30 protein-coding genes, 5 tRNA genes and 1 pseudogene (1 of these 36 cut by a window edge) are annotated in these 45510 nt (G+C 45.7%); 5 read left to right on the top strand and 31 right to left on the bottom strand.

What is annotated here, in order from left to right:
• Positions 1–356: 356 nt before the first annotated feature.
• The 28 genes and pseudogenes from rpoC to HMPREF1254_RS06915 all read right to left on the bottom strand — a co-directional run bounded on the left by rpoC (position 357) and on the right by HMPREF1254_RS06915 (position 37708).
• Positions 357–4670: a DNA-directed RNA polymerase subunit beta' gene (rpoC, locus tag HMPREF1254_RS07040; RefSeq protein WP_023057904.1), complete on the bottom strand. Its 4314-nt coding sequence runs from the start codon at positions 4668–4670 to the stop codon at positions 357–359.
• A gap of 39 nt (positions 4671–4709) precedes the next feature.
• On the bottom strand, positions 4710–8522 hold the full coding sequence (gene rpoB, locus HMPREF1254_RS07035) for a DNA-directed RNA polymerase subunit beta (protein ID WP_023057897.1): 3813 nt from the start codon (positions 8520–8522) through the stop codon (positions 4710–4712).
• 163 nt (positions 8523–8685) lie between these two features.
• Positions 8686–9063 carry a 50S ribosomal protein L7/L12 gene (rplL, locus tag HMPREF1254_RS07030; protein ID WP_023057880.1) on the bottom strand — a complete coding sequence of 126 codons (378 nt, stop codon included), beginning with the start codon at positions 9061–9063 and terminating at the stop codon, positions 8686–8688.
• Positions 9064–9138: 75 nt separating this feature from the next.
• On the bottom strand, positions 9139–9657 hold the full coding sequence (gene rplJ / locus HMPREF1254_RS07025; RefSeq protein ID WP_023057970.1) for a 50S ribosomal protein L10: 519 nt from the start codon (positions 9655–9657) through the stop codon (positions 9139–9141).
• A gap of 18 nt (positions 9658–9675) precedes the next feature.
• Positions 9676–10368, bottom strand: a complete 693-nt coding sequence (rplA, locus tag HMPREF1254_RS07020; protein ID WP_023057894.1) for a 50S ribosomal protein L1 — start codon at positions 10366–10368, stop codon at positions 9676–9678.
• 14 nt (positions 10369–10382) lie between these two features.
• Positions 10383–10826 carry a 50S ribosomal protein L11 gene (gene rplK / locus HMPREF1254_RS07015; RefSeq protein WP_023057936.1) on the bottom strand — a complete coding sequence of 148 codons (444 nt, stop codon included), beginning with the start codon at positions 10824–10826 and terminating at the stop codon, positions 10383–10385.
• 56 nt (positions 10827–10882) lie between these two features.
• Positions 10883–11428, bottom strand: a complete 546-nt coding sequence (gene nusG / locus HMPREF1254_RS07010; protein ID WP_023057902.1) for a transcription termination/antitermination protein NusG — start codon at positions 11426–11428, stop codon at positions 10883–10885.
• An 11-nt stretch (positions 11429–11439) separates the two neighbouring features.
• Complete coding sequence (gene secE, locus HMPREF1254_RS11760) at positions 11440–11652, bottom strand: preprotein translocase subunit SecE (protein WP_081699052.1); 213 nt, start codon at positions 11650–11652, stop codon at positions 11440–11442.
• A 16-nt stretch (positions 11653–11668) separates the two neighbouring features.
• Positions 11669–11741: transfer RNA gene (locus HMPREF1254_RS07005), tRNA-Trp, on the bottom strand.
• Positions 11742–11820: 79 nt separating this feature from the next.
• On the bottom strand, positions 11821–13017 hold the full coding sequence (gene tuf, locus HMPREF1254_RS07000; protein WP_023057867.1) for an elongation factor Tu: 1197 nt from the start codon (positions 13015–13017) through the stop codon (positions 11821–11823).
• An 86-nt stretch (positions 13018–13103) separates the two neighbouring features.
• Positions 13104–13175: transfer RNA gene (locus HMPREF1254_RS06995), tRNA-Thr, on the bottom strand.
• A gap of 6 nt (positions 13176–13181) precedes the next feature.
• Positions 13182–13254 (bottom strand) — tRNA-Gly (locus HMPREF1254_RS06990).
• A gap of 17 nt (positions 13255–13271) precedes the next feature.
• Positions 13272–13354, bottom strand: a tRNA-Tyr gene (locus HMPREF1254_RS06985).
• Positions 13355–13391: 37 nt separating this feature from the next.
• A tRNA-Thr gene (locus HMPREF1254_RS06980) sits at positions 13392–13465 on the bottom strand.
• Positions 13466–13565: 100 nt separating this feature from the next.
• Entirely contained in the window at positions 13566–13865 is a 300-nt protein-coding gene (gene hpf, locus HMPREF1254_RS06975; RefSeq protein WP_023057940.1) for a ribosome hibernation-promoting factor, HPF/YfiA family, read from the bottom strand.
• A 26-nt stretch (positions 13866–13891) separates the two neighbouring features.
• Positions 13892–14770 carry a tyrosine-type recombinase/integrase gene (locus HMPREF1254_RS06970; protein ID WP_023057921.1) on the bottom strand — a complete coding sequence of 293 codons (879 nt, stop codon included), beginning with the start codon at positions 14768–14770 and terminating at the stop codon, positions 13892–13894.
• A 135-nt stretch (positions 14771–14905) separates the two neighbouring features.
• Positions 14906–15097: a 30S ribosomal protein S21 gene (gene rpsU, locus HMPREF1254_RS06965; protein WP_004350084.1), complete on the bottom strand. Its 192-nt coding sequence runs from the start codon at positions 15095–15097 to the stop codon at positions 14906–14908.
• Positions 15098–15342: 245 nt separating this feature from the next.
• A complete protein-coding gene (locus tag HMPREF1254_RS06960; protein WP_155945437.1) occupies positions 15343–19944 on the bottom strand; it encodes a hypothetical protein in 4602 nt (1533 codons plus the stop codon).
• 148 nt (positions 19945–20092) lie between these two features.
• Positions 20093–20257 (bottom strand): hypothetical protein, encoded by a 165-nt coding sequence (locus HMPREF1254_RS12010; protein WP_155945436.1) that lies wholly within the window; start codon positions 20255–20257, stop codon positions 20093–20095.
• Between the two features lie 141 nt (positions 20258–20398).
• Positions 20399–20653: pseudogene (locus tag HMPREF1254_RS12515) on the bottom strand (IS30 family transposase); the annotation flags it as partial.
• 188 nt (positions 20654–20841) lie between these two features.
• Positions 20842–23601, bottom strand: coding sequence for a fimbrillin family protein (locus HMPREF1254_RS06950; protein ID WP_023057941.1), 2760 nt, complete (start codon positions 23599–23601; stop codon positions 20842–20844).
• A gap of 88 nt (positions 23602–23689) precedes the next feature.
• The gene (locus HMPREF1254_RS06945; protein WP_023057927.1) at positions 23690–23890 is read right to left on the bottom strand and encodes a hypothetical protein; all 201 of its coding nucleotides are present in this window, start codon (positions 23888–23890) and stop codon (positions 23690–23692) included.
• A gap of 1285 nt (positions 23891–25175) precedes the next feature.
• Complete coding sequence (locus HMPREF1254_RS11480) at positions 25176–25895, bottom strand: SIMPL domain-containing protein (RefSeq protein WP_052048172.1); 720 nt, start codon at positions 25893–25895, stop codon at positions 25176–25178.
• A 26-nt stretch (positions 25896–25921) separates the two neighbouring features.
• Positions 25922–27703, bottom strand: coding sequence for a glycoside hydrolase family 15 protein (locus HMPREF1254_RS06935; RefSeq protein ID WP_023057881.1), 1782 nt, complete (start codon positions 27701–27703; stop codon positions 25922–25924).
• A gap of 122 nt (positions 27704–27825) precedes the next feature.
• A complete protein-coding gene (locus HMPREF1254_RS06930; RefSeq protein ID WP_023057916.1) occupies positions 27826–30003 on the bottom strand; it encodes a bifunctional alpha,alpha-trehalose-phosphate synthase (UDP-forming)/trehalose-phosphatase in 2178 nt (725 codons plus the stop codon).
• Positions 30004–30419: 416 nt separating this feature from the next.
• On the bottom strand, positions 30420–32138 hold the full coding sequence (locus HMPREF1254_RS06925; protein ID WP_023057878.1) for a RagB/SusD family nutrient uptake outer membrane protein: 1719 nt from the start codon (positions 32136–32138) through the stop codon (positions 30420–30422).
• Between the two features lie 28 nt (positions 32139–32166).
• The gene (locus tag HMPREF1254_RS06920) at positions 32167–35154 is read right to left on the bottom strand and encodes a SusC/RagA family TonB-linked outer membrane protein (RefSeq protein ID WP_023057923.1); all 2988 of its coding nucleotides are present in this window, start codon (positions 35152–35154) and stop codon (positions 32167–32169) included.
• Positions 35155–35914: 760 nt separating this feature from the next.
• Positions 35915–37708: an aminopeptidase P family protein gene (locus tag HMPREF1254_RS06915; protein ID WP_023057905.1), complete on the bottom strand. Its 1794-nt coding sequence runs from the start codon at positions 37706–37708 to the stop codon at positions 35915–35917.
• 219 nt (positions 37709–37927) lie between these two features.
• Here HMPREF1254_RS06915 and HMPREF1254_RS06910 point away from each other — a divergent pair, with 219 nt between their 5' ends.
• The 5 genes from HMPREF1254_RS06910 to HMPREF1254_RS06890 all read left to right on the top strand — a co-directional run bounded on the left by HMPREF1254_RS06910 (position 37928) and on the right by HMPREF1254_RS06890 (position 43025).
• Positions 37928–38920, top strand: a complete 993-nt coding sequence (locus HMPREF1254_RS06910; RefSeq protein WP_023057893.1) for a malate dehydrogenase — start codon at positions 37928–37930, stop codon at positions 38918–38920.
• 186 nt (positions 38921–39106) lie between these two features.
• Entirely contained in the window at positions 39107–39970 is an 864-nt protein-coding gene (locus tag HMPREF1254_RS06905; RefSeq protein ID WP_196806294.1) for a DUF3737 family protein, read from the top strand.
• 2 nt (positions 39971–39972) lie between these two features.
• Positions 39973–41130, top strand: coding sequence for a MalY/PatB family protein (locus HMPREF1254_RS06900; RefSeq protein ID WP_023057938.1), 1158 nt, complete (start codon positions 39973–39975; stop codon positions 41128–41130).
• 208 nt (positions 41131–41338) lie between these two features.
• Positions 41339–41521 (top strand): DUF4372 domain-containing protein, encoded by a 183-nt coding sequence (locus HMPREF1254_RS12330; RefSeq protein WP_231385828.1) that lies wholly within the window; start codon positions 41339–41341, stop codon positions 41519–41521.
• Between the two features lie 280 nt (positions 41522–41801).
• Positions 41802–43025: an IS4 family transposase gene (locus tag HMPREF1254_RS06890; protein WP_023057903.1), complete on the top strand. Its 1224-nt coding sequence runs from the start codon at positions 41802–41804 to the stop codon at positions 43023–43025.
• A gap of 243 nt (positions 43026–43268) precedes the next feature.
• On the opposite strand, the gene HMPREF1254_RS06885 is transcribed toward HMPREF1254_RS06890, so the two are convergent.
• The 3 genes in view from HMPREF1254_RS06885 to gldM are tightly spaced (at most 44 nt apart) and all read right to left on the bottom strand, a layout consistent with a single transcriptional unit that may run on beyond the window.
• Positions 43269–43898, bottom strand: a complete 630-nt coding sequence (locus tag HMPREF1254_RS06885; RefSeq protein WP_023057907.1) for a porin family protein — start codon at positions 43896–43898, stop codon at positions 43269–43271.
• A gap of 42 nt (positions 43899–43940) precedes the next feature.
• Positions 43941–44981, bottom strand: coding sequence for a type IX secretion system ring protein PorN/GldN (gldN, locus tag HMPREF1254_RS06880; protein ID WP_023057920.1), 1041 nt, complete (start codon positions 44979–44981; stop codon positions 43941–43943).
• 44 nt (positions 44982–45025) lie between these two features.
• On the bottom strand, positions 45026–45510 hold the end of the coding sequence (gene gldM, locus HMPREF1254_RS06875) for a type IX secretion system motor protein PorM/GldM (RefSeq protein ID WP_023057910.1). Its footprint extends 1066 nt past the window's final position; the window shows 485 of its 1551 coding nt (coding positions 1067–1551); its start codon lies beyond the right edge, outside the window — the gene reads right to left on this strand; it ends in the stop codon at positions 45026–45028.

The following is a 45510-nucleotide window of genomic DNA, read 5'->3' as shown; positions in this document are numbered from 1 at the left end:
ACAAAAGTAAATAACTAAGATTTTAAAATATGATGAAACAGTGTAAGCACCCAATATGAGCGGTCTTTGTGTGATCATCCTGTTTTACTACACAAAAGCGGCGATGTTGAATGCTTGACTGGTAATAGCATAGCAATTGGTAATGTGCATCTTAAACACTGCAAACAAACCTTTTTACACATTGGTGAAACAACGATTGAGCCGAAAATATTGACGCATGTGACAAAACAGGCAACAAAAACGTTTCGAATCGCTATAAACTCAAAAACCGGCTGCAAGTTTCAAGGCCTGCAGCCGGTTTCTGATAATGCAAGCGGCTGCCATGAGGCAGCCACTTGTTTGTATTCTACTAGTGGTTACTCTGAAAAGTCGAGTACATTCTTGCGATTTGCTTCGATACGCTCGTACTCTTCTTTCGAGCCTACAATGAGTTTCTCCCACTGACGAAGGCCTGTTCCGGCAGGAATCAGGTGACCGCAAATCACGTTCTCCTTCATTCCCTCCAGATGGTCTACTTTCGCACGGATGGCAGCCTCGTTGAGAACCTTTGTCGTTTCCTGGAACGAAGCAGCACTCATGAAGCTCTTGGTTTGCAAAGCGGCACGAGTGATACCCTGAAGTATCTGAGTGGACGTAGCAGGAAGAGCATCACGAACCTCTACGGGTCGCAAATCACGACGTTTCAAGGCCGAATTTTCATCACGGAGCTTGCGCGCCGTCACAATCTGTCCTACTTTCAACACCTCGCTATCGCCGGCATTGGTAACAACCTTCTTACCCCAGATACGATCGTTCTCCTCAGCAAAGTCGAGTTTGTCTACCAGTTCTTGCTCCAAGAATGTAGTATCACCCGGCTCGTTGATTTGAACCTTACGCATCATCTGGCGAACAATGATTTCGAAGTGCTTGTCATTGATTTTCACACCTTGCAAACGATACACGTCTTGTACCTCGTTCACGATGTACTCTTGTACAGCGGTTGGGCCTTTGATAGCCAAAATATCATCGGGTGTGATGACACCATCAGACAACGGGGTTCCAGCACGAACAGCATCGTGTTCCTGAACAAGAATCTGCTTGCTCAATGAAACAAGGTACTTCTTTTGCTCACCAGTTCTTGACGTGACGATGATTTCACGGTTGCCTCGCTTCACCTTGCCCATGGTTACCTCTCCATCGATTTCAGAAACCACAGCGGGGTTGGATGGGTTACGAGCCTCGAACAACTCGGTAACACGCGGAAGACCACCAGTGATATCACCTGCACCACCTACGGCACGTGGTATCTTCACCAAGGTTTGACCCGACTTGATGGTTGCCCCGTCATCAACGACAACGTGTCCACCAACAGGGAAGTTATAGGTACCCAACACTTCTCCATTCTTACCGATGATGTCACAGGTAGGCACCAATGATTTATCCTTAGAGTCGCTAATAATCTTTTCTGTCAGACCCGTTGTTTCATCAGTTTCAGCATGGTAGGTCTTACCAGCGACAACGCCATTAAACTTCAAGGTACCGGAATATTCTGAAACGATCAATGCGTTGAAAGGATCCCACTTAGCAATGAGGCTACCTTTTTTCACCTTGTCACCATGTTTGTAATAGAGTGAGCTGCCATAAGGTACATTCAATGTACTTAATACGATGTCAGTGTTGGGATCGATGAAACGGATTTCAGCCAAACGGCTCACCACTTTCATACATTCAACATCCTTCTCGCCGTCACTCTCAACGAATGGTACGGTACGCAGTTCTTCAAACTCAATCTTGCAGTCGTTCTTTGCCACGATGCTGGCATTTGCAGCCGCATTACCAGCCACACCACCAGCGTGGAAAGTACGAAGGGTAAGCTGCGTACCCGGCTCACCAATGGCTTGTGCTGCGATAACACCAACGGCCTCGCCCTTTTGAACCATGCGGGCTGTTGCAAGGTTACGTCCATAACACTTCTTGCAGACCCCACGCTTGCTCTCACAAGTGAGCACCGAACGAATTTCAACACTCTCGATGGGAGATTCATCTATCTGGCGGGCTTTGTCCTCTGTGATTTCCTCACCAGCCGCTACAATCAGTTCGCCTGTTGTCGGGTGAATAATGTCATGCACAGAAACACGTCCCAAGATACGCTCGTAAAGCGTCGAAATAATCTCATCCCCACTCTTCAGTGCTGTGCAGACCAGTCCACGCAAAGTGCCACAATCTTCTTCGGTGATGATGACATCGTGGGAAACGTCTACCAAACGACGTGTCAAATAACCGGCATCGGCAGTCTTCATAGCCGTATCGGCAAGACCCTTGCGGGCACCGTGTGAGGAGATAAAGTACTCGAGCACTGACATACCTTCCTTGAAGTTAGAAAGAATAGGGTTCTCGATAATCTGTTGTCCTTCGGCTCCTGCTTTCTGAGGTTTGGCCATCAAGCCACGCATACCGGAGAGCTGCTTAATCTGATCCTTAGAACCACGGGCTCCAGAATCGAGCATCATGTACACGGCATTGAATCCCTGGTCGTTCTCGGTCATCACCTTCATGAGGACGTCACCCAACTCGTTGTTGACATGTGTCCATGCATCGATAACCTGATTGTAACGTTCGGTATCGGTGATGAATCCCATCTCGTAGTTGGACTTGATTTGATTTACCTCGTCCTGTCCTTTCTTCACAATGCCTTCCTTCTCTTCAGGAATGATGATATCATCCAGGTTGAAAGAAAGACCAGCCAGGTATGCCATGCGGTAACCCAAATTCTTGATACCATCCAAGAACTCACATGCGCGAGCCATACCTACCACCTTGATAACATCTGAGATGATGCCACGCAGGGTTTTCTTAGAAATAATGTCATTGAAATAGCCCACTTCATCTGGGATGATGCCATTGACGATGACGCGACCTACGGATGTGTCGACCATGCGGTCTTCCAACTGTCCGTTGACCAAATCTTTGACAATCACTTTCACAGGGGCATGTAAGTCGCATCGTCCTTCATTATAGGCGATGATGGCTTCTTCAGGGCCATAGAAAGTAAGGCCAGCGCCTTTGGCTCCCGGACGAATCTTCGTTACATAATACAAACCGAGCACCATGTCCTGAGAAGGAACGGTGATAGGCGCACCATTGGCTGGGTTCAAGATGTTGTGGCTCTGGAGCATCAAAATCTGAGCTTCAAGAACAGCCTCATTACTCAAAGGAAGGTGAACGGCCATCTGGTCACCATCAAAGTCGGCGTTGAAGGCGGTACAAGCCAAAGGATGCAACTGAATAGCCTTGCCTTCAATCAGTTTAGGCTGGAAAGCCTGGATACCCAATCGGTGAAGTGTAGGGGCGCGGTTCAACAGCACTGGATGACCCTTCATCACGTTTTCCAAAATGTCCCAAATGACAGGTTCACGACGGTCGACTATCTTCTTGGCACTCTTTACGGTCTTAACGATGCCGCGTTCGATTAGTTTGCGGATGATGAAGGGTTTGTAGAGCTCGGCAGCCATCAACTTCGGCAAGCCGCACTCGCCCATCTTCAATTCTGGTCCAACGACAATTACCGAACGAGCAGAATAGTCAACACGCTTACCCAAGAGGTTTTGACGGAAACGTCCTGCCTTACCTTTCAGAGAATCAGACAACGACTTCAATGGACGATTGCTCTCGCTTTTCACCGCACTGCTCTTGCGAGAGTTGTCGAACAAGGAGTCGACTGCCTCTTGGAGCATACGCTTCTCATTGCGCAGAATAACCTCAGGCGCTTTGATTTCCATCAAGCGCTTCAGACGGTTGTTACGAATAATGACGCGACGATAGAGATCATTCAAGTCGGAAGTAGCGAAGCGACCTCCATCCAATGGGACGAGCGGACGTAGCTCAGGTGGAATCACTGGAACAATCTTCAGAATCATCCACTCGGGGCGATTGATATCCGTACTGGTACGGAAGGCTTCAACAACCTGCAAACGCTTCAAGGCTTCTGTCTTGCGCTGTTGGCTCGAGTCGTTGTTGGCACGGTCACGCAACTCGTACGAAATAGAATCCAAATCCAGATTGGCCAGCAAATCATAGACAGCATCAGCACCCATCTTGGCAATAAACTTATTGGGATCCGTATCCTCCAAGCGATCATTGTTTGGATCCAGTTGATGGTCGATGATATCGAGATATTCATCTTCCGTCAGTAAATCCATAACATGTGACCCATTGACTTCAGCTCCATCTGCGTCTTTACGTCCTTCCATGAGTCCAGGTTTGATTACTACATATTTTTCGTAGTAGATCACCGAATCAAGTTTCTTGGTTGGCATACCCAACAAGTAACCAATCTTATTAGGCAAGGAGCGGAAGTACCATATATGTGCTACAGGCACCACCAATTCAATATGTCCGGAACGCTCGCGACGTACTTTCTTTTCTGTGACCTCAACGCCGCAACGGTCGCAGACAATTCCCTTGTAACGAATACGCTTGTACTTACCACAAGCGCACTCGTAGTCTTTTGTAGGACCAAAGATGCGTTCACAGAATAAGCCATCCCGTTCGGGCTTGTACGTACGGTAATTGATGGTTTCTGGTTTAGTCACCTCACCGTAAGAATTCTCCAGAATCTCTTCGGGAGAAGCCAAGCTGATGGTTATCTTCGTAAAATTATTTTTTACTTTTGTATCTTTCTTAAAAGCCATGTTCTTTATCTTTATTGTGTGAAAACAATCTATTCATTACTAATCGAGTTTCACGCTCAATCCGAGTCCACGCAATTCATGGAGAAGTACATTCAACGACTCTGGGATACCAGGTGTTGGCATGACATCGCCCTTGACGATAGCCTCGTATGCCTTGCTGCGCCCAACTGTGTCGTCTGACTTGATGGTGAGGATCTCTTGCAATACATGACTTGCACCGAAAGCTTCAAGAGCCCATACCTCCATCTCACCAAAACGTTGTCCACCAAATTGTGCTTTACCACCAAGTGGCTGTTGGGTAATCAAAGAGTAAGGACCAATAGAGCGTGCGTGCATCTTATCCTCAACCATGTGTCCGAGTTTCAAGAAATAGGTGACACCCACCGTTGCAGGCTGGTCAAATATCTTTCCTGTTTCTCCATCATACAGATGGGTAGAGCACAAGTGAGGCAATCCGGCTTTGTCTGTCCATTCTGACAAATCGTCCAATTTGGCACCATCGAAAATAGGTGTGGCAAACTTAACACCCAGCTTGCGACCGGCAGCACCAAGGATGGCTTCGAATATCTGTCCCAGGTTCATACGAGAAGGCACACCCAATGGGTTCAACACCAAGTCAACCGGACGACCGTCTTCCAAGAATGGCATATCCTCTACACGGACAATCTTAGACACGATACCCTTGTTACCATGGCGTCCTGCGAGTTTGTCACCCACACTAATCTTACGTTTCTTAGCGATGTAGACCTTAGCCATCTGCAAAACGCCTGTTGGGAGTTCGTCACCGATAGAGATGGCAAACTTACGACGCTTCAATTCTGCATCAAGCAACTTGTATTTTCGGATATAGTTAAGTATCAACGTCTGGATGAGGCCATTGGTATGCTCATCATCCGTCCAATCGTTAGACTGAATTCCGTCATATTCCAGATTCTTCAAAGCGGCAGCTGTAAAATTGCTTCCCTTTGTAATAATCTCGGCACCCGTATAATCTTTCACACCTTGTGACTTTTTGCTCTCTGTCAAAGTCAACAACTTGTCTACCAGGATATCCTTCAAGTCGGTATTCTTGGCTTCGTACTCTTCGTCGATCTTCGCAAGAATCAGCTTATCATGCTTCTTGGTCTCACGTGTCTTGATGGCACGCGTAAAGAGTTTTTTGTCAATCACGACACCACTCAAGGATGGGTTGGCCTTCAAAGAGGAATCCTTCACGTCTCCGGCTTTGTCACCAAAGATGGCACGAAGCAATTTCTCTTCAGGAGAAGGATCGCTCTCGCCCTTAGGTGAAATCTTACCAATTAAGATGTCACCCGGCTCTACCCGTGCCCCTACCCTGATGACACCATTTTCATCAAGATCCTTGGTTGCCTCTTCACTAACATTGGGGATGTCGTTGGTAAACTCTTCCATGCCTCGCTTTGTTTCGCGGACATCAAGAGAATACTCATCAACGTGGACAGATGTCAATACGTCATCACGAACGACACGTTCGGAAATAACCACAGCATCCTCATAGTTGTATCCCTTCCATGGCATGTAAGCCACCAACATGTTGCGACCGAGTGCCAACTCACCGTTTTCAGTTGCGTAGCCCTCAGTTAAGATGTCGCCATCCTTCACACGTTGACCTTTCACACAAATAGGACGCAAGTCGATGGTCATATTTTGATTGGTACGACGGAACTTGGGAATACGATATTCCTTTAAGGCTGGTTCGAAACTTACAAACTCTTCTTCTTCGGTGCGGTCATATAAGATACGAATGGTTGTAGCATCAACATAATCTATCACACCATCACCTTCGGCAGTAATCATCGTACGAGAGTTTTCACACACCTGCTTCTCCAATCCTGTTCCTACGATAGGTGCATCATTGTGAAGCAAAGGTACGGCCTGACGCATCATGTTACATCCCATCAACGCGCGGTGACCATCGTCATGCTCCAAGAATGGAATCAGCGCAGCAGAAACAGAAGCAATCTGCTGGGGAGAAACATCCATCAAGGCAACCTCATCGGGGGCAACTACTGGGTAGTCGGCATCTTGACGACATTTCACATAGTCACGAATGAACGAACCATCTTTACGCAACGGAGCATTTCCCTGTCCAACGGGCAAATCTTCCTCTTCCTCCGCTGTCATGAACACGATATGATCATTGTTCATGTCAACTTTTGCATCCTTCACCTTTCGATAAGGGGTAACAATGAAGCCCATGTCGTTGATCTTTGCATACACGCAAAGTGAAGAAATCAAGCCAATGTTTGGTCCTTCAGGACTTTCAATAGGACACAAACGACCATAGTGTGTATAGTGTACGTCACGCACCTCGAAACCTGCACGTTCACGTGAAAGTCCACCAGGGCCTAACGCTGACAAACGACGTTTGTGAGTGACCTCAGCCAATGGATTGGTTTGATCCATGAACTGCGACAATGGATTGGTTCCAAAGAACGAGTTGATTACGCTTGTGATGGTCTTGGCATTAATCAAATCAGTGGGTGTGAAGACTTCATTGTCACGCACGTTCATGCGTTCACGAATGGTCCTACTCATACGGGCCAACCCAATAGAGAACTGATTGGACAACTGCTCACCAACTGTACGCACACGTCGATTAGACAAGTGATCTATGTCATCCACCGTGGCATTGGAGTTGACCAACTGAATCAAATATTTGATGATCGCAATAATGTCATCTTTGGTCAACACACGGATATCCATGTCGGTATCCAAGCCCAATTTCTTATTGATACGATAGCGGCCTACTTCTCCTAAGTCATAACGCTTGTCAGAGAAGAACAAATTATTAAATACCTCTCTGGCACTGGCGTCATCTACCGGGTCGGCATTACGCAATTGACGATAAATATAGGTAACCGCCTCTTTTTCTGAGTTGGATGGATCCTTCGACAGCGTATTGAAGATGATTGCAAACTTGTTTGCCATCTCAGAATCCTTATGTAACAGGATGGTCGAAGCTCCACTATCCAAGATGTCTTGAAGATTCTCAGCAGTGATTTCAGTTTCGCGCTCCATAATAACCTCATTGCGCTCAATGGACACCACGGATCCTGTATCCTCATCCACAAAGTCTTCATTCCAGCTTTTCAGAACACGTGCGGCCAGTCGGCGTCCAACAGCAGCCTTCATGTTCTTCTTATTCACCTTTACTTCTTCAGCAAGATCAAAGATTTGAAGAATATCTTTATCCGACTGGTAGCCTATGGCACGCAACAAAGTGGTAACGGGCAGTTTCTTCTTACGATCAATATAGGCATACATCACATTATTGATGTCAGTAGCGAACTCAATCCACGAACCCTTGAACGGAATGATTCGAGCTGAGTACAACATGGTACCATTGGCATGCACTCCTTGGCCGAAGAAGACACCTGGTGAGCGATGCAGCTGAGAAACAACAACACGCTCGGCGCCATTGATAACAAAGGTACCGTTATCCGTCATATAAGGAATGGTGCCCAGGAACACATCCTGTATAAAAGTACCAAAATCTTCGTGATCAGGATCAGTACAATAAAGTTTCATCTTTGCCTTCAAAGGCACACTATATGTCAAGCCACGCTCCAGACATTCGTCAATGGAATATCTGGGTGGATCGATATAGTAATCCAAGAACTCAAGAACGAAATTGTTACGCGTATCGGTGATAGGGAAGTTCTCTGCGAACACCTTATACAAACCGTCATTCTTGCGTTCCTCAGGTGGTGTTTCCAACTGTAAGAAATCCTTGAAGGACTTTAATTGCACGTCGAGGAAATCCGGAAATGGAACCGGATTATGTACGCTTGCAAAATTAATTCTGTTATCAATGATTTTTGTAGCCATATATTTTATGATTGGGAAAACTTTCCCATGAGCCAATTAGGATTTTGTCATCTTAACACAAAAAGGTTAGGACGTGCCTACTGAGCAAATCCTAACCATATTCGTAATAAAGTAATTGGTACTGTAAAGCCACAATGGCGATACAGTGCCTAATTATTTGAGCTTACTTGAGTTCTACCTTAGCACCAGCTTCTTCAATAGCCTTCTTCAAGTTCTCAGCCTCGTCTTTAGACAGACCTTCCTTGATGGTAGCAGGAGCACCGTCTACCAAATCCTTAGCTTCCTTCAAGCCAAGGCCACAAGCTTCTTTCACGGCCTTAACAACCTGAAGCTTGGTACCACCAACTTCTGTCAAGACAACATCAAAAGATGTCTTCTCTTCAGCTGCATCAGCTGCACCAGCTGCAGGACCAGCAGCTACAGCAACAGCTGCAGCAGCGGGCTCAATACCATACTCGTCCTTGAGGACTGTTGCCAACTCATTAACTTCCTTAACTGTCAAATTTACCAATTCTTCAGCAATAGCTTTAATATCTGCCATTTTATTCTAAAAATTTAATTTATTTTTTATCTTATTTATTTACTCTTAATACCATCAATGAATGAACATCATTGATTACTCAGGACGCTCGCCTAATGTCTTCAAAACGCCATGAATGGTGTTTGCACCCGACTGGAGAGCAGAAACAACGTTCTTTGCCGGTGATTGCAGCAATGTAACAATCTCTGCAATAACTTCGTTCTTGCTCTTGAGAGCAGCCAGCTCCGCCAATTTATCCGCACCTACATAGATACTTTCTTCAGCATAAGCTGCTTTGAGTGCAGGAATTCCTTCCTTTTGATATTCCTTCAGTAGTTTAGCAGGCACATTAGCTGTCTGTGTGAACATCACAGCCGTGCTGCCTTTCAAACTATCGTATAAAGGTTCATAGTCAACATCAGATGCGTCGAAGGCTTTACGCAGAAGCGTATTCTTCACAACGACCATCTTAATCTCGTTCTTGAAGCATTTGCGACGAAGCGCACTTGTAGCTCCGGCATCCAACCCTGTAAGATCTACAAGATAGAAATGCGGAAACTCCTTGAGCTTCTCACCTAATTCAACGATTATAGTATCTTTTACTTCCTTTTTCATTTTACAAAACTTTTAGAGTTATTCAACTGATTTAGGATCAATCTTGATACCCTTACTCATAGTGCTGGAAATAAAGATACTCTTGATGTATGTACCTTTAGCAGCAGTCGGTTTCAATTTGATAACCGTAGAGATAAACTCCTTCGCATTGCCATAGATTTGCTCTGCTGTCATGCTCACTTTGCCAATGGAGGTATGAATGATACCTGCCTTGTCAACCTTAAAGTCTATCTTACCCTTCTTAATTTCCGAAACCGCCTTAGCAACATCCATAGTTACAGTACCACTTTTAGGGTTAGGCATCAAGCCACGAGGCCCGAGCACGCGACCCAAAGGACCTACTTTTCCCATGCATGATGGCATTGTAATAATCACATCTACATCTGTCCATCCACCTTTGATCTTTTCGATATACTCATCCAGACCAACATAGTCGGCACCTGCTTCCTTGGCAGCTGCTTCCTGATCAGGAGTACAGAGGCAGAGAACACGAGTAACCTTACCAGTTCCGTGTGGAAGTGTTACAACACCTCGCACCATCTGGTTAGCCTTTCGTGGGTCTACGCCTAAGCGAACATCGATATCCAGAGATGCATCAAACTTAGTGGTGGTAATTTCCTTCACCAATTCTGAAGCCTCTTTCAATGTGTATGCCTTCCCTGCTTCAACCTTCTCAGCTACTGATTTCTGATTTTTTGTCAGTTTACTCATTTCTAATTGAAGTTTTAATTATTTCCAGGGAATTCCCCTTTTACAGTAATACCCATACTACGTGCAGTACCTGCAACAAGTCTCATCGCACTCTCAATAGTAAAACAATTCAAATCGGCCATCTTATCTTCAGCAATAGTCCGTACCTGATCCCAAGTAACGGAGGCTACCTTCTGACGATTGGGCTGAGCTGAGGCTGTCTTTACTTTTGCCATCTCCTTTAACTGTACTGCTGCAGGAGGTGTTTTGAGAACAAAATCGAATGACTTGTCAGTATAGTAAGTGATAATAACAGGAATAATTTTTCCTGCCTTATCCTGGGTTCTGGCGTTGAACTCCTTGCAGAATCCCATGATATTGATACCCTTAGAACCCAAAGCAGGTCCTACTGGTGGAGAAGGATTCGCAGCACCACCTTTAATCTGTAATTTGATTAATCCAGCTACTTCTTTAGCCATTTTTGTTAATATTTAATTTAATATATATGAAAGATAACCTAACGCCCGTAACTGCGTTAAGCCTCTTTTTCAACTTGCATAAAACTTAATTCCAGCGGAGTCTTACGTCCAAAAATCTTGACCAAGACCTTCAGTTTATGTTTCTCGGCATTCACCTCTTCGATGACGCCAGTGAAACCGCTAAACGGTCCATCGGTCACCTTGACAACCTCATCAACCTCATAAGGAACTTCAATACTGCTCATAATTTCGGTTTCTTCGGCTTCGCCAAGCATGCGATTAATTTCAGACTGAGGAACAGGCGATGGATTGTCCAATCCTCCAAGGAATCCCAAACAATTGGGCATGAAACGCAAGGTATGCGCCACATCACCTACGAGGGAAGCTTCAACAAAAACGTATCCCGGGAGACTGATCTTCTCCTTTTCAACTCTCTTGCCATTACGCAAGGCTGCATGCTTCTCCACAGGTATCAACACCTGCGAAACATGCTGTTGTAACAACGTGTTGTGTTTCGTTTCAGCCTCAATGTATTCTTTCAACTTGGCTTCTTTTCCACTGACAGCACGAAGTACATACCAATTCTTTTTTGTTTCAGCCATATCCTAATGATTTAACCTGGATAAACAATGCCCATCAAGTGCTGGAAGCACCAGTCCATACAGAACACAATCAGTGCAATGACTAAGGAAGCAGATAATACAACCACTGCACTGTGAGTTAATTCCCGGCTTGTAGGCCAAGTAGTTTTATGCGCAAGTTCATCATAGCAAGCTTTGCAGTAATTTACTGCATTCTTGAAAAAACTTTCAATTTTCTTAAACATATGATTCTTTTTTTAGCACGGGTTGAAAGACTCGAACTCTCGACACCTGGTTTTGGAGACCAGTGCTCTACCAACTGAGCTAAACCCGTAAAAGAAGTCCCCGCAATCCCATTGCGGGAACTTTGTATGATAACGAGAAAAGGTATGCCTTACTCGTTAGTGGTCAATTTACTTTACGTCGTCAAGAATCTGTGTGATCTGGCCAGAACCTACGGTACGACCACCCTCACGGATAGCGAAACGAAGACCTTCGTTCAGAGCAACCTTGTAAATCAAGGTAACCTCAATCTCTACGTTGTCACCAGGCATTACCATCTCTACGCCTTCTGGCAGAGTGATCTCACCTGTACAGTCCATCGTACGGAGATAGAACTGAGGACGATACTTGTTTCCGAATGGAGTGTGACGTCCACCTTCTTCCTTCTTCAATACATAGATAGAAGCCTTGAAGTGATCGTGAGGAGTGATGGCACCAGGGTGTACGACAACCATACCACGCTTCACCTCATCCTTATCGATACCGCGGAGCAAAAGTCCTACGTTATCACCAGCTTCACCTTCAGAAAGAATCTTACGGAACATCTCAACGCCTGTTACAACAGACTTCTTGTCCTCACCAAGACCGAGCAACTGAATTTCGTCGCCTACCTTCACCTTACCGGTTTCGATACGGCCTGTAACAACAGTACCACGACCTGTAATAGAGAAGACATCCTCTACTGGCATCAAGAAAGGTTTGTCAAGGTCACGCTCTGGTTCTTGAATCCACTCGTCAACAGTGTCCATCAACGTCATTACGCTGTCAACCCACTTGTCAACACCATTCAATGCACCCAATGCAGAACCACGAACGATTGGAGTATCCTCTTCGAAATCGTATTGCTCAAGAAGTTCGCGCAACTCCATTTCTACGAGTTCCATCATCTCCTCATCATCAACCAAGTCACACTTGTTCAAGAAGACAACCAAACGAGGAACGTTTACCTGACGAGCCAAAAGCACGTGCTCACGTGTCTGAGGCATAGGACCGTCTGTAGCTGCAACCACCAGGATAGAACCGTCCATCTGAGCAGCACCAGTAACCATGTTCTTTACATAGTCGGCGTGACCCGGACAGTCTACGTGTGCATAGTGACGCTTAGCTGTTTCATACTCGATGTGAGAAGAGTTGATGGTGATACCACGCTCTTTCTCCTCAGGGGCATTGTCAATTTGGTCAAACGACTTAACATCCTCACCACCAAAGCCCTTATCATGAAGAGTCTTAGAGATGGCTGCTGTCAAAGTAGTCTTACCGTGGTCAACGTGACCAATTGTACCAATGTTTACGTGCGGTTTGGTACGCTTAAATTCTTCTTTAGCCATAGCTTTTCTTTTTTATTTATATAAATGAATAGTCAAAAGTTTTATCTGTTTTTCTACAAAGGATCTATAAAATAGAACCGAAGTAGAGCTGTAACTGAGAGTTGAACTCAGGACCTCTTCCTTACCAAGGAAGTGCTCTACCACTGAGCTATTACAGCAGTGAGAGCGGAAAACGGGGCTCAAACCCGCGACCCCCAGCTTGGAAGGCTAGTGCTCTATCAACTGAGCTATTTCCGCAAAAACTTCTACTGAAGTGGGTAGTGATGGATTCGAACCACCGAAGTCGAAAGACAGCAGATTTACAGTCTGCCCCATTTGGCCACTCTGGTAACTACCCTTTTTGTTTATACAACCCGCACTTCCTTTTGTTGGAGAGCCTCTTGTCGGATTCGAACCAACGACCCCGAGATTACAAATCACGTGCTCTGGCCAACTGAGCTAAAGAGGCGATTCTATGCAGCCGTCAAACCACTCGTTTAATACGTGTTGTAAAACGGCTGCAAAGATAGGGATTATTTTTTAATCGCCAAAGCTTTTTTGATTTTTTTTTAATGCGCCCGCATTTTTTCTTTGTATTTGGAGATTTGAACGCGCATAGCGTCTACACAGAGGTCAATGCTCTCTTCAAATGTATCACAAGTTTTCTCCACAAACAGCGTACTGCCTGGAACGGCTACTGTCAAGGCTGTCTGCTTATTCAATGCGGTTGCTGGCTTTATTAATTTCAGTTGCACCTCTACTTTCTGAATATCTTCCAATGTTTTTTCTAACTTGCCTACTTTTTTTTCGATAAAGGCTTCCAATTTCTCGGTAGTGTCAAAATGAATTGACTGAATCTTAATTTCCATAATACCTCCTGTTATTTTTAAAAAGGTTAAGCTCTGGGATGAGCCTTCTCATAGACTTTCTTCAACTGTTCAAACGTGGTATGCGTATAGATTTCGGTTGTCTCCAGACTTTCATGTCCCAGCAACTTTTGCACGTTTTCAAGCCCCGCCCCATGGTTTAGCATGGTGGTAGCAAAAGTGTGTCTAAGCACATGCGGTGTACGTTTCTTCAAAGTGCAGACCAGCGACAAATGTTTCTTTACAAGATACCTCACTTGGTTGTGGTTCAGTCGAACACCGTTTTTTGACAAAAAGAAGGCCGACGAGTTTCGCACAATCTGATCGTTACGTTGATTCAAATACACCTTAAGAACCTGATCCAGTTCATCACCGAATGGAACGAGTCGCTGTTTATTCCTTTTTCCCAGAACTTTAAACTGCCGGTTGACAAAGTCTACTGAAACATCATCCAACCCTATCAATTCCGCCAACCGCATGCCTGTTTCATAAAAGGTAATAATAATGGTACGCGCGAGGGCATCTTGATAGCTGGTATCCCATGTGCTGGCATCCAACAACTCATCCATTTCTGATTCCTTCAAAAACTGAGGCAAGGGTTTACCCATCTTGGGACGTTCAATGCGCAAGGTGGGATTGACCTGAACCAGCCCTCGGGAAAGGGAATAGCGATAGAGGGAACGCAATGCACTCAATCTTCTGCAAATTGAAGTGGCACTGTTCCCACGATCCATCATATCCTCCATCCAACCGCGGATGACATCCGAGTCTACCGACTCCCATGCGATTTGATTCCCCAAGCCTTGAAAATAGCGTTCAAAGGCCCTCAGGTCATCGCCGTAGCTTTTAGCTGTAAGCGCTGAGCGATTTTTCTCAAATCTCAGGTAGTTCAAAAACTCTTCTATCATGACGCCTTCCGTTGAAGTATTGCATCTGAAGCTTCATTCTCTCGAAACGATGTATGTCCTCTCACAGAGAGCAGCATCAGATTTTGCAACGAAAATAAGGAAATTAATTTAAACTACCAAATTTTTTAGAAGATTTTACTCTTCTGCGTCGCGCAACTTCTGTATGTAGATGGCACGTTCCATCTTCAGGCGCTTCAAAACCGACGGCTTGTTGTACTGCTGACGAGCACGCAACTCTTTAGACACACCGGTTTTATCGAATTTTCTCTTGAATTTTTTAAGAGCCCTTTCGATGTTTTCACCATCTTTTACTGGTACGATAATCATGTTGTTGTTTTTAATTGTTTATAGTTTATTACGTTACATGATGACATCACGCCACCAAATGCGGGTGCAAAATTACGACTTATTTATCAAACAGCCAAGTTTTTAGATTACATTTTAATCTTTACGTCAAGCCATACGATTTAAAGTAGAGGTTACCGATTATGTCATATCAAACATAAAAACATAAAAAAAAGCTGGAGAAATACTCACTATTGTTTCTCCAGCTCTTCTTTTTAAGTTATAGCTTAATCGGTAATGACCAGCTTTCTACCCGTCTTGTCGATACTATCTTTCTTAACGACGATGTAAACTCCTGGTGCCAATCCTAACTTGCGGAATGTTCTTTCATTTGACAGATTGACATCTTTCACCAAAGCTCCTGCGAGGTTATAGATAAGGAAATCTCCTGTCAATGTTTCGCTCTGGAGGTCGATACCAGTCTTGATGTCTTCAAACATAGTAGCCTTGGTATTCATCAACACAAATCTGTTCTGATTCATACTCTTGACATCTGTCGCGAACGAATAAGTGAGCGTGTCGGCATCAAAGGGAGTAATAATCTTTGATTGACAGTCTACCAATTTAAGATTTTCATATTGTTCAAGACCCTTTTTGGTTGCCTTGATGCAATATGTGCCTGGCTCGGAAACTCTCACCGTGATGTTTGCCTTAGTAATATCGTTAGTTGTATTGACTTGCCAGATGCCATCTTTCGTTGTAGAATAAATAGCTGTCGGCATCATTTCGCCACCGAGCTTGCTACCATCCCAACCATTGTCAAATCCTTCTGTTGCATTTTCTGATTCGCAAAGCCACATTTGGTCGCCAGTTTTCTCACCCAGAAGAACAAGCTTGACAAATCCAGTAGGTTGATTATTTTCCATCTCGTATGCCTTAGCTCTTTGCGGAAGTGATGCTGTCGTCATGACATTATTGTTATAACTCAATTTCACCTCTGTAGGAGTGGTGCTGTAAACGGTTTTGTCTTTCGTATATTTGAGGAGGAAGCCCTGCATAGAAGGAATTTCATTCATGTCAAGTATTTCTGCTATATCGATTGGAACAGCCGTGTAGGTGCCAGCACCTTTTGCATCTTTATTGCTTAGCGTAGCTGTCCAGTCTTTTCCACTTCCTGTATTATAGAGATAAACCGTTTTTTCTAAGTCGTCTGGCATTGTAATCGAACTGATTTTGATTGGCGCGGTGAACGAATTGCCAAACAAATTCTGTCCTAATCCCCATCTAACGAACGACTCTTCGCCGGTTGCACCTTCCACCTTGGCAGCCTCGCGGGTGAGTTTCAATGTAACATCGTTATAATTGAGGTAGCCTCGGAGTGGCATTGTTCTCGGTTCGTCACGACGAATGGAATATGCCTTGAATGCATGCATCGTTTCACCTTTTGCCACGTTTCTAAACTTACGGTAAAACATCTTTTTTGCATTGTGCGCCTCATCATAAACATAGAGCCTTGACTTCGGGAATTGTGCTGCCGACATTTCCGCAAACGGTATTCCGAAGAACTGATCCGTCGAATTAATATAAAGCGTTTTTCCGAACGTCGGTGAACCCGTGAGATTATCTTTCCAAGTCTCATTTACTGCCTTGGTAAGTACGTTCATCTGAACTTCAGCATAAATCTTGTCTTTCTCTACTCCTTGATAGCGTGCGACAAATGTTCCGTTGGCCTTGCCATTAGAACCCGCTTCTATTTTCAGACGCACGGGTGCATATTTACCGTTATTATCTTTCTGATGTTCAAATCCCACAGTTGAGGTTTTTACATATAAAGCGGAGCCTTGAGGAATAACCATGGCCTTTTGGCTTTCATTAACGAGATTTGTTGCTGTGAAATTCAACGGCAGTCTTTCTGTGCCGGTCAGTCGGCAATCGTTCACCGCTGCATGGCCGTTGTTGTTTTCCTCGGTTGCAAAAACAATGTCTTCCCCTTCAGTAGGTACTTTGTTAGCTGTCCAGTTAGACGCAACGCTGAAGTTGTCACCAGTGTTCTTATCGGTGCTTCCAATCCAGTAGTTCTTTTGTTCATTGCGAGTAACAACGAATTTTACCAATCTTGTCCCTCCCGAAGAACCCGAACATGAGGTGTTGCCGGTAAACTGAGTCCGGATTTCATAAGTATATGTTCCTGGCTCCGTGAAAGTAACGTAAATATTATTACCGTTTTGCTTCAATTCGTTCTTTCCACCCGTGACATCATACCACTCTACGTCGTAAATATGGCTTGAAACAGGGAGAGAAACTTGCAATGGTTTCATGCCATCGGTAATGTCTATATGGATATTATCATTCACCTTAAAACCGTTAGGAGTTTTCACATTGACTTGAGGAAGGTCAGCAGTCGTCAGGTCAACAACCTTTTTCACTTCGCAACTTCCGCCAGAGCCGTAAGTAATTCTAACAGCATAAAAACCTTTTACAAGATCTTTCCACACCACATTTGCCTGTTCAGTAGAACGCGCTGTGTAAGTTTGGATGGCAGCTCCTTGCGGATTTCCGTTTGCATCTGCTTTATAAAGTTCATACGTAGCCGGCATGGTAACAGTCTTTCCACTTTGTAAGGAAACAGAAATATTACCTTTCTTCGCAGCAACATCACAAGAAGCTCCAGTCACATCAAAAGCATTCAGCTCGCTTGGCTTAAAAACAAACTTATATGACTTTGCCCAATATGGGTCAGGCTGATCCACTGGCTTCCAAGAAGCGGTGCCATCATTCTTATGGATGTTCATGACCTCATAAGGAGAATATGTGCGTGTTTCTTTTGCAATTGCCGAATAAACCTCCTGGTCTGTTATTGCCTGTACAGAGGCGCCGTTTATGATAGTGGGATAATAGCTGATGCCGAAATAAACCTCGTCCTTCAATTCACTCGGTTTATCAGAACTGTACCTCCAATTGTTGGAAGTAGAACTCTTAACTGTTTGGGTGACATATCCATAATGTAAGGTTGGCCAAGAAAACATATTCTTGTCTTGACTAGTCCCAAAGTCAAAATTTACTTTGTTGCTTTGGTTATCACAACTATACTCAACCAAAACTCCTTCGCCATATCCGTGGTCCCTTCTCAGCTTATAGGTCATCAGGTTGTCGTCTTCAATTCGGATGCCTTGGTCGCTTGTTCTTCCACATCGGTCTTTTAGCGTAAACACATAATCACCTGCCGGCAAATCTCCGATGTTGTAGTGGCTGTTTGACTTAGTGAAGTCTATCGTCTGCGGGAAGTTGATTGTTTTTTGATATTCGTGGTCGTCACCAAAATCAGTGATCATAAAGTCCTTCTTGCCATCAGGTCTGCTTATAATCACTTGGAAAGGAGCTTCCAAGTTGTTAGTGGAGAAAACGATACCGGCTGTATTGCCATGTATACCTAAGTCCCTTCTCTGAAATCTTCTGTAATTATCAGAAGCCGCATAATAAACCATTTCCGGCTTGGGATCACTCACAATAAATTCGCGTTCAAAATCTGTTTGCGGGTTACCTGTGGAATAAACCATCTTGTACACACCGGTCCCTGGTAATTTGAATGAGATTTTTTTGTCGATATCAAACTGTTCTGTCCACATAGGAGCCTCTATCAAAGGCTCAGTAGGATAGGTAAGGTCGGCGTTTTGCTTATAGATTTTTGCATAGCGATGCGCATCGTCCATAAAATAATAAACACGTGTCCCACTCATACCTTCATTTCCTGCAAAATTATATGACACACCATAGGAGGTATCCTTCCATCCGCAATCATCTGTCGGCGTTCCAACTGCGTATGGTGAGAGATTCAGCATTTGATTCACGGTAGTGTCCCAAAAATAGAAATCTTTTGTTTTCTCTCCCTCGCAAAGCTGTGTATATTTTATATCATATCTCCGATCCTTGATGTCTAACTTTCCGTTGTCAAAGGGGATTTTAAAGAAATAACGATAATAACCACTCCAAAATTTATGGGTATAAGCGGAGGCAAATTCAAGCGGGAACCACTCTCCATTGTTATCTTTTGCCCTAATTTTAGCCGTTTTCACCAACATTTCCAATGCTTCCTGCAAGCTCTTCTCATCATCGCATGCAATCTTAAACGACGTATAATAGTCGAAAGTATCCTTCCCCGTACGCTTGACAAAATAATTGGATCCATCTGGCCAAAATACTGGAGAAACAGAACTGATAGAACCGATGGAAGCAGAGGCTTTCCTGCTCTTAACATCGGTCACCTCAACAGTCACTTCGTCGCCATCTGCTAAATTGTTGATCACCCAACCCCTATCGGAGGTATTTTCTTTAGTTCTAATGTCGCTTCCTCCTCTATAATGTGTAATAGTTGCTTTATAACTGAACGGTTTTGCTCCTCCTGCCAACTCAACATTTACATATCCCAGAGAGCCGCATGTCACATCCTTTTTTGTCAAGGTTAATTTCGGAGCCGGTGGTTCCGGCAATTCCACCACCTGAATGTCATGCAAATAAGTGTGTTCGCTGCCATCTGTTTGTTGGAAATACACCTTATAGCTGCCTGCCTTGACGTTGTTCCATGTGATTTCCCAAACGTTGGGATTTGTGGATTTTTGTGTGAGCACATTATCCAACAACTGTGTGGTTTCACCCATCACCAGTTTGTTTTTATCCGTCGCCAAACGTAATTGCGCCTGTCCGTTGGGGGCTTCGTTGTCTTTGAGCGTAACGGTCAGCGTGATGCTGCTGACTTTGTCGCCTCCCACGTCCACTTTCGACACCTTACTGTTCAAAGGAGTCACGTCCACATATTCAAAAGCCGACATGGGCAAGCAGAAGACCAAAAGCATGAAGATTGTAGATGCGGTTATGTGTAAAAACTGCTTCATCTTTGTCATAAAATTAAATCGGAGTAAAAAATAATCCGATGTGTTTATGTTTTTTATTATGGAGAAATAAATGATTATTTTTACTGTTTGTACATAGTGGTCTCCTCCGCTACCTACCACAGCACCATAGATTGAGCCAATAACCTGTTTAGGGATTGGGCCATTTCCAACTTTGGGAATCATCATCCCAAACCATTCCGTCTTGATAATCATCGCCTTGCACCTCTGCATCGTTCTGCGAGCCTATATTCGGACCAACAATTTGCAAAGGAAGCAATACGATAGATGGCTTCAAATACTTCTTATTGTTCATCTCATTTGCTTTTTAGGGGATATGCTAAACAGGCACACCCCCTCACATTTATATATATATCCGTGCAAAGATAATAAGAAATTTGTAATTACAAAAAAAATGTATATTTTTCAGCTTCGGTAGATTCAACTTAAAATGCAACTACGTTTGCAAATTTAAGTAAAAGGTTTCAAGTGGTGTTCTGAATCCCAACTTTTTTCTTGGTCTGGCATTTATTTTATGTTGATATTCCTTGATTTGATTATCCTTAAAATCCTTGAAATCACTCTTTTTTTTTGGAATATACTGCCTATAAAGTTTGTTTGTGTACTCAATGAGCCATTTTCCCATGAGCAGGAGGGGGTGTGCAAAATATATCTTCGCATTTAATGCATTTTCCAACCACTTGTGGGCTGCGGATGCTGCGATGCCCCGCAGCCCTTGATGGTTGGTGAATAATGTTGTTTATCTCTGGTTTTGCAAGCCCTTGTGGGCTGCGATCGGGCTTACGCCCGCAAAAATATTTGCCGACCGGCTTCGCCGGTATTTACGCCAGTGGCTTTGAAGACCACAGGCAATAAATCGGATGAATAAAATCAATCGAATTATTCTGAGACGGGGCGGACAGAGCACCCGGAAGACCGTTCTCGTATATCGTCGTACGGGATCACGTGTCGCTGGTAGAAGGACAGGCTAACACCATAGGGCAGACCGTACAAGTGGCACGTCCAACAGAGGCCTTCGCTGCCCACATTGTTCAGCGAACCGTTGGTAAAGCTGCGTAAACCCGAAGCGGGGAAATAGACGGTGGCATCAGGGCTGGAAATCTTGTTGTTGAAGTTCCAACCGTTCTCCCAAGCACCCCTGACATTCTTAGGGCCGTAATTCTCACCATTGGTGGTGAAACCCGTGAAGGTATTGAGGGCAGGCAACTTGAAGCCAGCGGGGCTGGGATCGTAGACAGTCTTGACGTCATCTTGGCCGAAGACGAAATGATATACGGTTGCTGCAGTCCACAAGTCAGGAAAATCTGTAGACCACAAGTTAGAATAAGAGGTATTGCACCAGTCAAACTCGTTTTGGCTAGCCCCCCCCGCATTCCTGAACATATTCTCAGGATGCTGGATGGCATAACCTATGGAACGACCGCCAGCGGTGTTATCGATAGAAAAACTACCCTGCGCAATGGCATTCGTGCCGGGTAAGGCATCCTTACGACCGAACTGATACAAAGTGTTGTAGCCTTCCCGCACGCTGCCATTGTTCTGCGTGATGGTAATATAGCCTACCTGCTTGCCACCAGCCTGACCGATGGTCTGCTCAACCTTCACCTTGACGCTGTGCGGAGCGGAATAGGTAGTGACTCTCCAAGCGGTGTACTTGAAACCTAAGTTCTCGTTAGTGAGGCTAAATACAGCACCGTCCTTGTTTGTCACGGCGGTGGTATTGAGCACGTTCTGCGGAGCGAACCACAGATGCCATGACCACACCACAGTGCCTCCCTTCGTGACGGCGATGACGGCATTACCGTTCTTGATAGCAGAGGCGGGCACCTCGAACTTCACGAAGGCATTGGTGCCACTGCCAGTGACGGAAAGATTGGTGACGAGTCCGCTCTCATCTGCCCAGACCACTTTGGCATTGTCGGGAGCGTTGGCTCCGCTGTTGCTCTGCGTAATCCAAGGGTCGGTGATGTCGTGGTCGGCATGGTCCTTGAAGTGTTGAAGCACACCTCTGTTTGGAACGGAACTTGAGTAGGCATGGGAATTGGTTACACCGCCTGTGATGGCATTGCCATAGACCAGCGGAATCTCATAATGCCCGGGCGCGGAGATGACATAAGAGTTGGCAGTGCTGCGAGCCACGCTGCCACCTTTGGTGGAGAGGTCGTAGGGACTGCTTGCGGAACCTAATGCCTTGGCAGATTTCAATGCTTTGTTGCGAGCGGCGAGCAGGTCGACAATATCGGTTTTGAGCGTGGCAGTGCCGGCTTCGGCGGCAGTGCCGCCATCACCCTCCTCCATGCTCAGAGAGGTGAGCCAAGAGGGCTTGTCGGTCATGGAGTAGTTTCCGTCGCCATTGCCGTCATAACCCACTACCTTCCACTTTACAGGCTGCTGCGTGCCATCGGGAGCCCGACGATAGCTCTGCACGGTGTAGCTGCCCGTGGTGGTGGAGGTGTAGGCTGCGGCAGCAGGGTCGGTAACAACTAACTGGTATTGCCATGTGGAGGTGTTCTGCGACAGGGCATAGGTCTTCGTGGTGCCGGGCTTCCATGTGCCGGAGAGGTTCGCGCTGATGGGCGTGGAGCCGTCGGCAAAGTGGATTTTCACACTCACGCCGGAAAGCGACTGCGGTATCATGTAGAAGGTATAGTTGTCGCCCGTGTTACCCATGATGATATGGTTCACGGCTGCGGAGGTGCTCACGTTCACCGTGCCGTCACCGCCGAGGGTAAAGGTCTGCGGGTCGCTCTGGTTGCTCCAGCCGGCACCCGCGCCAGTCTCGTCGGTTGGCAGGGTGTATTTGCCCTTGCTCATGGCTCCGATAATCTCCACCTTGTCGATGGTCTTGTTCCAAGAGAGGTTGGAACCCACCTTGAAGCGTACGGCGGTGAGGGCGTGGCGGAACCTGAGGTTGGTCTCGGGAGCGACGAAGCGGGTGGCATATTGCACCACGCCCGAGCAGGCCGTCATCAGATCCTTCTGCTTCTTCACGTCCTGCTCCACCTCGAACTCCACATACGGCGTGGAGGTGTAGCTTGCACCGGAAACGGTGAGCTTGTTGTAGGCAGTAGTTACCTGCGGAGAGATACCATAGAAGCGGCCGTAGGGCTGCTCCCACGCCCAACGGATATCCTCTACGAGCGTGCCGTCGGAATTAGTCTCCTTGTTGTGGAACCACGGTGTGTTGCTGATGCCGGCCGCAGTGGTGCCGCGGTAGCCGATGGAGGAAAACTTGTCAGTAATAGCCGTAGAGATGTTGGCACGGGTCTGAGCCCCTGTGTGCTTCACGGGATTAACGCCCGCCACGGTGGTCTCGATGAGGCATGTGTTGCCGTCACCGCCCAGCACGGGCAGCTTCTGCGTGGTGAGATCTTCGGGCGTGAGACCCTGCATGGAGAGCGCGTTGGTAAACCCCGCGCGGGTGACTTCTCCGCTGAAGGCGCGGGTGCTGCCGGCGACAGGTGCCATCATGGCGTTTTGAGCGTCCTCCTGCGCGTCGCTCAAAGTGAAGGTTACGGCAGTGCCGCGGTCGCCGTCTTCTTTCCCACCACCGTTGGTAAGGTCGTCGTCGGCACAAGAGGCAAGCATGCCAAGTGAGGCAAAGATGCCCAATGATAATAGGAATTTCGTTGTTTTCATTATCTTGTTGTTTTTATCTGTCCATTTTTAATTTGTTCATCTATTTTTCCTGAATACGGAGCGTGCTGGAAATGCCGCATGGAATATGTCAATCCTCCCATTCGCTCCACATATTGAACTTCTTGGCGCCTGAGATTTCCTCATCGTCGTCCTCTGTAGGCGGTTCTACAGTGACACCGGGCTGCACGGCGGGGCTGCCGGCCAGCATCTGGTCTTCGATATTCACTCTAACTACCTCGATAGTAGGCTTGATATACGCTTTTTCCTTCTTGAATTCTTTTTTGTCCATAATTCTCAATATTTCGTTAAAATTTATGCTGCATCAGCAGCAAATTCCTGTTAGAGTTTTGTCCACTTACTACAGTAAGTAGGCCTTCGAGTTCTATAGGGATGATATGACAAACTGGTGCAATGTATTTCTTTCTTTTTTTATAAGAAATTTGATATTCGTCCTACAGGTTGAAAAAACGAATAAAAGAAATAGGGAATAAGTAATGCCTTTTTGCAAAGGCGACATGTTGCAAACGGCAGCATTGTTGAGAAAAATAGAAAGGATTTCTAAGAAATCCGTGCAAGTACATATACACAGAAAACAAAGAATGCCAAATTGCAGCATTCCTGTTAAATGGCGATAAATACGTGGGGGGGTGTAAAATTCATTTTAATTATGCAAATATTTTAGGTTAAAAAATATAAAAACAGATGCTTTCTTTTTTGATTAATCTTCGTTTCTTTTTATGAAACACATTTACTGTCAGGAACTTTCTTTTTTTCTTTTAACTGTTCTATTTGCCGGCAAAGTTACACATATTCCGAATATAAGCAAAATATTTTTTGAAATAATGCCATTTTTGAGTGAAATCTCCCCACATGGAGGGCATTAACGAAAAAGTAGCCAAACGCTAACAAGATGCAACGTGTATGGCTGAATGGCTGCGGCATGATGAACCTACATACGAATTTACTTGACAACAAGCGTCTGTATCCTTGGCGTATTTGCAAACTCACTTGGTCGTGGTTGCAAATACGCAAAATATGAGCGATTTTTATAAAGTATTGTCACACAAAACATTAGAATTTACTACCGTAAAGAAGTGCCTATTTCTCGACCATTTTACGCCTAAAAGCATGCTTTAAAGGCGGCTATTTGCATGCTTTTGCGGTTCAAGCGCATGCTAGTTGACCGACAAAGTGATGCTTTTAATAGAGTCAACTCATAGGATTTGCGAAAAAAGCCGATGAATCCTGCAAAACAAAAGCAAATTTGCACCTGCTTTGCCTATTATTTTTTTCCAGATTGAAAGTTTGGGAGAGCCGTTTTAAGGGCCTTTTTAGATAAAAAAAATGAACAGAATTTGTTTGTCAGCAGTCGAGGGCTTGGGGTAATATATTCCGCAACAGGGACACAAAAATCGATCTAAAAATGCGGCGGAACATGATGAACCAAGCTTCTATCAGTAAAAGAATAGTGTGTCAAAACGAAGATACTCCTTTTTGACACACCTCCCCACACTCCAACAGAAGCAATCACTTGATTGGAGTGTGACTAAATGACGTGGATGTAGGCTGCCTCCCTATTTCAATGAGAAGACCACCTGTACATCTGTGCTGATTTCGTTTTGGCCCGTTGGAACAGTCGCCATGTCGTTTGATTTGTATTCAAGTTTTGCACGATTACTCAACAAGGCAGACGAGACGTCATCTCCGCTGTTTTCTACAATGGCAACCACCTTGCCCAACTTCCTGCCACATAATGCCGCATACTGTTCGGCCTTTTCATGCGCTTTGCGATAAGCCAGCTCGCGACTTTGCTTGAACAATTCTGTTTTCTGGTCGATGTCAAAGCTGATGTCATTGATTTCCACGTTGCTGATGGCAGCCAACTTATCCAACAACGTTGAAAGGCGTCCGCCATCTTTGACAATATTCCTGACAGTAATTTCGACGTTTTGCTGTGCGCTCTGTCCCAAGCGTACACGCCGACCGTTTCTGTACTCATAGTCAGCTTCATAACTGAGGGCGGTTGTTTTCAGGCTTTTAGCGTCAATTTTCTCGTCCTGCAAGATTTTGGTTATTGCCTTCAGCGTCTGATCGGCCAGTTTCTTTGCTTCTTGGGTGGTTGCCGCCGTATGGGCGAAGCTGACGTTAATTTGCGCCATGTCGGGCTGCGCCTTTACGGTTCCCGTCCCCATGACGGCAACTGTATTTTGCTTTTCTCCAGAACCGGTGCTACATGAAACCAGTGAGAGGCCCATCAGGGCCATACCCACAGCGTACATTGTCATTCGTTTCATCTCGTTTTTCGTTTTTAAGGTTTATACTATAGGTGCATGCTTTTCACTTCTTCGGTAAAAAGCAGTGCGGTGTTAATCAGCGCTAAATGTGAGTAAGCCTGCGGAAAATTACCAAGTTGCTCTTTGGTTTCAAAATCCAGATCCTCGCTGAACAGCCCCAAATGGTTCGAATAAGTGAGCAACTCGTCGAACAAGCTGCGGGCTTCCTCCTTCTCACCTGTGACGAACAAAGCACGAATCAGCCAAAACGTGCAGATGGTAAAGGCCGACTTGGGCTGTCCGAAATCGTCTTCTACGTTGTATCGGTACATCAAGCCATTGTGGAAGAGTGCCTTCTTGATGGCTTTCACCGTTTTATGGAAATAGATGTCGTCGGCATCAATAAAGCCATAATGCTCCATGAGCAGCAATGAAGAGTCGAGCGAGGTGCTGCCATAGGCTTGCGTAAAGCTCTGCAACTGCTCATTCCAGCCGTTCGCCCACACGTCTTCTTTCACCTTATCGGCCTCTTCACGCCAGCGTTTTGCGTAGTCGTACTTCTCCAAGAGCGAGGCAATTCGCACTCCACGGTCTAATGCCACCCAGCACATCACCTTTGAAGAAACAAAGTGCTGAGCCTCGCCACGAATCTCCCAGATACCCTTATCGGGCTTGCGCCAGTCGTCCATGACGGTTCGCATGATGTTCTTCACCATGTCCCAGAGATTCTCTACATCATCTAATGAACCGGGAATCAGACTGAAATACTGGTAAATCAGATTCATGAGGTAGCCGAAAGAGTCGTTTTGCTTCTGATGATAGGCCGCGTTACCGATTCGCACGGGCTTTGAATTGAGGTATCCGGAGAAGTGGTCCAGATGTTCTTCCACCAAGTCGCGCTCTCCCCTGATACCATACATGATTTGAAAACCATTATGATTACCAACGAACGTAGACTCCACGAACCGCATGAAGCGCTTTGCAGAACGGGTATGTCCCAAGTTAATGTGCGTCTCAATGGTCATCGATGCATCCCTCAGCCAGCAAAAGCGGTAATCCCAATTGCGCACTTCTCCTGGCGTTTCAGGCAGACTGGTGGTCAAAGCGGCCAACACAGCACCGTTGTAAAAGGACAACAGTTTTAAGGTTAGGAAACTTCGCTCGATGACATCGTTATAGTGGGTGAACTTCTTTGTCATGTTCGACCAGTTCAACCAATAGACCAACGTACGACAATAATCCATCTTCTCTCGTTCAAGATCTATCTTAACCACCTTCTCATTGGATGCCAACAAGAAGAATTCGTCTTTCTCAAGTTCAAAGACAACCCCATCCAAGACGTCCTGCAACGGGAGCGAAGAATACAGATACTGTCGGTCTTTGCTGTTGGATGACGACATTGATTCGATATATTGCTCCGTCATGTTATAGATGGTCTTACCACGAGCATAATCAGGACGCGGTTGATAGTTGACAGCAAACTTTGGATGCCCGCTGAGCAGCCGGATATACCGATACACCTCAGCCGGGTTGTAGTTTTCATCACTATGATCTTTTCGGTAACAAGGCATGAAATCAACGACAGCGAAAGCCCCTTCTTCCGAGGTGAATGTTGTTGACAATATATTGGTATGCGGTATATAGGCCTGTGTCACTTCGTACTCTTCTCCTACTTCGAAGCCAAACGACCCTCCCTTTTCTTGATCCAACAAAGATGCAAAGACCGAAGGAGAGTCAAAATTAGGCATACAAAGCCAGTCTATCGAGGCACGGTCAGAGACCAATGCCGCCGTACAACTGTTGCCTATCACGCCGTAGTTTAATTTCATATTTTGATTGGTTGTCAGTTTGTTTTAGATGTTCTTCAACAGTCATATTGCTTTTAAACCATGCATTTGACTGCTTTTTATATTTAAGTTGATCAAAGTCTTGTTTAGCACAAACCTCTTGCTCACGACAGTAGATTATTCAAGAAAGGCAGCACATCTTTCTGTTCCAACAGGTTATAACGGGCATCATCACAAGCATAACCCACCTTGATGGTCACAGCTTCTTCTGGTAAAGCCCTGAACATGTCCTCATCGGTCACGTCATCACCAATGGCTAGGATAAAATCATAAGAACGTTGATTCAAGATACGTTGTACTTCCGAGCCTTTTGAATATTCGGCAGGCTTTACCTCCACAATCTTGTTGCCTCGCATAATCTGGAGGTTGTTTTGAGAACATATCGGTATCAAGGCATGCATCAACTGTTGCGCCCTGAACATCCCTATCCAATTGTCCACCTTACGATAATGCCATGCCACGGCCGTAGCTTTGACCTCCAAACGCGAGTTAGGTGTTTTGTCCTCAAATTCGCGAAGGATACTCATGAGCCGTTCATCCCAAGCCTGTGGCTCTACATTCTCGTGCCACACGCCGTTTTCCTTATAGAATGCACCATGCTCGGCTGCAAACGACAGGGGTAGGTCACCCAGCCACTTATCAAGTGTACGGTGATCGCGACCACTGTTGATGACCACCGTATTGCGTTCGTCATCACACAGCTTCCGCAACATGTTCTTCACCTCGGTGGTGGGAGATGCTTTTTCAGGATCTCTACGGAAAGCAGCCAACGTACCATCATAATCCAACATGATGAGTCTATGTTTGCTGGCATTGTACTTTTGCTTGATGTCCAAAGACATCTCCTTAGATATATATTTCTTCATGAGCGTTTCATTGCGCTCAATAACTTCTTTCCACGCATCTACAAAGTCGCCTGCCCATTTCTTAACGGTCTGCTTACCAACAATGTCTTGCATGTTCTGCAGTCGTTCTTTCTGCTCCTCTTCAGGCATTTCCAGCGCCTCGCAGATGGCCATGCTAATCTGGTCGGTATCATTTGGGTTGATTTGGATGGCATCCGAAAGTTCCGAAGACGCACCGGCCATCTCGCTCAATATCAATACACCAAGGTCATTGTCTTTCGTAGCGACATACTCCTTAGCCACCAAATTCATACCATCACGCAGCGGAGTGACCAAAGCGACATCAGCCAACTTGTACATCGCCACCAAATCTTCGAAAGGAAAAGCGTGATAGTAATAACATACTGGTGTCCAACCGATGCCTGCATATTTGCCATTGATGGCACCAATGCGCTCATCAATGCGACGTTTCATCTCAGCATAACTGCTCACTTTGTCGCGCGAGGGCACAATAATCATGGCCAGCGTCACCTTGTTTTGATACTCCGGATGCTTTTCCAAGAACGTTTCAAAGCCCACCAATCGATGCAAGATGCCCTTACTGTAATCCAATCGGTCTACGGATAAAATGATTTTGTGTTTACCAAACTGACTCTTCATGCGTTTTATGGCATCCTTCACAGGGCGCTTCTTTGGAGCTTCATGATACAACTCGTAGTTGATTCCCATTGGTAAGGCATCTACATGCACAGCACGTCCGTCTACCATGACCTCGTTCAACTTGAACTCAAGATGCAAGGTACGCTCCACGGCACTGATGAAATGTCGCATGTAGTCGTGGGTGTGGAAAGCAATGAAGTCGGCACCCAGCAGTCCTCTCAACAAGTTACGACGTTCGGGCAGCACCCTAAACAACTCGTACGAGGGGAACGGAATATGATGAAAATAGCCTATCTTCAACGATGCCTTCCCATCACGCAACATCCCAGGCAACAACATCAGCTGGTAATCCTGCACCCATATCATGCTATCGTCATCAATATGTTTGAGTACCTCCTTGCAGAACAGTCTGTTCACGTCCTGATAGGCCTGCCAAAAACCTCTACGGTACTTGGAGAACTCGTAGAAATAGTGGCACAGCGGCCAGATGGTACTGTTGCTGTACCCCTCATAATAATTATTGTATTGGGTTGCACTCAAGAACACCGGATGATAATTGAATTGCTCCAACTCCTCCTTGATTATCCTCTCATCGGCCTTCCGCTTCAAACAAACGCCCGGCCATCCTATCCAATGCTGTTCATAGGATGTTTGCAATGAGTTCAAACCCGTTGCCAAGCCGCCTTCACTACGTTCAAATTCAAAATGACCTTCACTGGTTTCCTTTGCCTTCACGGGCAAACGATTCGATACAATAAACAATTTTTTCCGCTTCATATTCCTCTGTTTTAGGTGCCTAAAACATGAGTAGCGACAACAGCTACCTACATTTCACGCTTTAGGCTACTATGCAAATATACGAAAAAAAATAGTGAAAAGGAAGAATATTTAAAATGAACTCATGAATTAATAGTAAATTCATGAGTTCATTCCGATTATACAGACAACTTATCCTGATGCTGTGTGACTTTTAAAATAAAGCAAGTTGATTATCACGATTACCTTTTATATATACTCGGAAGATGCGTCATATATACATGAAAGATACTGCCGAACCCCAGCAAAGCCACATCAACGTGAGAATGTAAACATTGATGGTCAGCTCCGTGAATGGCAAACCGTTTCATAGAAACACACATTCACTGGGGCTTTGCAGGCAATCCACTAACAATTTTCACTCAGATTGATTTTACTCAATAACCAGGATTTTGCTTCAGATTCTTATTCAAGCTCATCACATCGTAAGGAATAGGATAGATGGTGGTATAACCTTGTGTATCATTCAGATAGTTTCCTGCTACAGCATTGTGCCACACTCCCTCATACCGATCTTTTGTAGGCTGCGTGAAGATACCATATCGGATGGCATCCATACGACGCACACCCTCCCAAGCTAGTTCTTTCAAACGTTCATTCGAAATAACATTCAGTGTAAGAGAGGTCAATGCTGGGGCGCCAACACGTGCCCGAACAGTGTTGATGGCAGCTAATGCCGCACCCGTATTGCCCAAACGATATTCAGCCTCGGCCTTTAATAGCAACGCATCTGCATAGCGCCATACCACAAGGTCATTGTTTGTAATACCATTTGTACTCGAAGTAAGGTCAAGTTGATACTTCTTCATACGCGCTCCCGCACATTTCACGTCATGCGCATTGGCACCTGCGGGGAAGTCAACCTGTGGCTTGAGTGGCAAATATTCAAGATCTTGTCCTGTAGCTCCGTCCTCCACTGGTTTACCCGTATCTTCCATGTAGTCCTTATCCGTATAATAGTTAAGCTTTAGACGGGGGTCAACATCAGCCGTTCCATATCCATAAACATTCATGGCAAACACAGTGGCACAGGCACCGTTCCAAGCACTATACCCGATAGCGCCCGCATGGTTGTAGTGCAATGAGCGCATTAAGTTATAATCATAATACCGGTAAGTCTTGTCATCATTAGGACGTGTAAAGATGTTCTCCTTAGAGTTCTGGTTGCTAATAGTGAAATTGTCTGCATAATTTGGTTGTAAAGTATAACCTAATGCTTCCAACTTTTCCACACAATATTTCACGGTTTCCCACGCATTACGCGCTTTCCCGTCAACTGTGATACTAACCTTTTTACCCAACTCTGTAACATTCGCTCCTAGCGTTTCACTCACTGTATTATTCCCACTCATGTCATTTCCGACAAAAGCCTGATAACTAGTTGCCGATGTAGGATTGATGGTATATAAAGGAGAGTTCATCGCACACTTGACCAAGCACATGTAAACCACAGGTTTGGTAATGCGTCCATAATATTTCCCTTCATTCTGACTCATGTCATCGGCCAAATGAGGCAAGCAAGTTTCAAGCTCAGTTACAACAAACTTGAACACATCCGCACGATTACTCTGAACCACATCATTGGTATTAATTTTAGATGATGTCACCAAAGGCACCTGTCCCCACAAGTCCATCAAGTAATAATAGAAGATGGCACGCAAGGCACGCAACTCATACACATAAGTAGCAGCATCTTCATTATTCTGTAAACCATTTAACTTATCGATGCCCTTATTACTTTGCCCAATAATGGTGTATATCTGGTTCCAGATATTTCGATACATATCCACAGACGAATCGAAGTTGTGCAAAAAGAAATTTTGCCACTTACCGCCATCCACCCAGTCACCTTGTCGGCCAGGTATCATTGATTCGTCACTTGAATATTGCTCCAGGGTGTGTATTGCCCCCGCAGCTTCTCCATAGATATAATTCTGTATAGACGAATATACATTCGCTACGGAATTAGCATAAATCAGCGTGGATGACTTGAAAGCTTCTTGTTCACTAAATGCACTTTTAGGTGTTTCGTCCAGTGAGCATCCCGACAACAACGCCGTTAAAAGAAACAATGTTCCAAAAATATATTTTTTCATAATTTGATTCCTTTCTTATTTTAGACGGTTAGAAATTGACAGACACATTGAATGAGAATGTACGTACCAATGGATAGATTCGTTTATTATCAACACCCAGCGTCCCAGTTTTTCCTGTTCCTTCGTCTATACGACCCAATGACGCAGAGTTAATCATGGGCGTCAGACCGCTGTAACCTGTGAATGTACATACATTGTTGACAGCCAAGCCAAGATGAAGGTTCTGAATCCAATTCATCTTCAGCTGTTCTTTCTTAAATGTATAGCCTAAGTTGATATATTCGAAGTTTACATAGTCGCCTTTCTCCAACCAATAATCAGAGATCTGAATGTCATGGATATTCTTTTCAGGTGCACTAGCCAATATGTTATAGGTCGGGAAGTTGTTCATGTTACTATAGGTCATAGATGTTCCATTGTAAATCTTGTGACCAAAGGCTCCGTTGAATTGCATGGTTAAATCCCAATTCTTGTAACTCAAGGTGAAATCCCAACCCAGATAAGCCTTGGGGATAGCCTGTCCGGCTACACGGCGGTCGCCTGCATCACCGGTATCAATTTTACCATCTTTGACGATATCTTCCAGTTCATACTGACCTGTTTTAGAGATCCCTGTGCAATGAGGAATGTAGAATGTTCCTATCGGCTCGCCTTCAATCAGATAGGTAACACCTGTATTCTGTGTCAAGCCAGCGGATCCAGCGTCTGCCACTACAATGTGTTCGCTGGTTGTCAACTTCTGTCCTTTGTACGTTCCACTTAGAGAGTTAAGCTTGTTCTTTTGGAAAGAAAGATTCAGCCCCGAGTTGAAAGTAAAGTCTTTCGTACGAACGATATCACCGCGCAGTCCAATTTCAAGTCCATTATTGGTCATTTCACCCATGTTAGCCAACAGGGTATTGTAGGTAAATGGAGGAACAGGAACGGTATAGGTGTATAACAAGTCCTTTGTCTTAGATGTGTACCAATCCAGTGTTAACTTCAAACGACTATCAAAAGCAGCAAAGTCCAAGCCCACGTCAAATGTATGCTTCACCTCCCATTTCAAATCAGGGTTATCATTACTCTGAATGGCAAAGGTGGTTGTATTGGCGCCATTGTATGGCGTTACCCCATTGGGTTTATAGAGAGCCAACGAATTGTACGGATCAATTGCATCCTGATTACCTGTCACACCGTAGCCAGCACGTAGCTTCAAGTTATCAATCCATTTAGCCTGTTTAATGAAATCTTCCTCTGACAGCACCCATGCCAACGATGCTGATGGGAACCAACCCCACTTATGCCCGCTGCCAAGCTTGGATGAACCATCTGCACGCACATTGACAGTTGCGATATATCGGTTAGCATACATATAATTGATACGAGCCATATACGAGTTCAGCATATATTCTTTTGAGTCACTTTGGTTATCACCCCATGAAACATTGGCTCCAGCCTTCATGTTGTTCACACCAAAGTAATTAGTTTCAAAGCCTCGCGCTTCAGAACTGTTCCAAAAGGTTTTATAACTCTGTCCTTCCACCAAAGCCAAAGCATCAATATGATGAGCGCCAAAATCTTTCTTGTACGTCAGCTGGATGTTTCCCATCAAATCCTGGCGTCTCTTATTTCTTAAGTAAGCCCATCCATTACCATTATCAATACCTTGTTTAATATCATTGGGAAGATAACGCTGAAGCTCTACGTTGAACTTCGTGTAACTGCCGAACGCACTCAAGAACAAGCCATCGAGCAATGTCCATGTAGCTTTGCCATGTACATTCTGATTACTGCCAGTATATTGATTCTGAATCTCCAACTGTCCAAGTGGATTATACACCTCATTGGCCAAATAATCCTCATCCCAAATGCCTTGAGCATTCTTGCGGGTAGGATAAGTAGGATTGTAAGCTGCGGCCGAGTAGAACATGCGGTACATGTCGTACTGATGCTTGCCTTTACGCTCACCTACTTGCAAGCCTAGTTCCAACTTCAGTTTCTTGTTAAATCCAAACTGGGTTGCATCTAATTTAGCGGTATAGTTTTGCATTTCCGACCCACGAATGGCACCTTGAAGCTGTATATATCCCAAGCTAGCTCTATAATTTCCCTTGTCATTACCAGACGAGAACGAAACATGATGATTCTGCGTCACACCCGTCGAACGCTCTACAGCATCCAGCCAATTGGTGTTAGCCTTCATATCGGTAAAGGTCAGGTTGCGTTCTTTCGCTAAATTACGATAAGCTGAAGCATCAAGCATTTCTATATTTTTAAATACAGAATTGATACCAATGGTTCCATTATAGCTGATATTCGAGAATCCGCTCTTGCCTCGCTTCGTAGCTACCACAATGACACCGGCAGCACCGCGCGAACCATACTGTGCAGTTTCAGATGCGTCCTTCAAGATGGTCATACTCTCAATGTCGTTAGGCTGCAAAGCATTGAACATCGCCATGTCAGTAAAGATACCATCAATGATCACCAACGGATCGTTTCCACCTGAAAGAGAAGAGGTTCCACGGATGCGTACATTGGCTGTTCCCATGGGGTCGCCACCTGCACTACTGATCACCACGCCACTCACCTTGCCTTTCAATGCGTCGGTTGCGTCGGTCACAACGCCCTTGTTCATATCCTTTTCTCCCACACGGTCAATGGCACCCGAAACATTTCGTTTGGTTCCAACGGCGTAACCCACGACAATAATCTCGTCAAGATCGCGCCTGTCAGTTTCCATGGTCACATTGATTTGCGTTTGACCTTTCACGGCAATCTCTTGGGTTGCGTAACCCACATAGGTAAATACCAGCGTTGCGTTTTCTTTCACATTAGTCAAGCGATAGTTACCATCAATATCGGTAACCGTTCCACCCTGCTCTCCCTTCACTTGGATGGTGGCTCCAATCAAGGGTTCACCTACCTCGTCTTTAACAGTTCCTTGAACCGTAGACTGAGCATAACTGCTCAGTGTGCAAAGCAGACTAAACAAGAAGAGCGTAGCTCCTCGAAAAAACTTTTGTTTACTCATATCGTATTAATTCAAGAATGTTTAGATTTCTCATTTATACTGGCTTACGCCAAACAAGGTATGATCTAATTATAGCTGTGTTTTTTGATCAAGTTGTGCATCCCATGAGTATTCACGCTGTAAATATACATAGAATATTTGAAATAAAAAAGATTAATTAAAATTATTTTCAAAGTACACACATAGGATGTGCATGAGATCACTAAGACTAATGGGGCATGTATTTTAAATTCAGACACGAAGTCTATTTTTACTGAAATATATTGACAATCGTCTTCTGAATACTCAAATATTTTTCACGAGATCACCACTTAATCACATATACGCTAAAAATGCATATCATTGACTAACAACGTCTTACAGAAAAGAAGTACTTTCAAGAAGCATCAAAAGCTATGCAAATGCACGAAAACCGTCCATTTTTCGGCTGCAAAAGCAATGAGGTTTCCTATCAAAGGCATTGAGTTTGAACATCAAACTCAATGCCTTTGTGCAGGAAAGTCAATACGATGACCATTTCAGCGCCTAAAAGTGGCGAATATAGTGCATTTTAATTGCATGAAAAGTACCAGCGTTTTCTAGAATCAACTTTTTGAGATACCTATTTTTTGAACATAAAATCTGACAAAAACAACGATTCTGAATCACAATTCTCTGTGCTTTGAATGACCGATAATTGCCAACAACATGTCGTCATCACAACGCATGCAGAAGAACGAGTTGGTCAAAACTTTTGATGGCTGTCGGCACTCCTCTTGTCCTATATATTTTTGGTGGCTTCTGCCAGCCACTCGTTCTCTTCGTCCGAAAGATGGGGTGAGAGTTGCCGGTACACCTCGGCGTGATAGGCGTTGAGCCATGCCTTCTCCTCCTCAAGCAGCATGTCCATGAGGATGGGCGTGGTGTCGATGGGTGCCAGCGTGAGCGATTCGAATTGTAGGAACGTGCCAAACTCGGTTTCCTTGTAGGGGGTGACGAGCAACGTATTCTCTATTCGCACACCAAACTTACCCTCCATGTAGATGCCCGGCTCATCAGTAACGGTCATGCCGGCAAGCAGGGGAGCCGGTCGCCACTCCATACGAATCTGGTGAGGACCCTCATGTACGTTGAGATAGCTGCCCACGCCATGTCCGGTGCCATGCATGAAGTTCATTCCCTCGCGCCACATGGGCTGTCGTGCCAATGCGTCGAGCTGCGAGCCACACGCCCCCGACGGGAATTTGCACAGCTCCAGTTGGATGTGTCCCCGCAGCACCAGCGTGTACACGCGGCGCTGCTCGTCGGTCAGCTCACCCAAGGCGATGGTTCGGGTGATGTCGGTAGTGCCGTCCTGGTACTGCCCACCGCTGTCAATCAGTACCAATCCCCGCGGCTCTATGGGCGCATCGGTAGCGGGTGTGGCCTCGTAATGCACGATGGCGCCATGCTCCTCGTAGCCCACGATGGTATCGAAGGACACGCCCCTGAACAGGTCTTGCTCGGAACGGAAGCCGGTTAACTTCTCATCGAGCGACATCTCAGTCTGTCCCCCGGCCTCAACGGCAGGATTGAGCCATCGCAGGAATTTCACCATCGCCACGCCATCACGCACCATGGCGGCACGGAAGCCGGCTATTTCGGCTTGGTTCTTCACCGCTTTCAACACGGGGATGGGACTGGTAAGCGGGAGTATCTTCGGGCCGCTCACCCGCTCAAAAAGGTCATGATTGATCTGCTGCGGATCCAATGCGATGTTGTATTCGCCATAACCAGCCAGTACATCCTTCACCTGGTCATAGCGGCTCACCTCCACACCCTCACCTTTCAGGTACGCTTTCACGTCGGGCGTGAGCTTGTCGGGGTCGATGCACAGGGTGGCTTTGTTAGTACTAATCAGCAGGTAGGCCACGAACACGGGGTTACAATGCACGTCGGTGCCGCGCAGGTTCAAAGTCCAGGCAATATCATCGAGGGCAGAAACCAGGGTACCATCAGCATGTTGTTGGCGCAGGGCCTGACGAATGCGGGTCAGTTTGTCAGCGGTTCGCTCGCCTGCATACCGCAAGGGCTGAATCTGCACCGTATCTTTCGGGATGTCGGGACGGTCTTTCCAGATGATTGCCAGTGGGTCCAGGTTCGTCCGAATGGTGATGCCGCCCCGCTCACGCATGTCCAGTTTCATCTGCATCACAAATTGGTGTGCGTTCACCTGACCGTCCATACCGATTTCGGTGCTGTCGCTTTGCTGGAGTTCGGCACCCAGCCAATCAGCTATGGTGGGCGTCTCGGGCAAGCCCTGCTTCATCAATTGAAACTCCGTTCCAGCCAGTTGGTTGGCCGCAGCGATGAAGTAGCGCGAGTCGGTCCACAGCGCAGCATGGTTCATCGTAACGACTGCCACGCCGGCCGAGCCGTCAAAACCAGATATCCACTCGCGCCCTTTCCAATGGTCGGGCACATACTCGCTGTTATGGGGGTCGGTACTTGGAAAGATAAATGCGGCCAGTCGCTCACGTTTCATCACCTCTCGCAACGCTGAAAGTCGGTCTGCAATCTCTGTTTTCATAGTCATTCTGTTTTGTTTATTCTATCGCAAAGATAGTTTTTTGCTGGCACAGCGACAAATAAAATTCTTCAAATTGGCAAGCACGGATGACAAACAAAGCCAGTTTTAGAATAAATAACAAATTAAAAAGCAATTAAAGACCAGTATGTTCCCACTTTTTATTAACTTTGTGGTCACAAGCAATAGGACATTTACAGTAACATTTATAAATATTCAAATTAAATTATGGCATTTTTGACAAACGAAAAATTGACCATCGTCGGCGCAGCCGGAATGATTGGTTCCAACATGGTTCAGACAGCATTGTCTATGGGTCTTACAAACAACATCTGTCTTTATGACGTATTCTCACCAGAGGGCGTGGCTGAGGAGATGCGCCAGAGTGGCTTCGATGCAGTGAACATCGTTGCGACAACAGACGTTAAAGAGGCGTTCACCGATGCCAAGTACATCATCTCTTCAGGTGGTGCTCCCCGCAAGGCAGGCATGACACGTGAGGATTTGCTCAAAGGTAACTGTGAGATTGCAGAGGGCTTGGGCAAGGATATCAAGAAGTACTGCCCCGACGTAAAGCATGTCGTGATTATCTTCAACCCGGCCGACCTCACCGGTTTGGTAACGCTTCTTTATTCAGGTTTGAAACCCTCACAGGTTACAACCTTGGCAGCTCTTGACTCTACCCGACTACAGAGCGCGCTGGCAAAGAAGTTCAACGTGATGCAAACAGAGGTGAAGGGTGCTGCTACCTATGGTGGACACGGCGAGCAGATGGCCGTTTACGGCAGTCATGTTACCATTTCGGGTAAGCCCCTGACAGAGATTATCGGCACACCTGAGTTCACCAACGAGGAGTGGGAGCAGATGAAGAAGGACGTAACCAAAGGTGGTGCCAAGATTATTGAGCTCCGTGGACGCTCTTCTTTCCAAAGCCCAGCCTACCTGTCGGTAGAGATGATTCGCTCGGTGATGGGCGGTGAGCCTTTCCGTTTCCCCGTCGGCACCTATGTAAGCACTGACAAGTACAACCACATCATGATGGCCATGAAGACAACACTCGACAAAACGGGTGCACACTACGAGGTTCCACAGGGCACAGCCGAGGAGAATGCCAAGCTGGATGCAAGCTACGAGCACCTTTGCAAGATGCGCGACGAGCTGGTAACACTGAACATCGTTCCGGCAATCTCGGAATGGTCGAGCATCAACCCGAATCTCTAAACGCTGTCGTCTGAACAGACAGACAAACGCTTATAACAGAAGGATGCAGCCAAGAAGATGCTGCATCCTTCTTTTTATTTGTATCTCGCCCGACGGACATGCACGGGAAGAAAACGAAAGGTGTACTTGGGCTATTCGGCTTATTATTAGTACCTTTGCACTTGAAACTAAACATGATAGATGAAAATGGAATTGATAAAAGGTAAAGAGTTTGGAGGCGAACGGCCGCTCTTCGGCATTCACGATACACGGCTCGAAGATGTTACGATTACAGAGGGCGAGTCGGGAATCAAGAAATGCCACAACATAGAGGCCGACCACTGTCGCTTCATTGGCAAATATCCATGGTGGCATGTGGACCACTCGGTGATTACCAACTGCTATTTTGAGACCGGATCGCGCTCGGCGATATGGTACTCCAACGATATGGTGATGAGTGACACCATCATTGATGCGCCTAAACTGTTTCGTGAGATGAGCGGACTGAAGCTGGTCAACGTGCAGATTAACGATGCTGACGAAACTTTCTGGAAGGTAGACCACCTTACCCTGCGCGACGTGAAGCTGCACGGCGGAACCTATCCCTTCATGTTCTGCAACCATGTTGACGTGGACGGACTGGAAAGCGACAGCTTGTATGTGTTCCAATATGTGAAGGACGCCGTGATACGCAACGCCAAAATCACCACCAGAGACTCGTTTTGGGAAACGGAGAACGTCACGGTGTATGATTCGGAGCTGAACGGTGAGTTCCTCGGATGGCACTCTAAAAATCTCAAGCTGGTGAATTGTCACATCACGGGCGAACAACCCTTGTGCTATTGCCAAGGTCTCGTCTTGGAAAACTGTACGTTTGGGGCAGATTGCGACCGCATGTTTGAGGAGACTACCCTCGTGGCCGACATCCGCGGGGCGGTGACCAACATCAAGAATCCCACATCGGGACGCATCGTGGCCGACGCCATCGGTTCGGTGACCATCGACGAACATGTGCTGCAACCCAACGACTGCGAGATCGTCATACGCAACGAACCAACAAACGACAAATAAAGATGAAATACGATTTTGACGAGATTGTGAACCGCCGCGGCACCAACTCGGTGAAATGGGACGAGGTGAAAGAAGAGGGTGTCATCCCTATGTGGGTGGCCGACATGGACTTCAAGGCTGCGCCCTGCATCCTCAAGGCACTGAAAAAGCGTGTAGACCATGGCGTGTTTGGTTACACCATCGTGCCCGACAGCTATTACGAGAGCATCATTTCGTGGTTTGAAAGGCGCCACCAATGGCATATCGAGCGCGACTGGATCATCTACACTTCCGGTGTAGTTCCTGCCATTTCAGCCATTATCAAGGCACTAACGGAGCCTGGGGACAAGGTGCTGGTGCAAACGCCGGTGTACAATTGTTTCTTCTCGTCTATCCGCAACAATGGCTGCACCACCGCCGAGAATGCGCTGGTGCGCAAAGGTAACTCGTATGAAATCGACTTTGACGACTTTGAGAGACAGGCAGCAGATGAGAAGACAAAAGTGTTCTTGCTCTGCAACCCTCACAATCCGGCCGGACGAGTGTGGACACCAGAGGAGCTGAGCCGCATGAACGACATCTGTCTCAGGCATGGCGTGAAGGTGATTGCCGACGAAATTCATTGCGAACTCGTCATGCCAGGACACGAGTTCACACCCTTTGCCGCCGTTTCCAAAGCGTGTCAGGACAATTGCATCACAACTAATTCGCCCACTAAATCGTTCAATATTGCTGGATTACAGATCGCCAACATCATCACCAGCAATGCAGAAGACCGGCAAAAGATTGACCGCGCCATCAATATCAATGAGGTGTGCGACGTCAATCCGTTCGGTGTGATCGCCCTGCAGGCAGCCTACAACGAGGGCGAGGATTGGATTGATCAACTCAATGTCTATCTCTGGGAGAACTACCAGGCACTGAAAACATTCTTCAAAGACAACCTCCCCCAACTCGAGGTCATCGACCTGGAGGGTACATACCTTGTCTGGATGAATGTTCGGGCAACGGGAATGTCCGGCGATGAACTGACCGACAAATTGCTGAAAGAAGGGAAAGTCTTTGTGAATCGTGGCACCATGTACGGTAAAACCGCAGGAGCAGATTACATCCGAATCAACATTGCCATGCCTCGCAGCCTCATGCTTGAAGGATTGAAACGAATTATTGCTGTCCGGTAAAACTTTTTCAAACAAAATAAATTAGGGCTGACACATCTCACGAGGTATCAGCCCTTTTGGTTATCTTTGTTTTCGCAATATAATAAATATAACCATGAGCAAAGATAGTCATTTTACCGGACAGCCGGTCTATAGTCAAGTATTAAAGTTACTCGACAAAGAGAAAATTCTTCAGATAAGCTGCGAAACGAAAGGAAGCTAGGCTTACGTGAAGCGCTTTGACGGCTACCAACATCTCGTCGTAATGCTGTTCGGCATACTCAAACACTTTGATTCTCTGCGCGAACTTGAAATAGGCATGAAGGCTGAGGCTCACAAGCTCAGACACCTCGGAATGAGTTATTTGGTTCGTCGCAGCACGCTTGCTGAGGCCAATATACGCCGCCCTTAGGAGTTCTTTGCAAGTGTTTATGCGTATCTTTTGGAGAAGTATGCCAAATTTTTAGCGGACAGCCGCCCTTCCAAGTGCTATAAGGGGCAGACACACGAGCCTAAAGACTGGGAGAAGTTGCTTTACATGATGGATTCTACCACTATAACGCTCTTTGACAACATACTCAAATATTACTGTCCGCTAAACTTTTGGGTAAGATACAAATTTAGGGCTGACACTTCTCACGAGGTATCAGCCCTTTTTGTTATCTTTGCTTTTGCTTCCAAACTCAGATAACATGGGCAAAAGTACACATTTCTTCGGACAGCCGGTATATGGTCAGCTGATAAAATCTCTCGACCATGATAAAATAGTTGAAATAAGCCGCCGAAACGGCGGTGAGCGGTATGTGAAGACCTTTGACGGCTTCACCCATCTTCTTACGATGCTGTATGCAGTCATCATGCGCTTCGACTCCCTGCGCGAGATAGAGGCGGCGATGACGGCCGAGGTGCGCAAGCTTCACCACATAGGCATTGACAGGGTTCCTAAGCGCAGTACCCTGTCAGACGCGAACGCCAGACGCTCGGAGAAGTTCTTTGAGGACGTGTACCGCGACCTTTACGAGTCCAATAAGGACAGACTTTCTTCGGACAGCCGACGCAATGGTACGGAGGAATGGATAAAACGCCTGAGAATCATCGATTCCACCACGATATCCCTGTTCTCTAACGTCATCTTCAAGGGCGTGGGCCGTCATCCTAAGACGGGAAAGAAGAAGGGAGGCATAAAAGTGCATTCCGTCATTCATGCAAACGAAGGAGTTCACTGTGACGTGAAGTTCACTTCTGCCGCTACCAACGATTCCTTTATGCTCGCCCCCAGCCATTTTAAGCATGATGAAATCATTGCCCTGGATCGTGCATATATCAATTATGAAAAGTTTGAGGAACTGACCGAGAGGAACGTCGTCTATGTCACCAAGATGAAGAAAAATCTCAAATACGAGGTGTTGGTAGACTGCATGGATATGAACGAGGATGGGCTGATGGAATATCGTGAGCAGGTGGTGGTGTTCAGGAAGGGCGGTATCAACCATATAGCGCGTATCGTCACCTATGTGGATATCAAGAAGGGAAAGACGCCAAAGTTGGTGTCCTTGCTTACCAACGACTTTGACATGTCCATGGAGACTATCGTAGCCATCTACCGCAGGAGGTGGCAGATAGAGACTCTTTTCAAGCAGATAAAACAGAACTTCCCACTTAGATACTTCTATGGGGAGAGTGCCAACGCTATCAAGATACAGATTTGGGTTACAATCATTGCCAATCTATTACTGTCACTGTTGCAAAGCTCATTGCAGAGGCGGTGGAGTTTCTCAGGGCTGGCTACTATGGTGCGCATTGTACTTATGGAATACCTCAACATGAATAATTTCTTCAACATGCCGGATGCCGACATGAAACTCATGCTTGAAGCCGCGGCTGAATCGCCACCCGAGGTAACAGAAAATGAATAAGGGGGCTTGTCACTAACATGCTGTCATCCGAACTATTGTGTCTCAATGAGTTGGAATGAGGATTTCTATGTTTAGCGGACAGTAATAGAAACGAATGAAGAATGTGATAGACAAGATTGTATGAGATACTGAATCGTTGAGAGAAAACTACAATGAATGATGCAAAAAGGGGAAGTTGCCAAGTAGCAGCTTCCCCTTTTTGCTTCAATTGTCATCAACAATCTATGCTGATGCGTGGTTTTCTTAGAAGAAATAGGCCACACCTACACGCCAAGAGTTGGCCTGGGTCTTGTGGTTTTCTACGCTTTCCTTCACACCTTTCCATGTAATGTCACCCGTCTTTCCGACACCTACATTGTAGTTGGCTGTAACTTGGAAATGCGTGGCGATGGTCAAGCCAACACCAGCATTGACACTGAAGTTAGATGACTTCATTGTCCATTCAGCTGCTTGATCTTTAAGCTCTGATATTTTCTTCACCTTATCACCTATATTGAAAGCAATCTGCGGACCTGCAAACACGAAAATATTAGCTGCACTACCCATACCAATACTATATTTTACGTTCACAGGAACTATCAGTTGTTGCTGTTTCAAAACGGTATTGAACTTGTTGTTGATGCCTTCAACCTTAGCTTCTTGCCTGTTGTACAATGCAGACAGGTCCAAACCAAGACCAGGAGCAGGCAAACCCATTTTTAAAGTTGGACCAATGAAGAAGCCAGCACGATTGGTTGTGTTGAAAACATCTTTGTCTAACGACATTTGACTGAGGTTCATACCTCCCTTGATACCTAACTTTACTTGTGCACTAACTGGTAAAACTGTTACCATGGCCAAAACCATGATAAGTGAGATAATACTTTTTTTCATTTCTTTGTGTATTTATTTAAATAAGAAAAAATAATCAATCTTTTAATGACGTTGCCGCCTAACGGTTACACGTGCAGGCGAATTGCTTGACGAAGAGGAAGTACGACGGCTTCTACTACTCTTGACAGTTGTTTCCTTGCCCGCCGCCCTTCGATTACGTTTCACACGCTTTGACTTGACATCCTTAGGATTGAGCTTGGCTATGCTGTCCAAAGAGTCCTTGCGAGCCTGGTCTCCCCACATATTCTTTTCAAAGAGTTTTATTTCTGCCTCAATGCGCTTCTGTGCGTTCGCCATGGCCGAATCAGTGGGATATTCTTGAGATAACGTTCGTCCCAACATGTTGTTGGTCTTGTAAATCTTTCCTTTATATAGATTCTTTGTAAAATAATCATCCACACTCATCACGGCTGCATTGTTGAGGTTGCTCGTCATGATGGTTTGCTTGGACAAGAATGGAGCCAAATCTTCATACTTCACCCAGAACAAGGGATAGGATGTGGCACCATCACCAAAGTCATCTACCCGCTTCATAATGGGACATAAGGCCAAGACTTTGGTGTGGAATGTGGCCGTAGCTTGATCATAATAAGCACTTTCCTTGATGTAATAGGCCGTTACCTCACGTGAAGGAATATCACTATCATCAATCCGAATACCTCGATCAGTGCGCTCATAATAGACATGATAGTTGTCCAAAAACGCCAAAGGTTTCACCCTGGCAGAATCTTCGAACGTTTCATTACCATCCAACCGATACTCATACGCACGGATGTTGCCTGTCATCATCAGCTTGAAAATGTAGCAAAACAGGTTCATCTGCGTGCCCATAGGCTCCACAGGATAGTACAAGCCCGCATTGGCATCTTGCGTCAAGTCGAGCTCACGATAGATGTCGCGTCGCCATACCACATCCTCAGCCATCTTAGCTTCTGTGGGATACGACAGTTGGGCGCGCATGCTAATCGTATTAGCGTTTGACTGCTGTGCGCGTTGTTGCTGCGCTCTTCGAGCCGGTGGCTGTGCAACGGTGAACTGAACGACACACAATAACAGGGATATGAATAATAATTTCTTCTTCATTTTATTTCTGATTATACAGCTTGTCGAGGTGATGTCACCCATATTTATTTGACGATAATTTCCATAGACGCAGGCAATCGACGGGTTAACCCATCAGGACCAACTGCCGTGACATGTGATATATAGAACCGACGATTACGAGACAGCTTGCGGAATTCATTACGTTGCCGCGCCGAGAAGCGTGCCCCATCGGAAGTCATAGGAACGGCATTGCCCATGCTGTCAAAGAAAACGGTTTCAAAACTAACCACCTTAAACTGGATATCCAACAAACCATCGTCGATGGCAGCGTTGATACCCGTGGCTCCCATCAAGGAGGCTTTGGCTAAACCGCCACCTTTAAACCGATCGGTTCCCATGGCAATGTATGCAATAGGATCAGGCAACTTGCGCACATGAAACGTGAATTTGCCCACTTGTCGTGACACACCATTATAATTGGACGACACTTGAATGGTGACATCTTTACCAACAGCCGTTGGACGAGCAATGTACTTACCAGCTCCTACTGACCTAAATCCTCCACCAG

Source organism: Prevotella sp. BV3P1 (assembly GCF_000479005.1).
Lineage (GTDB): Bacteria > Bacteroidota > Bacteroidia > Bacteroidales > Bacteroidaceae > Prevotella.
The sequence above is the reverse complement of the archived record's forward strand: the minus strand, read 5'-3'. Positions and strand labels throughout refer to the sequence as shown.

Bases quoted from the DNA above. Each gene is read 5' to 3' on its own strand.
- rpoC (WP_023057904.1), bottom strand. From the start codon at position 4,670: ATGGCTTTTAAGAAAGATACAAAAGTAAAAAATAATTTTACGAAGATA.
- rpoB (WP_023057897.1), bottom strand. From the start codon at position 8,522: ATGGCTACAAAAATCATTGATAACAGAATTAATTTTGCAAGCGTACAT.
- rplL (WP_023057880.1), bottom strand. From the start codon at position 9,063: ATGGCAGATATTAAAGCTATTGCTGAAGAATTGGTAAATTTGACAGTT.
- rplJ (WP_023057970.1), bottom strand. From the start codon at position 9,657: ATGAAAAAGGAAGTAAAAGATACTATAATCGTTGAATTAGGTGAGAAG.
- rplA (WP_023057894.1), bottom strand. From the start codon at position 10,368: ATGAGTAAACTGACAAAAAATCAGAAATCAGTAGCTGAGAAGGTTGAA.
- rplK (WP_023057936.1), bottom strand. From the start codon at position 10,826: ATGGCTAAAGAAGTAGCTGGATTAATCAAATTACAGATTAAAGGTGGT.
- nusG (WP_023057902.1), bottom strand. From the start codon at position 11,428: ATGGCTGAAACAAAAAAGAATTGGTATGTACTTCGTGCTGTCAGTGGA.
- secE (WP_081699052.1), bottom strand. From the start codon at position 11,652: ATGTTTAAGAAAATTGAAAGTTTTTTCAAGAATGCAGTAAATTACTGC.
- tuf (WP_023057867.1), bottom strand. From the start codon at position 13,017: ATGGCTAAAGAAGAATTTAAGCGTACCAAACCGCACGTAAACATTGGT.
- hpf (WP_023057940.1), bottom strand. From the start codon at position 13,865: ATGGAAATTAAGATTCAGTCAATTCATTTTGACACTACCGAGAAATTG.
- HMPREF1254_RS06970 (WP_023057921.1), bottom strand. From the start codon at position 14,770: ATGATAGAAGAGTTTTTGAACTACCTGAGATTTGAGAAAAATCGCTCA.
- rpsU (WP_004350084.1), bottom strand. From the start codon at position 15,097: ATGATTATCGTACCAGTAAAAGATGGTGAAAACATCGAAAGGGCTCTT.
- HMPREF1254_RS06960 (WP_155945437.1), bottom strand. From the start codon at position 19,944: ATGAAGCAGTTTTTACACATAACCGCATCTACAATCTTCATGCTTTTG.
- HMPREF1254_RS12010 (WP_155945436.1), bottom strand. From the start codon at position 20,257: ATGAACAATAAGAAGTATTTGAAGCCATCTATCGTATTGCTTCCTTTG.
- HMPREF1254_RS06950 (WP_023057941.1), bottom strand. From the start codon at position 23,601: ATGAAAACAACGAAATTCCTATTATCATTGGGCATCTTTGCCTCACTT.
- HMPREF1254_RS06945 (WP_023057927.1), bottom strand. From the start codon at position 23,890: ATGGACAAAAAAGAATTCAAGAAGGAAAAAGCGTATATCAAGCCTACT.
- HMPREF1254_RS11480 (WP_052048172.1), bottom strand. From the start codon at position 25,895: ATGAAACGAATGACAATGTACGCTGTGGGTATGGCCCTGATGGGCCTC.
- HMPREF1254_RS06935 (WP_023057881.1), bottom strand. From the start codon at position 27,703: ATGAAATTAAACTACGGCGTGATAGGCAACAGTTGTACGGCGGCATTG.
- HMPREF1254_RS06930 (WP_023057916.1), bottom strand. From the start codon at position 30,003: ATGAAGCGGAAAAAATTGTTTATTGTATCGAATCGTTTGCCCGTGAAG.
- HMPREF1254_RS06925 (WP_023057878.1), bottom strand. From the start codon at position 32,138: ATGAAAAAATATATTTTTGGAACATTGTTTCTTTTAACGGCGTTGTTG.
- HMPREF1254_RS06920 (WP_023057923.1), bottom strand. From the start codon at position 35,154: ATGAGTAAACAAAAGTTTTTTCGAGGAGCTACGCTCTTCTTGTTTAGT.
- HMPREF1254_RS06915 (WP_023057905.1), bottom strand. From the start codon at position 37,708: ATGACTATGAAAACAGAGATTGCAGACCGACTTTCAGCGTTGCGAGAG.
- HMPREF1254_RS06910 (WP_023057893.1), top strand. From the start codon at position 37,928: ATGGCATTTTTGACAAACGAAAAATTGACCATCGTCGGCGCAGCCGGA.
- HMPREF1254_RS06905 (WP_196806294.1), top strand. From the start codon at position 39,107: ATGGAATTGATAAAAGGTAAAGAGTTTGGAGGCGAACGGCCGCTCTTC.
- HMPREF1254_RS06900 (WP_023057938.1), top strand. From the start codon at position 39,973: ATGAAATACGATTTTGACGAGATTGTGAACCGCCGCGGCACCAACTCG.
- HMPREF1254_RS06890 (WP_023057903.1), top strand. From the start codon at position 41,802: ATGGGCAAAAGTACACATTTCTTCGGACAGCCGGTATATGGTCAGCTG.
- HMPREF1254_RS06885 (WP_023057907.1), bottom strand. From the start codon at position 43,898: ATGAAAAAAAGTATTATCTCACTTATCATGGTTTTGGCCATGGTAACA.
- gldN (WP_023057920.1), bottom strand. From the start codon at position 44,981: ATGAAGAAGAAATTATTATTCATATCCCTGTTATTGTGTGTCGTTCAG.